Origin of the sequence: Gordonia shandongensis DSM 45094, assembly GCF_000423025.1 — a bacterium.
Lineage (GTDB): Bacteria > Actinomycetota > Actinomycetes > Mycobacteriales > Mycobacteriaceae > Gordonia > Gordonia shandongensis.
In genome coordinates this window covers 57,672-115,342 of the sequence record NZ_AUHE01000008.1, presented here as the reverse complement: position 1 = coordinate 115,342, position 57,671 = coordinate 57,672, and the positions used below count along the sequence as shown (strand labels likewise).

The following is a 57,671-nucleotide window of genomic DNA, read 5'->3' as shown; positions in this document are numbered from 1 at the left end:
GCCGCGAGTGCGGTCAGCTACTCCCAGCTGCTGGTGCACCGCAGCGACGGCCGCGGCGTGGCGGTCGTCCGGTCGACGGCGAACAGCTGGCGGTTCGAGCGGACACCCGACGGGTGGCGGGTGGCCCGCCGCACCGCCCGCGTCATCGACGGCGGCGACGAGGCGCGCCGAATCCTCAGCGAGGGTCCGCCGCCACCGTGAGGTGAAAGTGCTGCGGGTCCGGTTCGGCGAGCATCCGGTCGAGGGTCGCGCGATCGAACGGCCACAGGTCGATGGTTCCGGACTCGGAGAAGTACCACGAATTGCACCCGGTGTTCCACACGGTGGGCCCCATCGCGGCACGGACGTCGTCGTTGAACTCGTCGGTCGCCTCGGCGGTGACTTCGATCCGGTCGACCTCACCGCGGGCGAAGCGACGCAACCACGACGCCAGGTAGTGCGCCGTGCGCTCGGAGGTGTGCTGCAGGGAGATCGATCCCGTCGGCGAGTTCGGGCCGAGCACGGTGAAGAGGTTCGGGAATCCGGGGATCGCCGTCATCCGGTAGGCCCGCGGCCCGTCGCGCCACGCCTCGTCGATGGTGAGTCCGTCGCGACCCGTCACGCTCATCGGCCGCATGTAGTCGTGTGCCCGGAATCCGGTGGCCAAGACGATCACGTCGACCGGGTGGACGCGACCGTCCGCGGTCACCACACCGTCGGCGGTGATCTCCCGGATCGGGTCGGTCACCAGGTCGGCGGCCGACGACGTGATGGTCCGGTAGTAGCTGCCCGAGACGACCTGCCGTTTGCACAGTGGTTGATCGCGGGGCGTCAGTGCGGCCCGCAGTTCGGGGTCGCGGACACCGACGCGCAGGGACAGCCGCGCGTACGCCTGGACGGCGCGCCGCCGCCACGTGTCGTTGCGGACGATGTCGGGCAGGATGGCCGAGGCGCCGAGCAGTCCCCGATACACGAGAGCATGCAGTCCGGGCATCGACCGGAGGGCGGCGGCGACGATCCGCGGTTGCGGGAGTCGCATCGGGGCCCAGAGGATCCACTGCGGGGTCCGGGCGAAGTGCACGAGTCCGGCGGCCGTCGGCGCCAACGCGGAGACCACCTGGACGCCGGTGGATCCGGTGCCGATCACGGCCACCCGCTTCCCAGCGGTGTCCAGGGACTCGTCCCAGCGGGCCGTGTGCACCACGGGGCCGTCGAAGTCGTCGAGTCCCGGGATGTCGGGGATCTGCGGATTCGTCAGCACGCCGGTCGCGCAGATCACGAAGTCCGCGATCAACTCCTCCCCGTCGGCGAGGGTCACCGTCCAGGTGCCGGCGTCGTCGTCGAAGTCCGCCGCGGTCGCTTCGGTGTTCAGTCGGATACGGTTCATCAGGCCGAATCGTTCGGCCACGTCACGGTGGTACCGCTGGATCTCGGAACCCGACGCCCAGATCTTCGACCAGTCGGGGTTGGGTGCGAAGCCGAACTGGTAGAGCTGTGACGGGACGTCGCAGGTGAGTCCCGGGTACCGGTTGTGGTGCCAGACGCCGCCGACGTCGCTGCCGCGTTCCAGGACGACGAGGTCCTCGAAGCCGGCGTCGGTGAGGACGTGGGCGGTGGTCAGACCGGCGATGCCGGCGCCGATGACGACGATCCGCGGGTCGCGCCCACCGGCGTCGCCCGTGACCCCGGTGCCGCTGATCGACCCGGTGCCGCTGATCGACTCGGGGTCACTCATCGACTCGGGGTCACTCATCGCCGCGGTCCCCCTCGAGTGCCTGCCGGACGGTGTCGACCACGGTGCCCCGCGAGGCCGCGAACGCCTCCCGGCGCCGCTTCCGGTTCATGAAGTGCGACCCCAGTGCCGCCATGTCGGTGGCCCGCGGTGCGATGTGCACGACGCGGGTGCCGCGAGCGCGGACGTCGGCGACCTCGCGGGCGAGCACACGTGACATCGGGCGGCGCAGGAGCCGATCTTCGAGCAGTCCGCCCGGTCCGGGCGCACGCACGCCCGCGGCCGAGGCCATCGGGGTGATGAGGTAGATCAGCTCGGCCTCGTCCGGGCCGACGAGATCGACCGATGCGGTCGAGGCGGTGCCGCCGTCGAGGTGGCGCCTGCCGTCGATCGTCACCGGCGGCATCCACCCGGGAACCGCCCACGAGGCGCGCAGCGCCTCACCGGGGGTCGCCGGGGGCGCACCGGGAGCACCGAAGGCGATGCGTCGGCCGTCGTCGACGCGGTAGGCGACCAGCCGTGCTCCCGGGTGCCCGAGCCGGCCGTCGGGGCCGCTCGCCGCGTCGGCCAACCGGTGGAGCCAGGCGGCGTCGCCGCGCCCCCGCGGCGCGATGCCCGACAGTGCGGCGTGCCCGCCGCGGCGCGTCCACACGGTCGAGGGCATGAGTCGGTGGACGCCGGGAACGGGCGGCAGACTCGCCGGGGTGGCGGCGATGTGCTCGCGCAGGACCGGATCGTCCGACGTTCCGACCTGCATGTCGACGAGGTCGGCGGGCGTGTATCCGGCTGCCAGCAGCGTGACCAGCTCCGCTCCCGCGGAGGTGCCCTGCAGGACCGTCGCGTCCGCGGGATTCCAGCCCGTTCGCCGGACCAGCTCGTCGAGTGCCGCCACCGCCCAGGCTCCCCCGATGGTTCCGCCGCACCCGATCACCAACGCCGTGGCCGTCATCGCTGAGACCCCGTGTTCAATCGCTGAGACCCCGTGCTCGCGGCAGCCTGTTGGGCGGCGTGTTGGGCGGCGTGCCGGGCGATCCGGGCCGAGTACGCCGCTCGCGCATCGGCGTCCAGCGACAGCGCCTGCCGGTGCCCGGCCAGATCGCGGACCACGCGTTCGACGGACTCGGGGACGGCCAGATCGACGAGCGCCCACCCACGCGCCACCCAGCCCGGCACCGACGTGCGGGCCGCTCGGGTCGCCAGGGTGCGGAGCACGGCCCGGGCGACGTCGTCCGGGTCGACCGTCGGCAGCGTCCCGCCGAGGTCCGCGCCCGAGGACAGTTCTGTGCGGACGGCGGCGGGCAGGACCGTCGAGACCGTGACGCCGGTGCCGTCGAATTCCCGGCGCGCCGCCAACGAGGCGCCGAGTGCGGCGTATTTGCTCGCGTTGTAGGTGATCATGCCCGGCAGCGGGAGCATTCCCGCCATCGACGAGACGGTGACGATGTGACCGCGACGCGCACCGATCATCGTCGGCAGCACGGCCCGCATGCCGTACAGGACGCCGGCGGCGTTGACGTCCAGGATCAGGTCGGTCGTCGACGCGGTCTCCTCGAGGTAGGGCCCGACGGGCATCACACCCGCATTGTTCACCAGCACGTCGATGCGGCCGTCGACGGCGAGGATCTCGTCGACCACGGCTCGCCACTGCGCCCTGTCGGTCACGTCGAGCGGCGCCGATCGTGCCCCGGGGATCTCGCGGGCCGCGGCGGCGGCCACCTCCGCGTCGACGTCGGTGAGCCAGACGACGGCTCCGCCCGCCGCGAAGCGCGCCGCGGTCCGTTCGCCGATGCCCCGTCCGGCGCCGGTGACGATGACGACCGCGCCGTCGACGTCGATCCGCGGGTTCGACCGTCGATAGGCGCCGGGCATCAGCCCCGACAGCGTTCCGAGCAGAGTCAACGCACGATCCTCCTGGCGGCAGCCGACGCTGCCATCGATCAATGGTGACGTTGATCGTTGTTCAGAACGACGGTGTGTGTCAATCGCGGACGACGCGGACCTACCGCGTGCGGACGATCGCCGTTCCCGTCGCCCGGTCGTGCATCGCCCGTCCGTTGTAGTCGTTGATGAGCGCCGGCACCACGAACAGCAGGATCAGCTGCCGTCCCAGCGACCGGATCGGACCGACGGCGGCGCGCGGAGACTCCCCCGCGACCTCGGCGCCCACCCGGTCGGCCCCCAGGTCCACGCGTGCCACGCGCGTGCCCGCGATGTACTGGCCCGGAGTGAACCCGAAGAACGCCGCCGCCAGCACACCGATCACGAACCAGATCGCCAGCTGCGGGACGGCGGCCACACGCATCGTCATCTCGTAGCTCGAGGCCATGCCCTCGGCGGCGCGAACCCCCACGAAGGCGATCGCGAGACCGCCGGCGATGAGCCAGTCCAGAAGGAGCCCGACCACCCGGTGCCAGCCGCCGGCCAACGCCCCGGGGCCGGACTCCGGCAGGCCGAGGTCCTGACCGCGATACTCGTTGTCGTCGGCGCCGTGGAACTGCGGACCCGACAGCCAGGTACCCGTTGCACGCGCCACTACTGCACTCCTCGGCCGAGAATCATGGCCCCAATGGTAGCCAGCGCGCCGCCGGACCCCAATCCGGTGACGCGCACCACGCAGGCCCCCGTGGTGAGGGCCTCCGGTCGCCTCGACGCCGCCCACGTAACACGGGAGAAACATCCGTTTATCGCATGAGCAACGTCATCTCCGTACTCTGATGACCGAGATTCGCGCCTCGACGACCTCCAGGCGCGGCTCCGGCCAGAGAAGTTCTGGCCAGAGATTCACTGTTAGGAGTCAGGCGACCGTGTACAGCACGAACGAAGAACTGCTCGAGGGCATCCGCACCGAGGGCGTCGAATACATCGACATCCGCTTCTGCGATCTGCCCGGTCAGATGCAGCACTTCTCCATCCCCGCATCGGCGTTCGACGAGGACGTGTTCTCCGAGGGCCTGGCTTTCGACGGTTCATCGATCCGTGGATTCCAGTCGATCGACGAGTCGGACATGATGTTGCTGCCCGACCCGGCCACCGCCCGGATCGACCCGTTCCGCAAGGCGAAGACGATGAACATCAGCTTCTTCGTCCACGATCCGTTCACCCGCGAGGCGTACAGCCGCGACCCGCGCAACGTCGCGCGCAAGGCGGAGGACTATCTGGTCTCGACCGGCATCGCCGACACCTGCTTCTTCGGCGCCGAGGCCGAGTTCTACATCTTCGACTCGGTGTCGTTCACCTCCGAGGTCAACTCCACCCACTACCGGGTGGAGTCCGAGTCGGGGTGGTGGAACTCGGGCTCCCAGACCAACCCCGACGGCACCCCCAACAAGGGTTACAAGGTGCGGCAGAAGGGCGGCTACTTCCCCGTCGCCCCCTACGACCACTATGTGGATCTGCGCGACGAGATGTCGTCGAACCTCACCGACTCGGGGTTCACCCTGGAACGCGGCCACCACGAGGTCGGCACCGGCGGCCAGGCCGAGATCAACTACAAGTTCAACACGCTGCTGCACGCGGCCGACGACGTCCAGCTGTTCAAATACATCATCAAGAACACCGCGTGGCGCAACGGCAGGTCCGCGACATTCATGCCGAAGCCCCTGTTCGGCGACAACGGGTCCGGGATGCACGCGCACCAGTCGCTGTGGAAGGACGGCAAGCCGCTGTTCCACGATGAGGCCGGGTATGCGGGACTCTCCGACACAGCGCGCTACTACATCGGCGGCATCCTGCATCACGCCCCGAGCCTGCTGGCGTTCACGAACCCGACGATCAACTCGTACAAGCGTCTCGTTCCGGGATACGAGGCACCGATCAACCTCGTGTACAGCCAGCGCAATCGGAGCGCCTGCGTCCGCATCCCGATCACCGGCAACAACCCGAAGGCCAAGCGCATCGAGTTCCGTTGCCCGGACAGCTCGGGCAACCCGTACCTGGCGTTCGCGGCGATGATGATGGCCGGGCTCGACGGGGTGAAGAACCGCATCGAACCTCACGAGCCCGTCGACAAGGATCTCTACGAACTGCCGCCGGAGGAGGCCAAGGGCATCCCGCAGGCGCCGACCTCCCTGTCGGCGGTGATCGATCGTCTGGAGGCCGACCACGACTACCTGACCGCGGGCGGCGTGTTCACCGAGGATCTCATCGAGACGTGGGTCGCCCTCAAGCGCGAGGACGAGATCGAGCCGATCCAGATCCGCCCGCACCCCTACGAGTTCAGCCTGTACTACGACTGCTGAGCTCCTGGGACTGCTGATCCGTGTGATGTCGCGCGAGGCTTCCGGGGCACGGCCGCGGGAGCCTCGCCGCACGCGGTGGACGGTGTCGACGCGACGCGGGACCGGTCCCGGGGGATCGGGACGAGGATCGGTCGGGGTGTTGTCGGGCGGGTGTTACAGTCGCGACGGTGAAGCACCGGGCCAAGTTCCTCGTTCCCGCACTCGCCGCCGCATCGGCCGCCGTCGTCGCGCTCACCGGCTGTTCCGGCGATGCACCGTCCGATGAGGCCGACGCGTCGACCCCGAGTGTGGTCAACGGCATCACGGCGGTCGTCGACCCGGATCCCACGGATGTCTACAGCGGCCGCTGCCCCACCGAGGACGCCGCATCCACCACACGCCCGCAGTGGACGGTGCGGGGCGCGACGGGGAAGGCCGCTCTCGCTCCCGCCACGAGCACCCACGGGCCGCTGATCTCGATCACCACCCCGTTCTCGGTGTACGAGACGCAGGTCAAGACGTTCAGCAAGGGCGACGGCCCGCGCGTCACCGACGAATCCACGACGAGCGTCTGCTACACGGCCGTCAACGGCCGCACCGACGACACCTTCGACAGCACGTACTACAAGGGGCAACCGCTTGCGTTGGAGGCCTCCCAGGTGGTTCCGGGATTCCGGCGCGCCATCGTGGGACAGACGGTCGGGTCGACGGTCGGCGTCGTGGTGGCGCCCGCCGACGGCTACCCCGACGGCACCGAGGACGGTCGGATCAAACCCGGTGACAGTCTGGTCTTCGTCCTGCGGATCCTCGCCGCCACCGAGTCGCCCGGGTTCTAGCGGCCATCGGCGGTGCGGCTACGCTGACGAGCCATGAAGCTCAAAGCCCTCGCCGTCGTTCCCGCCGCCGTTCTCGCGCTCGCCCTCACCGCGGGATGCTCCTCCGACTCCGACGATGCGTCGGCATCGGCCTCGACGGCCGGTGACGGGACGTCGTCGCAGCCCTGCGAACCCGTCGCCGCCGACGCGTCGCCGACGTGGAAGCTCGACGGGACGGCGGGCTCGGTCACGGTCGCCGTCACCGACGACGCCGCGAACAAAGCCCCCTCGGTCGATCTGACGACACCGTTCTCCGTCGACGAGACCGCCGTCCACACCCTGGTGAAGGGCGACGGCGACGTGGTCTGCGAGGACTCCACCGCGGACGTCCTCTACGAGGGCGTCAACGGCCGCGACTCCCGGGTGTTCGACTCCTCGTACGCGAACGGAACCCCCGTCCCCTTCCCCGTCTCGACCGTCGTCGCCGGATTCCAGAAGGCGCTGATCGGGCAGACGGTCGGCTCCACCGTGGCCGTCGCCATGCCGCCCGCCGACGGGTACGGCCCCAGTGGCGGCAGCCCCGACGCCGGCATCGAGCCCGATGACTCCCTCGTCTTCGTCCTGAAGATCACCGGGACCACCGGCTCCTGACGACCCGCCTAGCGTGACCGGGCGGCCGGGAGGTCGTGCCCGCCGATCAGTCCCGGCGCGAACGGGGTGATGAGCTGCGGGAGGCCCCCGGTCCGCGCCAGCAGCGGCGAACCGAAGAAGGGCGACACCAGTCGGCACGGAATCGCCCACTCGCGATGATCGTCGAGTGCGTTGAGGACCATCGCCGCCGCCCGCGGCGACCCGCAGATCCCGAGGTGGTCGGACAGGTCGCGCGGGCACCCGGCCTGCAGGACGATGTTGACCACCGAGTCGTCCGGACCTCCCTCGACCTGACCCGACGTGTACGGCGTGACCAGTTCGTCACGCATCGTGGAGATGTTCGTGTACCGGATGCCGGGGACGTACGGCCCGCCGCCGCCGTTGAGCCGGCGCAGAAACAGCGACCCGCGCATCATCTGCGGAAGAGCGCGGCAGGGCACCACCGCGGACGGATCGATGCCCAGGGCGTCGCCGAGCGCCGCCATCACCGGCCGCGACTCGGAGAACGCGGCCGTCCCCTCCCACAGCGGAGCCAGCGACACGTACTTGTCGATCCGGTCGGCACCGCCGAGGAACTTGGCCCAGTAGGCGGGCACCAGCGTCCCCTGCGAATGGCCGACCACATCGACGCGTTCGGCGCCCGTCGACGCGAGCACCCGGTCCACGAAGGCGCCGAACTCCTCGGCCGACTCCTCGATCCGGCGCATGCCGCCGAGCGCGGAGATCGGCCACCGCGACCCCTCGATGGCCCCGTAGGTGAGGGTGAACACCGAGAATCCGGCGTCGGTCAGCAGCGGCACATAGGTGCCCCAGTTGGTCTGGGCGCCGCCGCCGGTGCCGTGCACGAGGATCACCGGGTTGGGCCGCTCCGGATGACACGGCCGGCCCCACCGGTTCGCGCCCGGCAGGGTGCCGCCGGGGTCGGCCAGCTCGGGTCCGATTCCCGAGAAGAAGTCGTAGACCACCTTGGTCTTGGCCTGCGTCTCGTCGTCGCCGATGGCGGCGACGCGCTCGATCGGCAGCCGGCGCACGATCCGTCGCGCCGCCCACAACGCCGGCGCCGACACACGCTGACCGGCCCGCATGCCCGCCGTCACGACCGCAGCGACCGGCCGGCCCCAATGCCGGTGCAGAAGGTTGGTCATTCAGCCGCCGAACACGTCGACGACGACGGCCTTGGCGCGCCGCGTGACGCGCATGTAGTGCTCCAGGAACTCTTGGGCCTCGTCCTGCGACCACCCGGCGGCGTACGCCACCGAACGCAGTTGACGTCCCGGGCCCGGCAGCTGATCGACCGGCTTTCCGCGCACCAGCACCAGGGCGTTGCGGGCCTCGGTGGCCGTGAGCCACGCCTCGCTCAAGATGTCGACCTGGTCCTGCGGCAGCAGGTCGAGCGCGCCGATCGCCGCGAGGCTCTGCAGCGTGGACGTGTTGTGCAGTTCCGGATACCGGTGCGCGTACCGCAACTGCATGAGCTGCACCGTCCACTCCACGTCGGCCAGTCCGCCCCGACCGAGTTTCGTGTGCGTCGCCGGATCGGCGCCGCGCGGCAGCCGCTCGGCGTCCACGCGCGCCTTGATTCGACGGATCTCGCGGACCGCGTCGGGCGACACCCCACCGTCCGGGTACCGCGTCGCGTCGATCATCAGGAGGAAGGCCAACCCGAGCTGCTCATCGCCCGCGACGGCGTGCGCGCGCAGCAGCGCCTGCACCTCCCACGCCTGCGCCCACTGGCGGTAGTACGCCTCATACGAGGTGAGGGTCCGCACGATCGGCCCGTTCCTGCCCTCCGGTCGCAATCCCACGTCGACTTCCAGCGGCGGGTCTGAGCTCGGCGACCCCAGGAGGCTCCGGACGCGGTCGGCGATCGACGTCGACCACGTCAGCGCCTCCTCGTCGGACACTCCGTCGTTGGGTTCGCAGACGAACATCACGTCGGCGTCCGAGCCGTAACCGAGTTCGCCGCCGCCGAGCCGTCCCATGCCGATGACGGCGATCCGAGCCGGCGCCGTGCGACCGGCTTCCGTGTGACCGGCCTCGGCGAGCGACGACTCGATGACCTTGTCGAGCGCCGCCCCCAGAACCCCTGCCCACACCGTCGACAGGGCGCGGCACACCTCCTGGACCGACATCAGGCCCAGCAGATCGGCCGAGGCGATCCGCGCCAGCTCCGCCCGCCGATGCGACCGCGCGACGGCGATCGCCCGCTGCAGGTCGCCGGCCCGCATCGTCGACGCGCGCAGCCCCTTGACGACGTCCGCCGAGTCGATCTCGATGAGCTTCGGGCCGGCCGCACCCGACGAGTACAGCGCGATCACATCGGGCGACCGCACCAGCAGATCCGCGATGTACTCGCTGGTGCCCAGCACGTGCATGAGACGTTCGGCGACCACGCCGTCGTCGCGCAGCAGACGCAGGAACCACACGACACCGGCCATCTCGTCGCACAGGCGGCGATAGTTGAGGAGGCCCGCATCGGGGTCTGGGGTGTCGCTGATGTGCTCGAGGAGCCCCGGCAGGATCAGTGCCTGGATCTGTCCGCTCCGGCCCGGTTCGGACGCCAGGGCCCGGATGTGGGCCAGCGCGCGGTCCGGGAACACGTAGCCCAGGACCGCGAGCTGCCGTTTGGCCGACTCGTCCGACAACCGCAGAGCGCCCTTGTCGAGACGTGCCACCGACTCCAGCAGCGGACGATAGAACAACTTCTCGTGCAGGTGCCGGACGCGGGCCCGCTGCCTCTTGAGTTCGGCGATCAGCGTCTCGCGGGCGTCCTTGTCTCCCTCGGGGCGGATGTGCGCGGCACGGGCCAGCCACCGCATCGCGCCCGGATCGCTGCTGTCCGGGAGGAGGTGGGTGCGGCTGAACCGCTGCAGCTGCAGACGGTGCTCCAACAGCCGCAGGAACTGATACGACGCCGACAGGTTGGCGCCGTCGTCGCGTCCGATGTAGCCGCCGTCGGTGAGCGCCGCCAATGCGTCGACCGTCGACTGGACGTGCAGGTGCGTGTCGACGCGACCGTGCACCATCTGCAGCAGTTGAACGGCGAACTCCACATCGCGCAGCCCGCCCCGGCCGAGTTTGATGTTGCGGTACCGCTCCTCGGAGGGCACCAGCGACTCGACCCGTCGACGCATCGCCTGCACCTCGGACACGAAGTCCTCGCGCGCCGAGGCGTCCCACACCAGCGGGGAGGTCGCCTCGACGTATCGGCGCCCCAGATCCATCGACCCGGTCATCGCCCGCGCCTTCAGCAACGCCTGGAACTCCCAAGTCTTGGCCCACCTCCGGTAGTACGCCTCGTGCGATTCCAGAGTCCGCGTGAGCGCGCCGCGCTTCCCCTCGGGACGCAGCGCGGCATCGACGTCGAAGAACGCCGACGATCCGATCCGCATCATCTCGCCGGCGATGCGCGCCGACGTCGCGTCGGCCGGTTCGGCCACGAACACCACGTCGACGTCGCTGACGTAGTTGAGTTCGCGGGCACCGCACTTCCCCATCGCGATCACCGCGATCCGGCCGTCGAACGGCTCATCGCCCACGACGGTCGCGAGCGCCACCGACAGGGCGGCCGTCAGCGCGGCGTCGGCCAGGTCGGACAGGCGCCGTCCCACCTCCGGCAGGTACAGCACGGGCTCGTCCTCGACCGTCGCCGCCAGATCGTGCGCGGCCAGCACCATCACCTGGTCCCGGTAGGCGGTCCGGAGCGCGGCCTCCGCGTCGTGGCCGGTGAGGCCCGCCCGATAGAGCAGGTCGCCGTGGTCGATCGCACTCGGCTCGGGTACGGCGGCCACCGCCGCCAGCATGGTCTCGCGGACCTCGTCTGCGGTCGGCAGATCGTCGGGAATCAGCAGCTCCCAGGTGCCCGCGTGTCCCACGAGGTGATCGCCGAGCGCATCGGATCCGCCGAGCAGGGACAGCAGCCGCCCCCGGAGACCGCGGTCGGCGCGCATCGCCGCGTCGATCCGCGACCACTCGTCGGGGTCGGTGTCGTGCAGGCGGCCGAGCGCCCCGAGCGCCATATCGGCGTCGGGGGCCCGCGACAGGGCCCACAGCAGATCGACGCTCTCGCGCCCCGACCACCCGAGGTCCGCCACGCGTTCCCGCGCGTCCGGGTGCAGCAGGCCGAGCCGACCGGTGCTGGGTACGACCGAACGTCCTCCTGAGACAGTCACTGGCGACCCCGGCCTACAGCGGCAGGTACTGCTCGAGTTCGAACGGCGTCACCCGGCTCCGGTACGCCGCCCACTCGGCGCGCTTGTTCCGCAGGAAGTAGTCGAAGACGTGTTCGCCGAGCGTCTCGGCGACCAGCTCCGACCGCTCCATCTCGGCGAGCGCCTCGGCGAGGGACCCGGGCAGTTCCCGGTATCCCATCGCCCGACGTTCCGCCTCGGTCAACGCCCACACATTGTCCTCGGCCTCTTCGGGCAGCTCGTAGCCGTTCTCGATGCCCTTCAGTCCGGCGGCCAGCAGAACCGCGAACGACAGGTACGGGTTGCACGCCGAGTCGGGGGTGCGGATCTCCACCCGCCGCGACGAGGCCTTGTTCGGCGTATACAGCGGCAGGCGGACCATCGCCGACCGGTTGGCCCCGCCCCACGTGGCGGCCGTCGGCGCCTCATCGCCGTAGATCAACCGCTTGTAGCTGTTCACCCACTGGTTCGTGACCGCACTGATCTCGCCCGCGTGCCGCAGGATTCCCGCGATGAACTGTTTGCCCACCGTCGACAGCTGCATGGGGTCGTCCGGATTGTGGAAGGCGTTCGTGTCGCCCTCGAAGAGACTCATGTGCGTGTGCATCGCCGACCCCGGGTACTCGGTGAACGGCTTCGGCATGAACGTCGCGCGCACGCCGTCGGTGAACGCCACCTGCTTCACCAGGTACCGGAAGGTCATCACGTTGTCGGCCATCGACAGTGCGTCGGCGTACCGCAGGTCGATCTCCTGCTGCCCCGGCGCCCCCTCGTGGTGGGAGAACTCCACCGAGATGCCCATCGCCTCGAGTGCGTCGATGGCGTGTCGACGGAAGTTCGGCGCCAGCGCGTGGAACGCCTGATCGAAGTATCCGCCGCGGTCCGCGGGCACCGGGTCGGTGCCGTCGATCGGCCGGTTCTCCAGGAGGAAGAACTCGATCTCCGGGTGCACGTAGCAGGTGAAGCCCTGGTCGGCGGCCTTGTTGAGTTGACGGCGCAGAACATTGCGCGGGTCGGCCCACGACGGCGAGCCGTCGGGCATGACGATGTCGCAGAAGATGCGCGCCGAGTACAGGTCGCCGTCGTCCCGCCACGGCAGCACCTGGAAGGTCGACGGATCGGGTTTGGCCACCATGTCGGCCTCCGACACCCGCGAGAAGCCCTCGATCGCCGACCCGTCGAACCCGATGCCCTCGAGGAACGCGCCCTCCAGTTCGGCCGGGGCGATCGCCACCGACTTGAGGTACCCGAGGATGTCGGTGAACCACAGTCGGACGAAGCGGATGTCCCGCTCTTCGAGGGTGCGCAGCACGAATTCCTGTTGGCGGTCCATACCCGAACCTTAGATGGCGGCGGTTACGCACGTGTTACACCCGGCCGGGCGCGTCGCCGACAGCGGAGCTCGCCGAGACCGACAGTGGCTTTCGCCGAGAACGGCAGCGGCATTCACCGAGACCGGCCTCGGCCGATCCGATGTGACCAATCCCACCGGTCGGCGGGTTCTCGGGTGCGGCGACCGGTGGAACAATCGGACACGTCCACACCGACCCGGGTACCCGCCGAGCGGGACTCGAGGCAGAAATGAGGCAGACACATGTCCGAAGCACCCGTCTACGGATCCGTTCCCGACACCGCCGGGGCCACACCCCGCCGAGCCACCCGCATTCAGCACCTCGCGAAGTGGAAGGCCGAGGGCGAGAAGTGGGCCATGCTCACCGCGTACGACTACTCGACGGCGCGCATCTTCGACGACGCTGAGATCCCCGTGCTCCTGGTCGGCGATTCGGCGGCCAACGTCGTGTACGGCTACGACACCACCATCCCGGTGACGCTCGACGAGCTGATCCCCCTCGCCCGCGCGGTGGTGCGCGGCGCCCCGCACGCCCTCGTGGTGGCCGATCTCCCGTTCGGCACCTACGAGGCCGGCCCGCAGCAGGCACTCGAGTCGTCGGTCCGGATGTTCAAGGAATCCGGCGCCCACGCGATCAAGATCGAGGGCGGCGAGCGGCTCGCACCGCAGATCGCGACGCTCACCGATGCCGGCATCCCGGTGATGGCGCACATCGGTTTCACCCCGCAGAGCGTCAACGGTCTCGGCGGCTACCGCGTGCAGGGGCGCGGTGATGCGGCCGACCAGTTGGTCGCCGACGCCATCGCGGTACAGGAGGCCGGAGCGTTCGCCGTCGTGATGGAGATGGTTCCCGCCGACATCGCCGGTCAGATCACCCGCAAGCTGACGATCCCGACCGTCGGGATCGGCGCGGGCAACGAGACCGACGCCCAGGTCCTCGTGTGGCAGGACATGGCCGGATACACCCACGGCAAGACCGCCAAGTTCGTCAAGCGGTACACGTCGATCGGCGACGATCTGCGCGACGCGGCGCGGACCTACGCCGCCGAGGTGGCCTCCGCGTCGTTCCCGGCGCCCGAACACGCGTACTGACGCCCGGGACTTCGACGACGATGCGCACCCTGTACCCGCCGCTCGATCCGCACGACTCCGGACACCTGACCGTCGGAGACGGCCAAGAGGTCTACTGGGAGTGCTCGGGGAACCCGGACGGCAAACCGGTGGTCTTCGTGCACGGCGGACCGGGCGGCGGGACGTCGCCTGCGCAGCGACAGTTCTTCGACCCGACCCGCTACCGGATCGTGCTGTTCGATCAACGCGGGTGCGGTCGCTCGCGCCCGCACATCGCCGACGGCGCCGATCTGTCGGTGAACACCACCGACCACCTCATCGCCGACATGGAGCGTCTCCGCGACCACCTCGGCATCGACCGGTGGCAGGTGTTCGGCGGCTCGTGGGGTTCCACGCTGGGACTGGCGTACGCCCAGCGGTACCCGGAGCGGGTCACCGAACTCGTGTTGCGCGGGATCTTCCTGCTGCGCCGCAGCGAGATCGACTGGTACTACAACGGCGGCGCCGCCCACCTCTTCCCCGACCTGTGGGAGACGTACCTCGCGCCGATCCCGGTCGATGAGCGCGACGGCGACCTGGTGGCGGCCTACCGCCGCCTGCTCACCGGCGACGACCGCGACGCCGCGCAGCGGGCCGCGACGGCATGGAGCACGTGGGAGGGGCGGACCAGCCATCTGCTCCCCCGCACCGAACCGGATCAACCCCGATCCGATCGCTTCGATCTCGCGTTCGCCGGGATCGAGAACCACTACTTCTATCACCGCGGCTTCCTCGAAGACGGTCAGCTGCTCACGAACATCGCTGCGGTGCAGCATATTCCGTCGGTGATCGTGCAGGGTCGCTATGACGTGGTCTGTCCGATGCGCAGCGCATGGGATCTGCATCGCGCGTGGCCCGCCGCCGACCTGCACATCGTCGACGACGCCGGGCACTCGTCGTTCGAACCCGGTATCGTCCATCACCTCATCGAGGCGACCGACCGCTTCGCCGACCGACAGTGACGTGATCGCCGACGCCCTCGGCCCCCGGTGCAGGGACCGAGCATGGCGACTGCATGCGCATCGGGGTGGGGCGAACGAGTCGGCGTGTAAGCCGGATCCTGTCCCGGTCGCGCGGACCGGTGGCGACCATCCATCTGGGCACACCGTCGCCGGGTGCCTCGAGCAGCCGACCCGCGAGCTCGGACGAGCCGTCCTCGAACACTCGCGCACCTGCACGCCCCGAAGGCGAGTGCAGGCTTCGGCCTTGCTCCGGGTGGGGTTTACCGAGCCGATGCGGTCACCCGCATCGCTGGTGCGCTCTTACCGCACCGTTTCACCCTTACCCGCACGTCAGACGTCCGGGCGGTCTGTTCTCTGTGGCACTGTCCCGCGGGTCGCCCCGGGTTGCCGTTAGCAACCACCCTGCTCTGCGGAGTCCGGACTTTCCTCGACTCGGGCCTGCACGATCAGTCGTGCGGTTCCCTCGCCGCGGCCGCCCGGCCGACTCGTTCGCGAGGTTCACAGTAGCCGCTCGGCACGGGGCCGCGCGACATGTGCTCTCAGCGGTCTTCGGACCAGTGCGCGGTGTCGTTCACCAGACGCACCACGGCTCCCCCGTCGGGGTAGAACTCGACCACCGAGACCGACGCCAGATCCAGGTGCAGTCGGAACAGCAGCTCCGGGCCGACGCCCAGAGCGTCCCGCAGCATCGATTTGATCGGCGTCACGTGCGAGACCGCCAGCACGGTCCGGCCGGCGAACCGCCCCACCAGGTCGGCGCGGGCCGCGGCGACCCGATCGCCGACCGCCGCGAAGCTCTCGCCGCCCGGCGCGGCCACGTCGATGTCCGAGAGCCACCGGGCGTGCAGATCGGGGTCACGCCGCGCGGCGTCGCCGAAGGTCAATCCCTCCCAGGCGCCGAAGTCGGTTTCGATGAGTCCGCCGTGGGTCTCGACGTCGAGACTCAGGGCCGACGCCGCGGCCGTCGCGGTCTCGACGGTCCGCGTCAGCGGCGACGACAGCACCGCGTCGATCGACCCGAAGGCTCCGGTCGCGATCCGCTCGGCGGCGCGCTGCGCCTGACGCCGACCGAGGTCTGTCAGCGCGGGGTCGCCGTGACCGGAGTACCGCCGGTCCACCGACAGCGGAGTCTGGCCGTGTCGGAGCAGGACGATGCGCGTCGGCGTGCTCATTCGACCCTGCCAGGTCGGGCCGCGGCGGGGGCCGTCACTCATTTCGGGAGTCCCGACTCCTCGGTGCGCACCATGACGGCGCCGCACTCCTCGCATCGGACGACGTCGTCGGCGGCCGCAGCGGCGATCCCGGACAACGTGTGCGGGTCGATCTCCATCCGGCACGCCCCGCACCGCCGTTGCCGCAGCAACCCGGCGCCGACGCGCCCCTGGTCGCGCAACCGCTGGTAGACGCCGAGGAGGTCGTCGCCGATCTCGCCCGCCGTCGCCTCCCGGGTCGCCGTCAGGTCCTCGATCCGGCGCTCGACGGCGGCCGCGGCGGCGTCCCGCTCGGCGACGAGCTCCAGTTCGCGGTCGGTCGCCTCGATCAAGGCCGCCTCGGTGCGCTGTGCCTCCGCCGCGGTCGCCTCCTGCTGTTCCATCACCTCGAGCAGTTCGGTCTCCAACGCTTCGGCGCGGCGGGCGAGTCCGGTGACCTCGTGCTGGAGTTCGGTCAGCGCCTTGTGGCTCACGATCCCCGATTCGATCTGTTCGCGGTCGCGTGCGAGGTGATCGGTCGTCCCGGTGAGTTCGGTCTCCACCCGCGCATACTCGTCGGCGAGGGTGTCGGCCGCCGCCTGCGCCGCCGCACGGTCGTCGCGGATCTGCGCCAGGCGGGTCGCGAGTGTGCCGAGTTCGGCGTCTTCGGGAAGGTTCTTGCGCTGATGCCGGGCCTTCGCCAGGTCGGCGTCGAGCCCCGCCAGGTCGAGCAGGCGGCGCTGCTCTGCGTTCGGAGCCTTCATCGGTTCTCCTCTCGTCGGGCGACCACCGTGAAGGGGTCTGTCGGTTCGCTGAACACCTCGGCACGGCAGCCGAGGCTCTCCACCACGGCGGCTGCGGTCACGCACCACGGAAACTCCGTGGTCCAGTGGCCGGCGTCGACGAGTGCGGGTGCTCCGGCGCGCCGCGACTCGTCGACCACGTGGTGCCGCAGATCGCCGGTCAGGTACACGTCGGCGCCCGCCGCGGTCGCGGCGTCGATCATCGAGTCCCCCGCCCCGCCGCACACCGCGACCGTCTCGATCACGCCGTCGGGGTCGCCGGCGGCGCGGATCGGCCAGGGGGCCCGCGGCAGCATCGCGTCGGCGTGGTCGACGAACTCCGCCAACGTCATCGCCGCCGGCAGTCGTCCGACGCGTCCGAGGCCGACGTCACCGTCGATCGCCGCCTGCTCGAACACGTCGAAGGCCGGTTCCTCGTACGGGTGCGCCCCGCGCAGGGCTGCGAGGACGGCGGCGCGACGCCGGCGGGGCGCCACCAGTTCGAGGCGGGCCTCGTCGACGCGGGTCAGATCGCCGACGGCGCCGAGTGCGGGCGCCGCACCGTCGACGGGCAGGAACTGTCCGGTCCCGACGACGCTCCACAGGCAGTCGCGGTAGTCGCCGAGCGAACCCGCACCCGCGCCGAACATCGCTTCGCTGACCTGTTCGGTGTTCGCCTCGGGCACCATCACGACCCATTTGTCGAGCGGCGCGACCGGTTCGGGTGCCAGCGGGACGGTGTCGGTGACCCCGAGCAGATCGGCCAGGGCGTCCGAGACGCCGCGGCGCGCCTTGTCGGCGTTCGTGTGTGCCGAGAACAGGGCGCAGCCGCCGCGGATCAGCCGGTGGATCAGCCGCCCCTTGGCGGTGTCGGCGCTCACCGACGTCACTCCGCGCATCAGCAGGGGATGGTGCGCGACGATGAGCCCGGCATCGATCCGCAGCGCCTCGTCGACCACGGCGTCGGTGACGTCGACGCAGGTGAGGACGCGACGGACGGATTCGTCCGGGTCGCCGCACACCAGACCGACCGCGTCCCACGGTTCGGCGAGAGCGGGTGGATACACCCGGTCGAGTTCGGCCGTGACGTCACCCAGCGTTGGGCTCATCGATGCTCAGCTCCTCGTTCGGTCGTCGATCTGAATGAACTGCGGTCTGCAGACTCGCGGTCTCGACCAGTCTGCCCGCTGCGACCGCCCGACGGGGCGGGCACGTCGGGCGGCACGTCGTCCAGCACCTCGCCCAGTGCGGTGATCAGCACATCGGTGCACGCCCGGTCGCGGACGGCGAAGCGCAGGTGATCGGGCCCCAGACCGGCGAAATTCGCGCAACTGCGCACCGAGATCCCGCGTTGCGCGAGGGCGGCTTTCACGGCCAGTCCGCCCGGCGCCTCCACCAGGACGTACGACGCCTCCGGCTCCGCCGCGGGCCGCAACCCCACCGCTGCGAGCCCCGCGACGAGGTGGGCGCGGTCCGCCGCCACGACGGCGGCCTGGTCGGCCGCGTACCGGGCGCCCGTGGGCCCGAGGCAGGCGGTCAGCGCACGCACGGCGAGGGTGCCCAGCGGCCAGTGGCGTCGGGGCCCGGTGAGCCGCGCGATCACATCCGGATGCGCGATGAGGTATCCGGCGCGCAGACCGGCGAGCGCGAACGTCTTGGTGACCGAGCGGATCACGATCACGTCGTGATGCCCCGCCCCCGCCAGGGATTCGGGCTCGGTTCGTCCGTCGGCGCCGCGCGTCACGTCCGCGAACGCCTCGTCGACGACGATGATCCGACCGGGACGACGCAACCGCTCGATCGCCTCTCGCGGGTGCAGGACGGAGGTCGGATTGGTGGGGTTGCCGATCACGACCAGGTCGGCGTCTTCGGGGATCGCTGCCGTGTCGGGGATCGCTGCCGTGTCGGGGGTCGCTTCCGTGTCGGGGGTCGCTTCCGTGTCGGGGGTCGCTTCCGTGGCCAGCCGCCACGGAGGCGGAAGGATCACCGAGGTGATCCGCGTTCCGGCGGCTGCGAGCACCCGCTCGGGTTCGGTGAACGACGGTGCGATCAGCGCGGCGTGCCGGGCGCCGAGCCTGGTGAGCAGCTCGAATCCCTCGGCGGCCCCGGCGAGGAGCACGACCTCGTCGGCGGTGCACCCGTGTCGGTCGGCGATCGCGTGGACCGCGCCTGCGACGTCGTCGCGTCGCGGGTACGCCGCGAGGTCGTCGATGCCGGCACGGAGGATCTCCCGCAGGAAGTCCGGGGGTCCGGGGCGGACGTTCACGGCGAAGTCGAGGGCACCGGGGGCGGCGTCCTCGTCCCCGTGTCGGTTCGGGTCGAACAGCGCGGCACCCGAACTCCCTGTCTGGCCCGTATTCCCTGTCTGCCCCGAACTCCCTGTCTGCCCCGAACTCCCCGTCTGGCCCGAATTCATGGTCTGCAGAGCCTACGGGCACCATGGACGGCGTGACCCGCAGCCCGTTGGACTTCATCGCCGATCCCGGCACCGCGCTCCTGGTGGACCTCGACGGCACCGTCACCGACAGTTACGACGGCATCACCCGATCGTTCAACCATGCGTTGGACGCCATCGGCGAACCCCGCGCCGACGACGACTTCCTGCGGACGATCGTCGGACCTCCACTGGCCGACTCACTCCACGCACGGGGCCTCGGTGACGACCGCGTCGCCGCGGCGATCGCCGCATACCGCGAACGCTACGACGTCGTCGGCTGGCGGGAGAACCGCGTCTACGACCAGATGACCGAACTCCTGCGCGATCTGGCCGCGTCCGGCCGGACGATGGCGATCGCCACGAGCAAGAATCAGCGGATCGCACGCACCATCGTCGACCATTTCGGTCTCACCCCGTATTTCCGGTTTGTCGCCGGCGCCGGCGAGAACGGCACACGCCCGACGAAAGCAGACGTGGTCGGGCACGCCCTGGAGGTACTACAGTTGGATCCGACAGCGACCCCGGTGGTGATGATCGGCGATCGATCGCACGATGTGGTCGGGGCCGCCGAGCATGGGATCCCGACCGTCTCGGTGACATGGGGATATGCTCTCCCCGGCGAATTGGCGGCCGCCGCGTCGTCGGTCGGACTCACCGGCGGCGCCGGGATCGCACCTGACAGATGGATCGTCGACTCGGTCCAACGACTGCGTGAGGAACTCGGTGTCTGAGAATGCGTCCCGCACACTCCACGTGTGCTTCGTCTGCTCCGGCAACATCTGCCGGTCGCCGATGGCGGCGTCGATCGTCAGCCATGCGATCGCCGAGGCCGGCCTGGCCGACCGCGTCCGCATCACCAGCGCCGGCACCGGCGGGTGGCACATCGGGGAGCCCGCCGACAATCGGGCACGGACCGAGTTGCTCGCCCACGGCTACTCCGACCGGCACGTGGCAGCCCAGCTCTCCCCCGATCACCTCTCGGCCGACCTGTTGATCGTCGCGGACACCGGACATGTCGCCGAGTTGGAGCGCAAACGTCTGGGGAGTCGCGTGCGGCTCCTGCGCAGTTTCGACCCCGCGGCCGACGGTTCCGACGTCCCGGATCCGTTCTACGGCGGGCCGGACGATTTCGCGGGTGTCCGGACGCAGATCGAGGCCGCGGTGCCCGGCATCGTGGCGTGGGTGCGCGCGGCACTCGACGACGCCTGAGCGGCGGTCGCCGCCAGGTCGGTAACCTGGAGGCGTGCGACTGCTCAAGACCTTCCTGCGCCCCGGGTGGCTGCTCCTCGCGATCTTCGTGATCACGTTCGCCGCAGCGTGCTTCACCGTCCTCGCGCCGTGGCAGCTGGGCAAGAACACGGCCACTGAGCACCGCAACGATCTGATCCGAACCGCGACGTCCACCGATCCGGTGCCGCTCGCCGAACTGCAGCCCGGAGGTCGAGCCTTCGACGCCGACAACGAGTGGCGTCTGGTGTCGATGCGCGGGCATTTCCTCAACGACAAGCAGGTCGTCATCCGTCTGCGCCATGCCGAGGGCCGCCCCGCCGTGGAGGTGGTGACGCCGTTCGCCGTCGCCGGAACCGACCGCGTCGTCTTCATCGACCGCGGTTTCCTCCCGCTCGGCGAGAACAACGAGGTCAGCGTCCCTCCGGCCCCCGAGGGGGAGGTCTCGGTGGTCTCCCGTCTCCGGAAGACCGAGTCGACCAGCGCCGGCAAGAAACCCCGCGACGACGGCGGCGAGTTGACGGCGTACACCGTCGACACCCGCGAGTTGGCGCCCCTCACCGGGTTCCGGAACGAGGGTTTCTACCTGCAGATCTCGGACGATCAGCCGGGGTCGCTCGGGTCGATTCCGCTCCCCCAGCTCGAGTCGGGGCCGTACCTCTCCTACGGGCTGCAGTGGCTGGCGTTCGGCATCATGGCGCCGCTCGGGGCCGGCTACTTCATCTACTCCGAGGTGAAGGCCCGCCGCCTGGCCAAGAAGCAGAACGCGGAGGCGATCGCCGCCGGTTCGCCCGGTGACGGTCCGGAGCCCGCCGAGGAGACGACTGCCACGGAGCGTCGCGCGGAACGCGACCGCATTCGCGCGCAGTTGCGCGGGGCCGGCGTCTTCACCGGCAACGACATGCACGCCAAGGATTCTGCGGAGATCGGTGCGGGTGCCGCCGCCGACGCGGATGCGGCCGGTGATGTGAAGGCCAAGTTGGCGCGTCGCTACGGCAAGTGATCGGGCGGCGGTTGCGTCAGCGGCGAATGCGCCACCGGATGACGACGGCGATCGCCGCCACGACGCGCTGAACTCGACGCGACAGTCGCACGGCCGCCCGCAGGTCCGCGGGATTCGGGGGTCGCCCGCTGCCGAGGGTCGGTCTGTCTTCGACGCCGTGGGAGTAGACGGTGCGACCGCCGAGCTCGATGTCGAGGGCACCGGCGAACGCCGCCTCCACCACCCCCGCATTGGGGCTCGGGTGGGCGCCCGCGTCGTCACGGACGGCCCGCCACACGGCTGCCGGGCGCCGCGTGACGACGGCGACGGCCAGGGCGGTGATGCGCGCGGGCACGAGGTTCGCGACGTCGTCGATGCGCGCGGCCGCCCACCCGAAGTCGCGGTACCGCGCGTTCCGGTAGCCGATCATGGCGTCGAGGGTGTTGATCGCCCGGTATCCGAGCAGGCCGGCGGAACCTGCCGCGGCAGCGAAGATCAGCGGCCCCACCGCGGCGTCGGAGGTGTTCTCGGCGATCGACTCCACCGCGGCCCGGCAGATCCCGGACTCGTCGAGCAGCGACGGATCGCGGCCGACCAGGCCCGAGACGAGACGTCGGGCCTCGTCGATCTCGTCGGCGTCGAGGGCGTCGGCGATCTGGTCGCCGATGCGGCACAGGGAGGTCCCGCCCAGTGAGCTGAATGCGGCGGCGGCGGTCCCGAGCGTGCCCGCTCGCGCCAGCAGTGCACCGGTCAGGGTCGCCGCACCGACCCATCCGGCGGTGAACGCGACGCCCACGGCGCGGTCGTCGGCGTACATCCGTCGTTCCGCGGCGGTGACGGCGCTGCCGAACGCGGCCACCGGGTGACCGCGTCGGGGGTCTCCGAGGACCGCGTCGGCCGCGGCGCCGGCTGCGAGGCCGATCGCTTCAGCTGTGTTCGTCCGCACGCCGTGATGGTAGTCGGGCGGCACGCGTTCGCCGGAGGTGCCGGGTCTCGGGGCGGCGGTTAGGATCACCGCGATGGCCGCTTCTCGTCCCGGACCGGAGTCCGGCACCTTCGACATCTCGACCGGCACGGCCGAGCTCCGTGCCGACCGTGACGGCGGGTGGCTGCTCGCGGTGAATGGAGTGCAGAGCAGTCACATCGATCCGGACCGGCCCGAGCTTCTCGACTTCGAGTACATGCGGCAGGCCGTCGCGGCCGTCGAGGACCGGTGGCCCGACCGCGATGAGCCGCTCCGCGTTCTGCACCTGGGCGCCGCGGCCTGCGCCCTGCCTCGCGCTCTCGCTCACGGATATCCGCAGTCGCGGCACGTGGCGGTGGAGGTCGACGCGGAACTCGCTCGACTGTCGCGCGAATGGTTCGACCTGCCGCGGGCTCCGCGTCTGCGCATCCGGGTCGGCGACGCCCGGGAGGTCGTCGAGTCGTTGCGCGAGGGGACGCGCGACGTCGTGATCCGCGACGCCTTCGCCTCGAGCGTCACTCCGCGGCACCTGATGACCGCGGAGTTCACCGAGTCCGTTCGCCGAGTGCTGACGGCGGACGGGCTGTACATCGCGAACTGCGGCGACCGTCGCGATCTGGTGTCGGCGCGCAGCGAGGTCGCCACCATCGCGTCGGTGTTCACCCGAGTCGCGTTGATCGCCGATCCGTCCATGTTCAAGGGCAGACGCAGCGGCAACATCATCGTCATCGCATCCGACGGTCCACTCCCCGATTCGCCGGCGCTCGAGCGCCGTCTCCGCGCCGACCCGGAGCCCGCCCGACTTCTCTCGGGTGCCGATGCGCGCGCCTTCGGTTCCGGTACGGTGCTCCGAGACGGCGACGCCTGACACCGGTTTGGGGAGCCTTCCCCGTCCCGGGGTATCTTTGTGCGAGCCGTCTCCGGCGGCCGAGCGCGTATAGCTCAGCGGTAGAGCTCTGGTCTTACACACCAGCGGTCAGGGGTTCGAATCCCTTTGCGCGCACGTGACCACGGCCCTCAGCCGAGCGCCGGATGATCCCGGTCGATCACGAAGAAATAGGGGTCCGGGGTGCCGCGGTAGTCCATGAGCCCGAGGAACGTGTCGGCTGAGACCTTCTTGAAGACGTCGATGATCGGAAGGCTGTCGTAGACCATCGCCGCCGTCTCGACTCCGTTGTGATCGATGGCGCGAAGCCGGGCGTGAGCCTTCCGCGTGCCGACGAGGTGCCGCAGCGCCGGTAGCGACCGTTTGAACCCGCGCGCGATGATCCGAGGCGTTCGGCTCGCGATGGTCAACGGGGGCAGGAGGATCGGGTTGATGGCGAACACGGCCTCTCCGGCCGAGAAGAGCAGCGGTTGGACGTTGTCGGCTGTGCGGAAGCTCTTCCCGTACCAGCCGCTGTCGGTCAGCATCCCGTCGAACAGGTGGCCGGTGGGCAGTTCGCTCCCGGTGAACCGTGAGGGTGTCAGGTCGCCGATCTCGGCCGCGGGCAAGGAGTCGAAGAACTCGGCGGCCTGCCGGAGGGTGCAGCCGGTGCGCTGCAGGCGACGCAGCTCATCCAGAGCGTCAACTGCTCTCGGGGTATCAGGGATGCTCGGCACGGGTGACTCCTGTCAGTGGTCGGTCGCTCGGGGCGGGGCGGACGGCGAGAACGCGCCGTGGAATGTCATCGGTATGTGGTGGTTCAGCCGGGCCACCGCGACCGGCCCGTCGTCGGGACGCTCGGCCCGGAGGATGCACAGGGCGGACGTTTGTTCCGCCGGTCGGTGCTCGATGGTGAGGAGCCACCCGACGCCTTCGTCAGTCGAGGTCGGATCCGGCGCGAAGATCGGTTCGCACACCGTGGCCTCCCCGTCCGTGCGGTAGTGGCGGTGAGTGCCGTCCTCGTGGTCGATGGTCGTGATCAGGTCGGGGTTGCCGCCCCGCACCGATGCCTGCGCGAGATAGGTGAATCGGTGCTCGGCGGTCGTTCGTCGCTGGTCGAGTTGCGGGAACTCGCCGCCGAGGTCGCTGAGCGGCTCGCTGGTGCACCGGCGCGCGGCACCGTTGATCGCCAGGCGGGTGAGGGTCCCGCCGAAAGCGGGGCCCGGATTGCCGCGGTAGTCGCGGAGGTGGGCGTTCCATCCCGCCCATCCGTCGTCGGCCTGGTGTGCGACGAGGTCGACGACGGTGTCGGGGCCGCGTTCGTAGGCGTTGGTGACGTGGAAATGGAACAGCGGATCGTATTCGACGCGGATCGGCTTACCGCCGTCGCGTGGGACCAGGACGATCGTGGTGCCGAGGTCCGGCTCGTACGACAGCGCGTCGTCGAACGGGCGCAATCCGAGAGCGACGGGGATCGGTCGTTTGACCACCAGTGGACCGAGGACGAAGACCATGTGCTTCGCGGTCAACGCGAAGTCGTGGACGAATCCGAGTTTGGGAATGGGTACCGTTCCGACACCGAAGATCTGACCGCGCGGAGTGAGCCGGTAGCAGCGGATCATCGGCCGCGGAAAGAAGTCGAGACCGAAATTGAACACGTCGCCGGTCAGCGGATCGGTCTTCGGATGCGCGGAGAACGCGCCGAGTCGTTTCAACGCTCCACCGAACGACTCCGGACCGTGTGTCTCCAGAGTGCTCGGATCGAGGAGGTGGGGGCGTCCGCCCTCCCACAGCGCGTACAGCGCGTTCTCGTGGACCAGCACATTCGTGTTGGCCATGTTCTCGGGGAATCGCAGCGCATTGGCCATCGCACCGCCCAGACGCTGGGTACCGAACCCGCGCGAAGGGGTCGCATCGTCGGACGATCGCAGGTAGTTCCGTGTCCGCACGTAGCGGTTCCGATAGTGCACCCCGGTCGACCCGATCTCGAACCGCGACACCATGCCGTCACCGTCGAAGATGTGCTCCACCGGGTGGCCGCCGACCTCGAACCGCCCCGGGCCGATCCGGTACAGGACCCCTCGGAGCGACTGCGGAATCTGGCCGCATACATCGCGGACCCGGTAGTCGAACTCGGCGCACTGCGAATCCCAGGGTGATGCACCCGCGGGCTCGCCGGAGGCGGTGACGTACCCCTCAGCATTTGAGCCACTCATGCGGCCGAGTGTCTCACGTATGAAGCATTCGGTTCAATAGACGCCCGTGTTTGTCCGGCGATATCGTGTCGGTCATGGCTGAAGACCAGGATGTACTCGTCGCAGCCCGCGCCGTGATCGAGCGCGTGGGCATCGGTGCATTGACGCTGACTGCGGTCGCTCGGGAAGCCGGGATAGGTCGGGCGACGCTGTACCGTCGATTCGCCTCGCGTGACGATCTCATCACCGCTCTCGTCGTCACGGAGCTGAACGATCTCGAAGCACTGGTCACCAACCGCCTGCGCTTCGCGGATCAACCCGAGCAGACGATCACGATGCTTGTGCGTGAAGTGCTCGACCACAACGCGCGCAATGAGCCCCTGCACGCCGCATTGCAGAACGACGCCGCCGAACTGCTGCCCTGGCTCATTCGCACCAGGTCTCACCCCACGCTGGTCGACGTCGTCACCGAGCGGGCGCTCGCCCATATCGCCGACTCTCCGCTGGCAGACGAACTCCACCCCGACCCCGCATCGGCGATCGAGTTCATGGTCGGCGCCATCTACGCCAACCTCCTCTCGCCCGCACGGCACCTCACGCACGCGCAATTGGCCGAATTCATCACCTCCGCCGTGCATCGCCCATAGTCGGACGGCACCGCAAGGCACAGGACTGTCCCGAACGCTCTCTGTGAACGGCCGTTCACCCCGGCGCTGGTGGTGTCGGCGGTGGGTCGGGGTCCGTGGTCGGGAGGAGTTCTGCGTGGTGGATGGTGTTGATCTGCCACCGGTGTGGTCCGCCGGTGCCTGTTGTGGTTGGTGGGGTCGGTCGCCAGTGGACGCGTCCGGTGTGGGGGCCGGTGGCCGCGATGCGGGTTTCCCATTGGCCGGGTGCGGTGCCGACGGTGCGGTTGTGGCTGCCGCAGGCGGCTCCGAGGTGGTCGATGTCGGTGGGTCCGCCGTCTTGCCAGTCCGGGAAGTGGTGGGCCTCGGTGCGCGCGAAGGGTGCTGCGCAGCCGGGGGCGGTGCAGCCGCGGTCGCGCGCGAAGAGCATCAGTCGTTGCGCACGCGAGGCCAGGCGCCGCCCGCGTCCGAGGTAGAGGGGTTCGCCGGTGGTGTGGGCGAACACTGCCAGGTGTGGGGTCGCTGCGGCGGCCAGCCGGACCAGTTCGCTGATCGGTACTCGTGTTCCGGTGGCGGTCAGGGCGATGCCGGCGTGGGCGGCCAGTTCGGCGTCGGTGATGGTGACGACGAGTTCGGAACGCAACGACCCCGACGCCGGGGATTGTTGGCGGGCGAGGATCAGGAGGGCGTGGAGGGCGTCGTGGTTGCGTTGCATCGGGGTGCGGTCATCACGCTCGGCCGCCGCAGCCACCACGGCCGGGTCGGCTGATTCGACGGCTCCGGTCGGGGAGGCGGGGTCGTCGGGGTTGTTCATGCCCGGGGCGGCCCAGGACTGCAGCATGATCTCGAGGTCGGCCCGCAACCCCGGGGTGAGCCGGGTGCGCAGTGCGCTCATCAACTGGCGGTCTTGGGGCATCAACGCCAGGCCGCGCAGGCGGCGGCGGTCGCGGTCGTCGGTGAGCTGCCCATCAGGATCCAGATGCGCCAGCAGACGCACACCGGCGGTGCGGACGCCGGCGGGGGTCAGGGTGCGGGCCACGGCCGCGAGTTGGGCTTCGGCACCCTCACGGACGTCGGTGGTGACGGCGGCGGGGATGCGGGTCAGGACGGCGTCGATTTCCAGGACGTGATCGACCCCGATCTGCCCGTCGGCGACTGCGTCGGCGGTGGCCGGGCATCGCGGTTCGAGGGTTTGGCCGAGCATGTTGGTGAATCGTCCGATCGCCGCGGCGGCGACCCGGCGACGCCTCGCGGCGCCGTCACCGACCCGCAGACCACCCGAGAGATACGCATGCAACGACAGGTAGCCAGCCGTGCGGTAGGCACCCCGATCAGAAATCTCCACCAGCACCGCCGCATCGGCGGCATCGAACCGGCGCCGCGCCTGCTCCAACGACTCCGCCGCCGTCAACAACTCACCTTCGGTGGAGGCGGCCAGCGGTAGTGCAGCGAGTTTCACGGCGACCGCTTTGGCGACGGCGGCCAGGGCGACCGGATCATCGGGCAGCAGGACATCCAGATCGGGTGAGATCGGCTCGGCGATGATCGTCGTCACGACCCTCACCCCCTAAGCGTGTTCCTGCAGCTCATCGCTGCTATTGAAGCTGTGACACGACACTAACAAGAGGCTCTGACATTGCTACTTGTAAGTGGTCCCGTCCTGGCGGCCCTCTGCCGGACCGACGCTCCGTCGAGTTGGCCATCATTGATCTGTTCGGCTGGAACGAGACCGCTCGTCGCTTCCCCTACTCCGCCGAACAACCGATCGGGGAATCGACTCACGCGAGCTGAAGCAGCAGATCGCCCGGCGCCACCTCGGCCACTGCGCGAATCGCAACCCGCTTCACCGTTCCCGCGACGGGAGCGGTGATCGCAGCCTCCATCTTCATGGCCTCGATGCTCGCGACAGTCGCACCTGCAGCGATCTCATCGCCCTCGCGAACGGCCAACGTGACCACCCCGGCGAACGGGGCCGCAATCTGGCGGGGATCGCTCCGATCAGCACGCTCGGCGACGGCAACAGACCGTTCCGCGGAGCGGTCCTCCACCGACACGGGACGCAAGGTTCCGTTGACGGTGAACACGACGGTTCGACGCCCGAAGTCATCTGCTTCCCCGACCGCTTCGAGTCCGAGCAGCATCTCCGAACCGGGAGCCAATCGAACCCGATGCTCCTCTCCCGTCCGTAGCCCGTAGAAGAATTCGGTGGCCGACAACCGCGACGTATCACCGAAGGCCTTCACGTGTTCAGCGAATCCCGCGGCCGGCTCGGGGAACAGCAGGCGATCCAGTGTCCGCCTTCGGATCTGGCCCGGGCGGGTCAGATTCACGCGGTCCTGCTCCGACAAGACAGCTCGAGGGCGCGTCTGCGCCCGCCCGCGAAGGACCGAGCTCCGCAAAGGCTCAGGCCATCCGCCTGCTGGTTCTCCGAGTTCACCCACGAGGAATCCGATCACCGAATCCGGTATGTCGTAATCCGCGGGTGCCGCTGCGAACTCTGTCGCGGAGATCTGCTGGGAAACCAGTGACAGGGCCAGGTCACCGACGACCTTCGACGATGGCGTCACCTTGATCGGTCGCCCCAGCAGCGCATCGGCATCCGCGTAGGCGCGTTCGACCTCCTCGAACCGGTGTCCGACTCCCAGGGAGATGGCCTGCTGACGCAGATTCGACAGTTGTCCCCCGGGAATCTCGTGCTCGTAGACGCGACCGGTAGCGGCGCCGATTCCAGACTCGAACGGCGCATACACACGCCGGACAGCCTCCCAGTACGGCTCCAACGAACAGACTTTCTGCAGGTCGAGTCCCGTATCGTGATCACTTCCCGCCAGTGCCGCCACGACCGCCGACAACGACGGCTGGCTCGTGGTGCCCGACAGCGGCGCACTCGCCGCATCGACTGCGTCGGCGCCGGCCGCAACAGCTGCCAGGTAGGTCGCAACCTGCCCACCCGCGGTGTCGTGCGTGTGCACGTGGATCGGCAGGTCGAACTCTCGACGCAAGGCCGTGACGAGTGCCGTCGCAGCCCGGGGTCTCAACAGACCCGCCATGTCTTTGACCGCGATCACGTGAGCGCCTGCGGTCACGATCTGCTCGGCGAGGCGAAGGTAGTAGTCAAGGGTGTAGAGGTCCTCGCCCGGATCGGACAGGTCGCCGCTGTAGCTCATGGCCACCTCGGCGACCGCCGTCCCCGTTTCGTGCACCGCGTCGATCGCCGGGCGCATGGCGTCGACGCTGTTGAGGGCATCGAATATGCGAAAGACATCGACCCCGGTCGCCGCGGCCTCGGCGACGAAGCCTCTGCAGACGTCGTCCGGATACGGCGTGTACCCGACGGTATTCGCGCCACGGAGCAGCATCTGCAAACAGATGTTCGGCATGCCTTCACGTAGTTTCGCCAATCGTTCCCACGGGTCCTCGCGAAGAAATCGCAGGGCGACGTCGTATGTCGCGCCGCCCCAGCACTCGACCGACCACAGCTGGGGTGTCAGGGCGGCCACGTGCCCGGCGACCGCGTCGAGCGCACTCGTTCGCACACGTGTCGCAAGCAGTGACTGATGCGCATCGCGGAAGGTGGTGTCGGTGACTGCTACGGCCGACTGTTGGCGCAGCGCCTGCGCGAACCTCGCGGGCCCCATCTCCTGGAGGCGTTGCCTCGATCCGACCGGTGGCCGCACGAGGTCGGACACCGGCACGGGAGGCAGTTTCGAGCTGGGGCGCACGGTCGTCGGCGCATCCCCGTGGGGGCGATTCACCGTGACGTCCGCCAGATACGACAGAAGTTTGCCGACGTCATCCCCGGCTTCGGGACCGGTCAACAATTCGGGATGCTCGTCGATGAATGACGTCGTCGTCCGTCCTGCCAAAAATTCGGGATTCGCCAGTACCGCTCGAAGGAAGCCGATGTTGGTGTTGACTCCACGGATCGAGAATTCGGATAGCGCCCGCCGCGCGCGTGCTGCCGCGGTGGAGAAGTCGCGTCCCCGACAGGTCAGCTTCACGAGCATCGAATCGAAGTGCCCCGTCACCTCCGTGCCCAGTGCAGCAGCGCCGTCGAGGCGAACGCCCGCTCCGCCGGGCGCCCGATAGTCTCTCAGGCGGCCGGTCTGCGGCCTGAAGTCGTCGGCGGGATCCTCGGCCGTGATCCGACACTGCAGCGCGGCACCGCGAACGGAGATCGATTCCTGTCGTAAACCGAGATCGGCGAGTGTTGCTCCGCCTGCGATCTCCAGCTGAGCCGAAACCAGATCGACGTCGACCACTTCCTCGGTGACCGTGTGCTCCACCTGAATCCGCGGGTTCATCTCGATGAAGAAGTGCCGCCCTCGGCGATCCACGAGGAACTCGACTGTGCCGGCACACGTATAGCCGATGTGCTGAGCGAACGCGACCGCGTCGGCGCAGATCCGGTCACGCAGATCGGTCGGCAATCCGATCGCGGGAGCGATTTCGACGACTTTCTGGTGTCGCCGCTGAAGACTGCAATCGCGCTCGAACAGATGCACCACATCACCCGCCGCATCCGCGAGGATCTGAACCTCGATGTGTCGTGGGCTGACGACAGCCTGCTCCAGGAACACTGTCGGATCTCCGAACGCAGACTGCGCCTCACGACTTGCCGCACGTAGGGCATCGCCGACGTCTTCGATCCGCTCTACCCGCCGCATACCTCGTCCTCCGCCTCCGGCGACGGCCTTGACGAACAGCGGGAACTCCATGTCACCCGCTGCACGGATCAAATCCGTCGGGTCGGCGGACGGCGATGATCCGGTCAACACGGGTAGACCGGCCTCGCTGGCCGCCCGAACGGAACGTGTCTTGTCTCCGGTCAGCTCCAGTACTGCGGCAGACGGTCCGACGAACGACAGCGAGTTGTCGACGCAGGCCCGTGCGAGCTCAGGGTTCTCCGACAGAAATCCGTATCCCGGATAGATCGCGTCGGCACCGGAACGAAGCGCCGCAGCGATCACCTCGTCGACCGAGAGGTAGGCTTTCACCGGATGTCCTGGAGTCCCGATCTGATATGACTCGTCGGCGGCGAACCGGTGGATACCACCCCGATCTTCCAACGGGTAGACGGCGACGGTCGTCATTCCCAGGTCTCGGGCTGCACGAAAACCACGGATGGCGATCTCGCCGCGGTTGGCCACGAGCACTTTCACAATTGTCATGCCGAGACAGATCTCTGCTGCGGTCCCGAATACGCCGACAATGGCCGTATCAGCGTGTTCGAGGCAGTCTGCTCGATGACGTGGGCCGTCCACCCGGTGATCCTGCTCATCACGAACAGCGGTGTGAACATCGGGATGTCGAAGCCCATCAAATGGTAAGCGGGCCCCGTGGGGAAATCGAGATTCGGGCGGATACCGGTGCGCTCGGCCATGACCTTCTCCAACTCGGCGTACATCGTCAGCCAAGTGGAATCCCCGACATGGTGTGAAATCTCTTGGAGGGCCTGGTACATGGTCGGCACCCGCGAGTCGCCCTGCTTGTATACCCGGTGACCGAAACCCATCACCTTCTCATGGGCATTCAGCTTCTCGTCGAGCCATTCCCGTGCGCGCTCCGGTGTCCCGATCTCGATCATGTCGTGCATCACGGCTTCGTTGGCACCACCGTGCAGCGGCCCTTTGAGAGCTCCGATCGCTGCGGTGACCGCGCTGTAGATGTCCGACCCCGTCGACGTCACGACTCGGGCGGCGAAGGTCGAGGCGTTGAAACTGTGCTCGGCGTACAGGACCATCGACTTCTCGAAGGCCCGGACCATCGCCGGGTCGGGGACGCCCCCGAAGCACATGGTCAGAAAGTTCTCCGCGTAACCGAGGCCGTGGTGCGGGGCGATCGGCTCCAATCCGCGACGGCGTCGCAGGTCGGCGGCGACGATTGTCGGCAACACCGCGAACATTCGTTGCGCCTTATCGAGCAGCGACATCGGCGATGCGCTGTCCTCATCGGGATCTTCTGCCCCCAGATAGCTGATCATCGTCCGAATAACATCCATCGGATGACAGGTCTCCGGGGTACGAGTCAGCACGCTTTGAGCCGATCGGTCGAGCCGTCGTGCTGCCCGTTCACGTTCCGTGAACTGCTGCAGCTGCAGGTGATTCGGAAGTTCGCCGTTCCACAGCAGATAGGCGACCTGTTCCATCGAGCAGTGCTCGGCCAGCTCTTGGACCGGGTAGCCGCGGTAGGTCAACGAATTGGTCTCGGGAACCACCTTGGAGATCGCTGTCGTGTCGACGACGACACCGGCCAGTCCCTTGTAGATCGTCGAGGTCATCGTTTCTCCGCTCGTGTATAGGTGAACAGCGTGTCGTCAAACGCGTTGTAGTCGGCGTATCGCAAGAACTCATACAGTCGGGCGCGGTGCTGCATGCGATCGAGCAGCCCTTCCTGCGTCCCCTGCTCGGCGATCTCCGTCAGGCCCTTCTCGACCGCTCCCATCGCGATGCGAAGCGTGGTCACCGGATAGATCACCGCGTTGTACCCGAGATCCTGCAACTGGGAAGTGGTAAGGAGTTCGGTCTTGCCGAACTCGGTCATGTTGGCCAACAGCGGTACATCGACTGCGCCGCGAAAACGCTCGAACTCGTCCGCGGTCGCGAGCGCCTCGGTGAAGATCATGTCCGCACCGGCGTCGACGTATGCCTTCGCACGGTCGATCGCCGACTCGAGACCTTCGGTACCGCGAGCATCGGTGCGGGCACAGACGAGGAAGTTCTCGTCGCGCCGCGCAGTAACCGCTGCGCCGAGACGCCGGACCATCTGATCCACCGAGACCACCTCTTTGCCGTCGAGGTGCCCGCACCTCTTGGGATTCACCTGGTCTTCCAGATGGCATCCGGCAAGGCCTGCGTCCTCGAGCATCGCCACCGTGCGTGCAGCATTCATCGGTTCGCCGAATCCGGTGTCCGCATCGATCAGCGTCGGCAGGTCTGTGGACCGCGCGATGGTTCCGCCGCGTGCGACGACCTCGCTGAGCGTGGTGAGTCCGATGTCGGGCAGTCCGAGGTCCGCTGACAGTGCGGCACCGGAAACATAGACCCCTTCGAAGCCGGCGTCGGCGATCATCGTCGCGACCAACGGCGAGAACGCTCCGGGCCAACGCTGCAGGTGTCCCGATTCGAGCGCGGCGCGAAGAGCTGAACGTTTGTCGGCATCGGTGACGCGAGATGAGAAGACGGCCATATCAGAGAATCCCCTCTCCGGTCTGCGGCGCCGATGCGAGCACCGAGTCGAGGACTCGGACGTTGAGGGCGTCCAGGCCACCAGACGGCAGATCGACAAGCCCCGCGGCCGCGGTCACGAAGCGCTCCCGCTCCGCGGCATCGACGACGCCGTCTGCCATGCGCGCGAACTTCTCCAGGTATTGGGCGCGAGCGAACGGACGGGCGCCCAGCGGGTGGGCGTCGGCGACGGCGAGTTCGTCGTCGATCACCGATCCGTCGGCCATCGTCACCACGGCGCGGGCACCGAATGCCTTCTCGGCCGGATCCGCGGAGTGGTAACGGCGGGTCCACTCGGGGTCTTCGACCGTCGAGATCTTTCGCCAGAGGTCCACGGTGTCGGGTCGCGCGGCCCGCTCGGGCGCGTACGACCGCTCGTGGTCCCATTCACCGTCCTGCAGGGCGACGGCGAAGATGTACATCACGGAGTGGTCGAGGGTCTCTCGGCTCGCCGTCGGATCGAACTTCTGCGGGTCTCCGGAGCCGGTGCCGATCACGTGGTGCGTGTGGTGGCTGGTGTGCAGGACGATCGATTCGACCCGGGTGAGATCGCCGATCCGTTTGCGCAGCCGCAACGCCAGGTCGATCGGCGCCTGGCTCTGGTATTCGGCCGAATGCTCCTTGGTGTAACTGTCCAGGATCGCCCGCTTCGGTTCGTCGGCACCGGGCAACGGGATCGTGTAGCTCGCATCGGGGCCGCCGAGCAGCCACGCGATCACACCGTCCTCGCCCTCCCAGATCGGCGCCGGCGCCCCTTCGCCGCGCATCGCGCGATCGACGGCCTCGACGCCGATCTTCCCGGCGTGCGCGGGCGCGTAGGCCTTCCAGCTGGAGATGGCCCCCTTCCGCGACTGACGGGTGGCGGTGGTGAGATGCAGCGCCTGTCCGATGGCCTGGTAGACGGTGTCGATGTCGAGCCCGAGCATGGTCCCGAGACCCGCGGCCACCGACGGTCCGAGGTGTGCGACGTGATCGATCTTGTGTTCGTGGAGGCACATTCCGCGCACCAGGTCGATCTGGACCTCGTACGCGGTGGCCAGACCCCGCACCAGATCGGCGCCGCTGGCACCCACGCGCTGTCCGACGGCGACGAGGGCCGGGATGTTGTCGCCCGGATGGGAGTATTCCGCGGCGAGGAAGGTGTCGTGGAAGTCGAGTTCGCGCACCGCGACGCCGTTGGCCCACGCCGCCCACTCCGGTGCGTACGCGCCGTCGATGCCGAAGACCGTGGCACCACCGGGCAGCGGACGGGCCTGGGCCTGGCGACGGGCACTGGTGACGGGGCGGCGGGCGACCGCGGCCGCGCTGACGGCCGCGTTGTCGATGACGCGGTTGACGATCATCTCCGCGGTGTCGTCGGGGACGGCGACCGGGTCGACAGCGACCTGGGCGATCTTGTACGCGAGGTGTTCGGTCACGGGGAATGCGTCGGCGCTGCGTCGGGTCCGGACTTCATGGTTGATCATGTTTGCACCGTACGCACATCTCGATCCTTGCCGTAAGTCCTGGCAGATGCGTATTTTTGCGTAATCGCAATCATGATTCTGCGTATGTTGCGAATGCCTTGGCCGCTACAGTCGGATCATGGCGAAGACATACGTGGGGCCGCGGCTGCGACGCCTGCGGGAGGATCTCGGTCTCTCGCAGGCGGCGCTCGCCCGACGACTCGACCTGAGTACGACGTACGTCAATCAGCTCGAGAACGACCACCGGCCGATCACCGTCCCCGTCCTTCTGGCCATCACGTCGACGTTCGATCTCGCATCGGATTTCTTCGCCGGGTCCGGTGACGCACGGCTGGCCGCCGAACTGGCGGACGTGATCCTCGAGCACGGCGACCGAATCAGTGGCACCGAAGTCACGGAACTGGTGGCCCGGATGCCGAGTGTCGGAACCGCACTCGTCGGGATGCACCGCCGCCTCACCGCAGTGACCGGGGAAGTCGAGACTCTTCGCGGGCAATCCGGAGGCCCCGTCGGCGACGTGAGCGCAACGCCGTTCGAACAGGTCCGCGACTATTTTTACGACCGCAGAAACCACATAGCGGAACTCGATCGGGCCGCCGAGACCCTATTCCACGAAGCGGGGCTGACGGTTGGCGGTCTCGATCTTCAGCTGGCCCGGCTGCTTGCGGAGCGTTTCGGTATCCAGGTCCGGATCGCACCCACCGGAGACGGGACGGAAGCCAAGCGGTTTTATGACGACGAATCGGCCACCGTCATCCTCGCCCGTCGACTCTCCGCCGACCAACGCGCATTTCAATTGGCGACTCAGGTGGCGCTGGCCTCCCAAGGGGATGTTATCGACGATCTGATCGCCGCCGCCGACGATCTCGACGAGGCTGCCGTGCCGGTAGCGCGCATCGGGTTGGCCAATTACTTCGCGGGTGCCCTCGTTCTGCCTTACAGCGAGTTCGCGGCCGCAGCCCGCGAGCTCGAGTACGACGTGGATCTGCTCGGACGTCGGTTCGAGGTCGGCTTCGAGACGGTATGTCACCGCCTGTCGACGCTCCAGCGCCCCGGCGATCGCGGCATCCCCTTCATCTTTGTTCGAGTCGACAAAGCGGGCAACATCTCTAAACGCCAGTCCGCTACCGCCTTCCATTTCTCCCGTGTCGGAGGCAGCTGCCCGCTGTGGGTAGTCCATGACGCCTTCATCACTCCGGGGCGCATCCGCACACAGGTCTCCCAGATGCCCGATGGGCGAACGTACTTCTGGCTTGCCCGAACTGTCGACTCCCACCCCGGAGGTCATCTCAGTCCCCCGTCGAACTTCGCGATCGGCCTCGGATGCGATCTCGCGCATGCCGATGAACTGGTCTACGCGACCGGAGTCGATTTGGGCGACCACCGGACTGCCGTTCCGATCGGCTCCGGGTGCAAGGTATGTCCGCGTCCCGATTGCTCACAGCGTGCCTTTCCGATGCTCGGCCGCGGCCTGCACATCGACGAACGAATCAGCGAGTCGGTGCCGTACCGGGTCGCCCCGGAGCCGGACTGACCGTCGCGGCCGACTCTCCGATCCGCGTCGATCCCGGCCCCGTCGGGATACCGTGGGGTGGCATCGCCCGACGCTGCCGTCCGTCTCACGAAGGGGTGACCACGTGACCATCATCGTTCCGCAGGACGATCTCATCGCTGCACTTGAAACGCAGTGGGCTGCACTGGATTCGCTGGCGTCGTCCCTCGACGACGAGCAGTGGTCGGGGCCGTCGATCCTCCCGGGGTGGCAGATTCGGGACGTGATCGCACACGTGGCGGGCACCGAGGCGATGCTCGCCGGGTTGCAGCCGTCCTCGACGATCGACGCCGCGGCGGTGCCGCACGTGCGCAATCCGATCGGCGAACTGAACGAGCGCTGGGTGGATCACTACCGTCGGCTGTCTCGCGAGCAGGTGATGGCCGACTACCGCCGTATCACCGACGACCGCGCCACGTATCTGCGGGGTCTCACCGAGGGGCAATGGGAGGCCGAGACCGCGACACCGGCCGGTCCCGACAGCTATGGGCGGTTCATGCGGATCAGGGACTTCGACTGCTGGGTGCACGAGGTCGACCTCCGCGATTCGCTGGGGATCGACGGGCCCGTCGCTCCGGCGCCGGCGGCGTGGGCGCTCGACGAGGTCGCCACCGCGCTGCCGTTCATCGTCGGCAAGAAGGCCGGAACGCCGGAGGGCGCTGCGGTGCGCTTCGAGGTGACCGGGCTCGCTGCCCGGACCGTCGACATCGCCGTCACCGGTCGCGCCTCCGTGGTGCCGGCCCTGGACCGCGATCCGGATGTGTCGCTCACGCTGGACACGCTCGATCTGGTCCGGCTGTGCGGCGGGCGGTCGACGGCGGATCCGTCGCGTGTGGCCGTCGCCGGTGACACGGCGGTCGGCGACGCGATTGTCGCGAACCTCCATTACATGATCTGACGGGCCCTGATCTGCGGCTCGATGTGATCGATTCGCAACGCATCGACCTTGCCACCTCTGTTACTGGTGGGGTGAAATATAGCTATTGTGACTACTGATACGAGATTTGGACTCCGGGGTCGGCGACGCATCCGCGTCCTGACCACCCCCGCGCTCGCCGCCCTCATCACGCCCATCGCCCTGGCGACGATCACCGCACCGACAGCCGACGCCGAGCCCGGCCCCGCACCACTCGCCGATCCCGCATCAGTCATCGACTCGACGGCGCGCACGATTCTCCACAATCTCCCCGGAGCACCCGGCGGACCCGAGTCGAACGGATCGCTCGACCTCCCGTCGATCATCGATCTGATCCCAGACAGCAGCGACCCAGGCAGCAGCGACCCAGGCAGCAGGGGTCCGGGCACCGCGACGCCTCGCGCCGACGGGCCGGCGACCACGTCCTGCCGCACCGTGACGCACATCGGCGATTCGACGTCCGTCGGCATCGACGACGCCTCGAAGATCCCGACCGCCGCCGACCGGCTGACTCCGCGATACCGGCAGGTCGGCGTCGGCACGGTGATCCTGGACGCGTCCGGCGGCCGATCGATCGTCGAGAAGGTCGACGGGCGACCCAACGCTGTCGACGCGGTGAACACGCGCCGCGCCGCGGGCGACCGTGGTTGCTGGGTGATCGCGATGGGCGTCAACGACGCCGCCAACATCGCCGTCGGCAGCACGGTGGACGCCGACGACCGCATCGACCGGATCATGTCGCGGCTCGCGGACCAGCCGGTCCTGTGGCCCACGGTGATGACCGGAGCCCCGTCGAATCCCGCGTACGCCCCGGCGAACATGACGGCGTTCAACGAGGCTCTGCGTCGCGCCGCCACCCGCTACCCGAATCTGCGCGTCTACGATTTCGCGCGCGACGTGCAGCCGGGATGGTACGCCGACGGCATCCACTACAACGCCGACGGTCTGGCGGCCCGCAACAAGCTCTTCGCCGCCGCATTGGCCCGGTCGTTCCCCGGGTGATCGCCCCGGCGCGCCGGCCGCGTGAGATCACTCACGAGAATCGTCCATCTATGCAGCGTGTTCGATCGTTCGGATGAACGACCGCGTGCGGAGCCCGGATTAAGATGAGGCGCTCTCGCGCGTCGAAACGACGAGGCGCGTCTCGGCGATGTCATCCACAGCAGACCTTCCATAAGGGCGGACATTCCACGAAGGGGGTGGGGACGGCGCATGCCACGGCCAACCCACAACGCAGCGTCGTACCTGCCGGGCCTCGACGGCCTCCGCGCGGTCGCCGTGACCCTGGTGTTGCTCTACCACCTGTCGGTTCCCGGATTCGCCGGCGGACTGATGGGCGTCGGCGTGTTCTTCACCCTCAGCGGCTACCTCATCACCTCCCTGCTCATCTCGTCGCGCGAGAAGCACGGCACCCTCGGGTTGACGACGTTCTGGATCCGTCGCGCGCGCCGTCTGCTTCCCGCCGTGGTGCTGGTCCTCCTGACCACCCTGGCGACGGCCGCCGTCGCGGCGCCGGACAAGCTCGTCGACTACTCCTGGCAGGCCGCGAGCGCCCTGTTCTATGTGAACAACTGGCACACCATCGCCGGTAGCGACTCGTACTTCCAGCGGTTCGACGGGCCGGGGCCGCTCAGTCACATGTGGTCGCTGTCGATCGAGGAGCAGTTCTACATCGTCTGGCCGCTGCTGCTGGCCCTCCTCTATGCGGTGTTCAAGCGGCGGATGGTCATCTCAGGTTTCATCGCCCTGCTGTCGCTCGGCTCGTTCTGGCTGCTGTCGGAGGTCGCGACCGCGGGATTCGACAACACTCGCGCGTACGAGGGCACCGACACGCGCGCCGGGGCACTGCTCCTCGGCGCCCTGCTCGCGTTCTGGTGGCCGGCTCGGGGGCATCGCGTGTCGGAGAACGCCCGGGCGTGCATCGACGGGGTCGGCGTCGCCGGGCTCGTCGGCATCGTCTGGCTCAGCATGACGATGCCCGGCACGTCGCACGACCTGTACACCTGGGGCCTGTTGGCGCTCACCGCCGCGACCCTGGCCGTCCTCATCGGCGCTGTCACGCCGTCGTCGCTGATCGCGAAGATCCTCGGGGTGCAGCCGCTGCGGTGGATCGGCGAACGGTCGTACGGCATCTATCTGTGGCACATGCCGCTGGTGGCGTTCCTCCCGGGCTTGATCCGCACCGATTCGGCCGTCGTGAGCTCGGTCGTCGTGGTCGCGGCGACCGTCCTGCTCTCGTCCCTCTCCTGGCGGTATGTGGAGGACCCGATCCGCCGTCACGGGTTCCGCGCCGCCTTCACCACTCCCCGACTCGCGGAGGACACCGTGCTCGCCCACCTGGTCGCCACTCTGATCGCCGGCGTCGACGCCGTCGGCCGCGCACTCCGCGGTCTGCTCGGCCGCCTCACCGACGACGGCCCTCGACCCGCAGGTTCGGTCCAGACAGGTTCGGTCCAGACAGGCTCGGCCCAGATCGCGACGGTGTGGGACGCCCCGGCACCGGCCGCGTTGGAGCCCGCCCCGCTGCGGGAGGAGCCGGTCGATCTGACGTGGCCCCCGATCGCCGAGGAGGACGTCGATCTGCGCGCCCGGGATACCGCCGAGAGCGATTCTGCGACAACCGATTCTGCGACAACCGATTCTGCGGCGGTCGATTCCGCGGCGGTCGATACCGTCCCGCCGGCGCCCGTCGAGGAGCCGACCCCGCTGCGGCGGTCGCCGCTGCGTCCCGTCCTGGCGATGATCGCGGTGCTGGCCGTCGCCGTCGGGACGATGGTCGGCGTCGCACGCATCAGTCCCGATCTGTCGGTGATCCGCGCACTGTCGAACAGCGACGACCTCGAGGGCAGCGGGATCGACGACATGGACTCCGGTCCGCGTCCGGCCGCCGTCGGCCCCACCCTCCCGGAGAATCTTCGACGCACGCGCTGCACCACGCTGGTCCACGTCGGCGACTCGACGTCGATCGGGATGAACGCGGCCGAGCTGCAGCCGAATCCCGCCCTCCGACTCTCGGGCCGGTACGCGGCGGTGGGAGTGACGAGGTACGTCTCCGACGTCGTGGGCGGACGGTCGAGTCTGGAGGAGGTCGACGGCGAGCCCAACGCGCACGACTCCATAGTCCGGGACGTCGCCGACGGCGTCCGCGGATGCTGGGTGATGGCGATGGGCATCAACGACACCGCGAACGTGGAGGTCGGCGGACCGGGACCGCTCGACATGCGCATCGACCGCCTGCTGGAGCCGCTCCGCGGCCAGCCGGTGCTGTGGCCGACGATCGTCACCAATCGGCTCAACGAGAATCCCGCCTACGACAATCGTGCGATGCAGCGGTTCAACCGCGCACTGGTTCGCGCGTGCAAGCGCTACCCGAACCTCCGCGTCTACGACTGGGCCGCCGAGGTGCAGCAGAACTGGTTCAAGGACGGCGTCCACTACACCGATGCCGGCTATGTCGAACGAGCGCGACGCTTCGCGGTCGCCGTCGCCACGATGTTCCCCGCGGACGATCTGCCACCGGCCGGCTGCGTCTTGCGGTCCACCGATGCCGTCGAGAAGACGTCGACGTGACGGCCGGCGGGGTTCACGGGATCTCCGGGCTCACGGGGTGAGGGCGGCGAGCGCCGCGTCCCAGGTCTCGTCGCCCCGCATCTCACCCGGGCCGACCATCGCCGCGTAGGTGATCAGACCGTCACGACCGACGACGAAGGTGCCGCGGTTCGGATAGCCGCGCTGAGGGTCGAACACCCCGTAGTCCTGGGCGACGGCGCCGTGCGGCCAGAAGTCCGAGAGGATCGGGAACAGGAATCCCTGCGCCGACGACCAGATCTTGTGCGTCGGGGGCGGGCCGACGGAGATCGCGGCCACCGTCACGTCGTCGTTGTCGAAGCGCGGCAGATTGTCGCGCAGGAAACCGAGTTCGCCCTCGCACGTGCCGGTGAAGGCCAGCGGGAAGAAGACCAGCAGGACGTTCCGCCCCCGGAGCCCCGTCAGTGAGACCGCCTGATTGTTCTGGTCGCGGAGGGTGAATTCGGGGGCCGCCGAGCCGACGGCGATCGGTCCGGCGGGGGCGGTCGCGGTCATCAGCGCTTACCGCTGCGGGCCTTCGGGGTCACCAGGCACGAGCCCGACCACTCCCCGAGGCTGATCACGGACGTCTGCGTGAGCCCCGCGGTGGGCGCGGACTCGGCGATCTCGCTGGGGTCGACGTAACCGGGGCGTCCGGTCTTGGGCGAGAACACCCAGACGAATCCACCTTCGGCGAGCGGACCGATGGCATCCATCAGCGCGTCCACCAGGTCCCCGTCGCCGTCGCGCCACCAGAGAACGACGGCGTCCATCACGTCCACGGCGTCGTCGTCGAGCATCTCTGCGTCGATGGCGTCTTCGATCTCAATGCGCAGGGTGTCGTCGGTGTCTTCGTCCCAACCGAGCTCCTGCACCACCATGTCACCGGTGATTCCGAGACTCGCTACCCTGCTGCCCTCTGAGGCGGCTACCACCGCGTGGATCCTCCTGTTCGATGTTCGGCGTCGCGCCGTGCGGCGCCCGCGTCGCATGTCGTGCGACGCAGCTTATGGACAGCCTAGAGGTAAATGCTCGCTGGGCACAGACTGAAACTCGCAAATCTCGGCGAGATCGGCCTGCGCGCCGTCGGCGAGACCGTGGCGCGGCCCGGAGCACCGGGCGCTCAGGAGCCCGCGGGCAGGTATCCGGAACAGGTGTCCAGGAGGGTCGAGCGCCGGTCGCTCCAGTCGTCGGAGGTGCGGTTGAGTCCCCGCCTGGCCTCGTCTTCGATGAGTTCGGCGAGCCGTTCGGAACTGGTCACATATGCCTGCACCTGGGCGTCGATGTCGCCGGGAACGTCCGGCGCCACCGCGGTCCGGATCATCTCGGCTCCGGTCTGCAGGGTCTCGACGGCCCAGCGGTCCTCCGCGCCGATCCGGTCGTAGTCCTGCGTGTCGTTGAGCTTCTCGATGAAGGCGTTGTAGTCGCGCACCATCGCGCCCGTGGAGGTGATCACCTGCTGGCAGAGTCGGATCACGGCGATGCGTTCGGCCTCCGACGATCCCGCGCGCGTCACCCCGGTCGACGACTGCTCGGCGGCCCGGTCCCGGACGGAGTCGTCCGAACTGCACGACGAGCCCGCGAGCACGGCGACTGCCGTCATCGCGACTGCGGCCGCGGCGACCGGCGTCGTGCGACGCGCCATCTCTCCCCCTTCGGGACTGTCCCGGATCCCCCAGTCGCACAAGCGACTCGGCACCCGCGGACGACAGGCAGAGGTTACCGCACAGTAGAACATGTGACTGGACACAAGTGACGCCATTCGTCGTGATTTGCGGCACGATGGGAGGTACGGCCGCACCCATCGCAGCGGCCATGCATCCGGTCGCCACACCCCTCGGCGACCCCGACCAACGCGTTCGGCCGGTGAGCACACCGCCGCCCGAGCGCGGGATTAGGTGGCACACAGTGACTGATCAGATCGCCGACACCGACACCGCGAGCGCCTCGACGGCGTCGAGCGGGAGCCGCGTTCAGGTCATTCGGGACGGCGTCGCGTCGTACCTCGTCGACAACGATCCGACGGAGACCGACGAATGGCTCGAGTCGTTCGACGCGATGCTCGCCGACGCGGGCCCCGAACGTGCCCGCTACCTGATGCTCCGCATCCTCGAACGCGCCGAGGACAAGCGGGTCGGGCTGCCCGCACTGACGAACACCGACTACGTCAACACCATCCCCACCGAGTTGGAGCCCGTGTTCCCCGGTGACGAGGACCTCGAACGGCGATACCGCGCCTTCATCCGGTGGAACGCGGCGATCATGGTTCACCGGGCCCAGCGACCCGGTATCGGCGTCGGCGGCCACATCTCCACGTATGCGTCCTCGGCGTCGCTGTACGAGGTGGGCTTCAACTACTTCTTCCGCGGCCGCGAGCATCCGGGCGGCGGCGACCAGATCTTCATTCAGGGTCATGCTTCGCCCGGCATCTACGCCCGCGCATTCCTCGAGGGCCGGATCGACGAGAAGCGTCTCGACGGTTTCCGCCAGGAGCAGAGCCACGCCGGTGAGGGCGGCGGACTGCCCTCGTACCCGCACCCCCGGCTGATGCCCGAGTTCTGGCAGTTCCCGACGGTCTCCATGGGGCTCGGTCCGATGAACGCCATCTACCAGGCGCGGGTGAACCGCTTCCTGCACTCGAACGGCATCACCGACACGTCCGACCAGCATGTGTGGGCGTTCCTCGGCGACGGCGAGATGGATGAGGCCGAATCGCGGGGGTTGGCTCACGTGGCCGCGACCGACGGTCTGGACAATCTCACGTTCGTCGTCAACTGCAATCTGCAGCGTCTCGACGGTCCCGTCCGCGGCAACGGCAAGATCATCCAGGAGTTGGAGTCCTTCTTCCGCGGTGCCGGCTGGAACGTCATCAAGGTGGTGTGGGGCCGGGAGTGGGACGCGTTGTTCCGCGCCGACCAGGAGGGTGCGCTCGTCGATCTCATGAATCGCACGGTCGACGGTGACTTCCAGACGTACCGGGCCAACGACGGCGCGTTCATCCGCGATCACTTCTTCGGCCGCGATCCGCGCACGAAGGCCCTCGTCGCGGACATGTCCGACGCCGACATCTGGAATCTCAAGCGCGGCGGCCACGACTACCGGAAGATCTACGCCGCGTATGCGGCGGCCCTCGCCCACAAGGGTCAGCCGACGGTCATCCTGGCGCAGACCATCAAGGGTTACACCCTCGGCAAACGGTTCGAGGGCCGCAATGCCACGCACCAGATGAAGAAGATGACGCTGGACGATCTGAAGGCGTTCCGCGACACCGCCCACGTCCCGATCAGCGATGCGCAGCTCGAGGCCGACCCGTATCTGCCGCCGTACTTCCATCCCGGCATGGACTCGCCGGAGATCGAGTACATGATGGAGCGGCGTCGCGAGCTGGGCGGCTTCCTGCCCGAGCGTCGGATCACGCCCAGGCCGATGACGGCCGATCCCGCGCCGGTGCTCAAGTCGGTCGCGGCGGGCTCCGGGAATCAGCAGGTGGCGACGACGATGGCGTTGGTGCGGATCTTCAAGGAGTTGCTCCGGGACAAGGAGGTCGGCAAGCGCATCGTGCCGATCATCCCGGACGAGGCCCGGACGTTCGGCATGGACTCCTGGTTCCCGACGTTGAAGATCTACAACCCGCACGGCCAGAACTACACGTCGGTCGACGCCGAGCTGATGCTCGCCTACAAGGAGTCCCAGGAGGGACGCATCCTGCACGAGGGCATCAGCGAGGCCGGGTCGACGGCGTGCTTCACCGCAGTCGGCACGTCGTATGCGACGCACGACGAGCCGATGATCCCGCTCTACATCTTCTATTCGATGTTCGGGTTCCAGCGCACCGGCGACGGCCTGTGGGCGGCGTCCGACCAGATGGCGCGGGGTTTCGTGATCGGGGCGACGGCGGGCCGGACCACGCTGACCGGCGAGGGACTGCAGCACGCGGACGGCCATTCGCCGCTGCTCGCCGCCACCAATCCCGGTGTCGTCTCGTACGATCCGGCGTTCGCCTATGAGCTCTCGCACATCGTGCTCGACGGGCTGCGCCGGATGTACGGGGCCGACGCCGAGAACGTCTACTACTACATCACCGTCTACAACGAGCCGATCACGCAGCCCGCCGAGCCCGCCGACTTCGACGTCGCGGGGCTGCTGAAGGGCATCTATCTGTATCGCAAGGCCGACCGGGAGGCGGCGCACCGGGCGAACATCCTGGTCTCGGGCGTCACGATGGGCGATGCGCTGGCCGCGCAGCGTCTGCTGGCCGACGATTGGGATGTGGCGGCCGACGTCTACTCGGTGACCTCGTGGTCGGAGCTCGCGCGGGACGGCATCGATGCCGACCGCACCGAGTTGCGGCAGGCCACCCGCGCGGCACGCCCGTATCTGACCGAGGTGCTGCAGTACGCCTCCGGCCCCTTCGTCGGCGTCTCGGACTACATGCGCGGTGTGCAGGAGCAGGTGCGGGCGTACGTGCCGGGCACCTACCTCACGCTCGGAGCCGACGGCTTCGGCTTCTCCGACACCCGACCGGCGGCGCGGCGCTTCTTCAACATCGATGCGGAGTCGATCGCAGTCGGCGTCCTCGTCGCGCTGGCCCGTGACGGGAAGATCGATCGGACGGTGGCGGCGGACGCCGCCGCGAAGTACCGGATCGACGATGTGAGTGCGGCGCCGGAGCAGGTGAGCGATCCCGGCGTCGCCTGAGCCGGCCACGCGCAGGCTCCGCGGCCGTCTACATTGGATTCGTGCCTGATCCACGCCTGGAGACGACCCGAGCCACCGATGTGTTCGGTGCCCGGGGCGCGCATGTGCCCGCCCCGGCCACCGTGCACGACGCGCTGCCGGACACGCTGCTGCGGCGGGTGAAGCAGTACAGCGGCCGTCTCGCGACGGAGGCCGTCCACTCGATGTCGGAGCAGCTGCCGTATTTCGGCGATCTGGACGCGGCGCAGCGCGCCAGCGTCCAGCTGGTCGTCCAGACGGCGGTGGTGAACTTCGTCGAGTGGATTCAGGATCCGGAGGGCAACGTCAAGTTCACCGTTCAGGCCTTCCAGGTGGTGCCCCAGGACCTGGCCCGTCGGATCTCGCTGCTGCAGACCGTCGAGATGGTCCGGGTGGCGATGGAGTTCTTCGAGAAGTGGCTTCCGCTGCTGGCCCGGAACGACGCCCAGCTGCGTGCGCTGACCGAGTCGGTGCTCCGCTACGGGCGTGAGATCGGTTTCGCAGCGGCGGCGATCTATGCGTCGGCCGCGGAGTCGCGCGGCGCGTGGGATTCGCGCATGGAGGCCCTCGTGGTCGATGCGGTGGTCCGCGGCGACGAGGGGCCCCAGCTGCTGTCGCGGGCTGCGGCCCTCAACTGGACCACGGATGCGGCGGCGACCGTGATCGTCGGGTCGCCGCCTCCGGAACAGAACGTCTCGGTGGCGTTGACCATCCACAACACCGCCAAACAGCACAATCGTGCCGCGCTGTCGGTCGTGCAGGGCAGCACGCTGGTGGCGATCGTCGACGGTCCGCTCCGCCCCGCCGAGCGCTTCCTCACCGATCTCCTCGGCCACTTCGCGGAGGCGCCCGTGGTGATCGGTCCGACGATGCCCGATCTCGGTTCGGCGCATGCGAGTGCGGTCGAGGCCATGGCGGGAATGCGGGCGGTGGCGGGCTGGCCGGGGGCGCCGCGTCCGGTCTACAGCGGGGACCTCCTGCCCGAGCGGGCACTCAACGGCGATGCGAGTGCGCGCGCGACGATGGACGAGACGATCGTGGCTCCGCTGGCCGGGTCACCGACGCTCGTCGACACCGTCGAGGCCTATCTCGACAGCGGTGGACAGGTTGAAACCTGTGCCAGGGCTCTGTACATCCATCCAAATACTGTGCGGTATCGCCTAAAGAAAGTGACAGACATCACCGGACGTGACGCAGCTAACTCTCGAGATGCGTTCGTTCTGCGTGTCGCGTTGACCATCGGCAGACTGACACAGAATCAGCACGGATCATCGTAAATCACCCCTCGAGTCACACCAGCCACAGACTTCCGCGACCATCCACGCAGCTAGACAGGTTTCTGCAACTTTTCGGTAACGGATCTCGACCCGATGACGATGGGGATCCCTCCCGAGCCACTTTTGTAGGAACCCTACAAAAATCGATCCAAAGGTTCGTGCTCGACAACACCACGTCCGACTGCTGAAAAGGTGTTCTCTAGTCACGTGCTTTCGTTGCTTGCGCCCGGACAGGGCTCCCAGACACCCGGCATGCTCACCGAATGGTTGGAGCTCGCCGGGGCCCGCGACCGTGTCGCGGCGTGGTCCGACTCCGTCGGCCTCGACCTCGAGCGCCTCGGAACCACCGCGACCGCCGAGGAGATCACCGACACCGCGGTCACCCAGCCGCTCGTCGTCGCCTCCGCACTCCTCGCGTACGACGAACTGCGCAGCCGCCACGGCGACCTCCCCGCCGACACCGTCGTCGCGGGCCACTCGGTCGGCGAACTCGCCGCCGCCGCCATCACCGGCGTGCTGAGCGCCGACGACGCGGTGCGCCTCGCCGGCATCCGCGGCAGGGCGATGGCCGAGGCCTGCGCCGCCGAGGAGACCACCATGGCCGCGATCCTCGGCGGCGACGAGGCGGAGGTGCTCGCGACCCTCGACTCGCTCGACCTGGTGCCGGCGAACCGCAACGCCGTCGGACAGATCGTCGCCGCAGGCTCCACGATCGCCGTCGAGAAACTCATCGCCGACCCGCCGGCGAAGGCCCGCACCCGCAAGCTCGCGGTGGCCGGCGCCTTCCACACCCGCTACATGGCCCCCGCACGCGACGCCGTCGCCGAGGCCGCCGCGACCATCACCCCGCGCGACCCCGACCGGACGCTGCTGTCGAACTCCGACGGCCGGCCCGTCGCCGACGGCGCCGACGCCCTCGCCAAACTCGTCACCCAGGTCACCAGCCCCGTGCGCTGGGATCTGTGCTCGGCGACCATGCGCGACACCGGAGTCGACGCCATCATCGAGCTCACGCCCGCCGGAACACTCGTCGGCATCGCGAAACGCGAGCTCAAGGGCGTGCCGTCGCGCGCCGTCAAGGTCCCCGCCGATCTGGAGGACCCGCCAGGACTTGGATAGCGGTCGGTCCGCCCGACCCCCGGAAGGCCATCGCGCCCGTCCACTCAGCTAACGCTGACTCCGGAATTACCGAATAGCAGTAAGAGACTACGAAGAAGGGAGCCACACAGTGGCCGCCACTCAGGAACAGCTCGTCGCCGGCATCGCCGAGATCATCGAAGAGGTCACCGGAATCGAGCCGTCGGAGGTGACCATGGAGAAGTCCTTCGTGGACGACCTCGACATCGACTCGCTCTCCATGGTCGAGATCGCGGTGCAGACCGAGGACAAGTACGGCGTGAAGATCCCCGATGAGGACCTCGCCGGCCTGCGGACCGTGGGCGACGCCGTCGGCTACATCCAGAAGCTCGAGGCAGAGAACCCCGAGGCCGCCGCCGCCATCGCCGCGCAGGTCGAGGGCGACAAGGCCTGAGAATGACCGAACTGCGTGACTTTTCCACTCGGGGTGGAGAGTTCCCCGGCGTGGTGGTGACCTCCATGGTCGCCACCACGTCCCTGGGGACCGATCTCGACTCGACCTGGGAAAATCTCGTCGCCGGCCGCAGCGGGATCAAGGAGCTCACCGACGACTTCGTCGAGGAGTACAACCTTCCGGTCCGCATCGGCGGACGCCTCGTCGAGGACCCCACCAGCGAGGTGACCCGCGTCGAGGCGCGCCGCATGGCGTACGTCGAGCGGATGTCGCACGTGATGAGCAAGCGCCTCTGGGCGCACGCCGGCGAGCCCGAGGTCGATCCCGACCGGCTCGGCGTGGTGCTCGGCACCGGCATGGGCGGAGCCGACGCGCTCATCGACGCGGACAACGCGCTCAAGGAGACCGGCAACTACCGCAAGGTGTCGCCGCTGGCCGTCTCCATGTCGATGCCGAACGGCCCCGCAGCCGTCGCCGGATTGAACATCGGCGCCCGCGCCGGCGTCATCACCCCGGTCTCGGCGTGCTCCTCCGGTGCGGAGGCCATCGCTCACGCGTGGCGCCACATCGTCATGGGCGACGCCGACATGATCATGTGCGGCGGCGTCGAGGGCCACATCGATGCGGTGCCGATCGCGGCGTTCAGCATGATGCGCGCGATGAGCACCCGCAACGACGATCCGGTCGCCGCCTCGCGTCCGTTCGACAAGGACCGCGACGGCTTCGTCTTCGGCGAGGCCGCCGCCATGATGATCATCGAGCGGGAGGACCACGCCCGAGCGCGCGGTGCTCACATCCACGCTCGACTGATGGGCGCCGGGCTCACCTCGGACGGCTTCCATCTCGTCGCCCCCGACCCGTCGGGCCAGGGCAACACCCGTGCGATGACGCGCGCGCTGCAGACCTCCGGGCTGCAGAAGAGCGACATCACGCACGTCAACGCACATGCGACGTCCACCCCCATCGGTGACACCGCAGAATCGCTGGGCATCCAGGCCGCCGTGGGCGACCACGCGGCCATCTACGCGCCCAAGTCAGCCCTGGGACACTCGATCGGCGCCGTCGGCGCCCTCGAGGCCGTCCTGACAGTGAAGTCGGTCGAGGACTCGATCATCCCGCCGACTCTGAATCTGGAGACCCTCGATCCCGAGTGCGGCGATATCGACGTCGTGCACGGCGAGGCTCGTCGCGGTCAGATCGACTACGCGCTGAGCAACTCCTTCGGATTCGGTGGGCACAACGTGGCCCTGGCATTCGGCCGTTACTGATCACCCCACAGAGGAGAACTCGATGACCACACTGGCACCCATCCCAGGCCATGAGGAGGCGACGGATCCGCGTGATCCGCTGCTGCGGTTGACCAGCTTCTTCGACGACGGAACCGTCGAGTTGCTGCACTCCCGAGATAAATCGGGCGTGCTGACCGCCATCGGGGAGGTCAACGGTGTCCGCACCGTCTCGTACTGCACCGACGGCACCGTGATGGGCGGTGCCATGGGTGTGGTCGGCTGCGCGCACATCGTGAACGCCATCGACACCGCGATCGCCGAGCAGGCGCCCGTCGTGGGCATCTGGCACTCCGGGGGCGCACGTCTGGCCGAGGGCGTCGAAGCCCTGCACGCTGTGGGGGGCGTGTTCGAGGCCATGGTGCGCGCATCCGGGTACGTACCGCAGATCTCCGTGGTCGTCGGCTTCGCGGCCGGCGGTGCCGCCTACGGCCCCGCGCTCACCGATGTCGTGATCATGGCTCCGGAGGGACGCGTCTTCGTCACGGGTCCGGACGTGGTCAAGAGCGTCACCGGCGAGCAGGTCGACATGGAGTCGCTCGGCGGACCGCAGACACACGGCAAGCGGTCGGGCGTCAGCCACATCACGGCGGAGTCGGAGGCCGACGCGTACTGGCGTGCGCGCCGTCTGGTCGGCACCTTCTCCCAGCAGGGGCACTTCAGCCGGGAGCTGGCCGAGGCCGGCGACACCGACCTGCAGGCACTTCTGCCGGAGTCGAACCGTCGGGCGTACGACGTGCATCCGATCATCGAGGCCCTGCTCGACACGCAGGTCGGTGCCGACGGGACGACCGAGGTGACCACCTACGAGGAGTTCCAGGCCAAGTGGGCCCCGAACATCTCGGTGGGCTTCGGACGGCTCTCGGGCCGGAGTGTGGGCGTGGTGGCCAACAACCCGCTGCGGATGGGCGGCTGCCTCAACTCGGAGGCCGCCGAGAAGGCCTCGCGGTTCGTCCGCCTCTGCGATGCGTTCGGCGTTCCGATCATCGTCATCACCGACGTTCCCGGCTACCTGCCCGGCGTCGGGCAGGAGTGGAACGGCGTGGTGCGACGCGGTGCCAAACTCCTGCACTCGTTCGCCGAGTGCTCGGTCCCCCGCGTCACGCTGGTGACTCGCAAGATCTACGGCGGCGCGTACATCGCCATGAACTCGCGCGCTCTGGGAGCCACCGCCGTCTTCGCCTGGCCGGGCTCGGAGGTGGCCGTGATGGGCGCCAAGGCCGCGGTCGGCATTCTGCACAAGAAGACGCTGGCCGCCGCCCCCGAGGATGAGCGTGAGGAACTGCACGAGCGTCTCGCCGTGGAGCACGAGCAGATCGCCGGCGGCGTGGGGCGCGCGCAGTCGATCGGTGTCGTCGACGACATCATCGATCCCGCGGTGACGCGCAGCCGGATCGCCGAGGCCCTCGCATCGGCGCCCGCTCGTCGCGGTCGCCACAAGAACATCCCGCTCTAGGGAGTTCCGCTTCCGACGATGTCCCCGGACGCCCTCGGGCGCCGGGGGCATCGTCGTCTCCGCCCCCGCGCTATCCGTCTCACAAAGAACTAGCGCAACACGCGCCCCGTGAGGCATACTTTGTATCAACAGTGTGATATCCGGTTGCGGCAGGTGCGCTTGGGGAAGACGTTCCTCGTCGAACCGGAGGTGAACAAGGTGCGCATCCTCAACCAGTTTGCGGACTCCACGAGCGGTGTGGTCTACATCCACGCGGCTCCCGTCGCGTTGTGCCCGCATGTCGAGTGGGCCCTGTCGTCGACCCTGAATGCACGCGCCGACCTGCACTGGTCCGCGCAGGACGCCGAGCCCGGCCGCATGCGGGCCACCGTCGACTGGTCGGGCCCGGTCGGGACCGGCGCCCGCCTGACGAACGCCCTGCGCGAATGGTCGGGCGTCATCTTCGAGGTCACCGAGGACGCCAGCGAAGGCGTCGACGGCCAGCGCTTCTGCTACGTGCCCGGACTCGGCCTGTGGCGCGGATCCACCGGCGCCAACGGCGACGTCATCGTCGGTGAGATGCAGTTGCGGGCCCTGATGGACGCCCAGCCCGACAGCGCGGGCCTCGCCGGCGAACTCGACGCGATCCTCGGAACCGCCTGGGACGACGCCCTGGAGAACTACCGCATGGGCGGCATCGGGGCCGAGGTCACCTGGCTCACCCAGCGCGTCAGCTGATCCCCGACGATCACGTGCTCAGCGGAAACCTCAGTCGCGCGGCCGCCATCTGATTCCACTGGTCCGAGACGATCTCCGCGGAACGGATCGGGATCACGCTCCCGCCGGTCTCCAGGACCTTCACCGCCACGCGGGAGAACAGGTCGTAGCCGTCGTCGGTGTAGTCCACCTCCCCCGTCGCGTCATCGAGGACCCCCAGCACGTCGACGGTGAAGTCGTAGACCAGCGTGTCGACGTCCGCGGCCACCGCGGCCCGCGCGATGTCGACGAGGTCGGTGGCGACCAGACCCCTCGCGGTGCCGTCCGCGATTCGGTCGACGGTCTCCGCCGCCCGCCGCGAGTTGATCTCGTCGATCCCCCGCCGCATCGGGCCGTCGATCTGCGGCGCGGTCAACTCGTCGGGACTGCCGTGGATCACGACCAGGTCGCGCGCGCGGCCGTGCAGCGCGCTGTAGATGTCCGCCAGCGGGTCGGCGGCGAACAGGAACAGCGGCTGCCTGCCCGTCGGATCGGCGGAGTCCATCGCATGCCCGACGGCCTCGTGCACGCGTTTGGCGTACATCTCCAGCAGCGACTTGGTGCCCTCGTCGCCGTGGAGCCTGCGGGCGTGGATCCGCCCGCGCACGGTCGCGCGATTCGTCGCCTCGGTGACGTCGCCGATCCCGTCGGCGTCGATGTCCATCTCGGCCACCTGCTCGTTCCCCGTGGCGCGCCACAGGTTCCAGCCGTGCGCCGACAGGGTGAGCGCGAACGCCGTCTGCGGCGTGGCGACGGCACGGACGAGCTGGCCCACGTCGAAGTACCGGCTGACCTGAACCTGGTTCTCCAACCGGTTGGGAAGCACGAACATCTCGACGTCGGTCGGCGTGGCGAAGATCGCCACCGACCGGGACAGCGTCTGCCACGCCGGATCGGCCAGCACCTCCGAGCCGCGTCTGCGGAACTCCTCCTCGATCCGATGGCCGGCCGATCCTTCGCCGACGGCACCGTCGCGGATGCCGCGGATGGCCCGGTCCATCGCACTCTTGACGGTGGTGCGGGCCAGGTCGGGATCGCTCGGTTCGGCCTGGGCGTAGATCGTCACCGCGTAGTCGCGCGGCGCTCCCAGGGCGAGGAGTTCGGGGACGGTCGGGAGATCGAATCGGGCCACGGGTGCCTCCTTCAGCTGACGCGGGCGCGAACGCGGTCTGCCGGCGTGAGCACCCGGCGACATCCCCGTCTGGAATGTGACCGCGTCCCGACCACGAGGCTACCCGGCCGCGCCGTCCAGGTCTGCCAGGACGGCGTCGTTGAACTCGCTCCAGAGCGGTTTGGCCCACGCGCCGAAGGGCCGATCGGTCAACACCGTCGCCGCGACACGTCGCTCGGGGTCGACCCACAGGAACGTGCCGGCCTGGCCGAAGTGTCCGAAGGTCGCGGGCGAATGCCCGGCCGCGGTCCAGTGCGGCCGCTTGTGACCGCGGATCTCGTAGCCCAGTCCCCAGTCGTTCGGTCGGTGTCTGCCGTATCCGGGCACGAAACCGTCGAGCCCGGCGAACGCCACGGTGCGGGCCTGCGCGGCGAGCTCCGAAGAGATCACCCGCGGTGCGAGCAGTTCGCTCGCGAACCGTGACAGATCCTCGACGGTCGACCGTGCGCCGTGGCCGGCCGGGCCGACGAGGTCGGTCGACCGCATCCCCAACGGCTCGCACACTCCCTCGCGGAGGTAGTCGCCGAAGGCGATGCCGGTCGCGTCCTCCACGATTTCGGCGAGGATCTCGAACCCGGCGCTCGAATAGATCCGCTGTTCGGCGACGCCGGCCTCGACCCGGCGCGTGTCGAACGCGAGGCCCGAGGCGTGGGCCAGCAGGTGTGCCACCGTGGCGCCGGGCGGACCGGCGGGCGTCGCGAGGTCCACGGCACCCTCCTCGACGGCCACCAGGACGGCGTGCGCGACGAGCAGCTTGGTCACCGACGCCAGCTCGTACACGACCGCGGTGTCGCCGTACGACGTCATCGCGCCGTCCTGCCCGATCACGGCGGCCGCCACGTTCTCGACGGGCCACCGTGCCAGCGTCTGGAGCGCGGGGACGTGCTGGACACGCAGATGCGGCGGCCGGTCGTTCCGGCTCTGGGGGTTCGGAGTGGTCACGCCCGGAACCCTACCCAGTCGTCAACGCTCCCGGGCAGTCACGGAGTGCCGGCCTCGGATGCCGACGGTGCGGCGGTCGGCTGCTGCGTCCCGCGGACCTGCGGACGGCCTTCGGGGTCGGTGGTGAACTGATCGTCGTCGAGCGTGCTGGTCACATCGTCGACACCGGCGAGGATCTCATCGACGCGCTCCACCGGGATGCCGCAGTTCTTGGTGGCCTCCGAGACCCATTTCTTGGTCAACCGCTCCTTGCCCGCCTGGTGGGCCTCCGACACGGTTCCGCTCAACGGTGTCGACCGGCTCAGGTCGGGCACGTCGGCGCACACGTGGAACACCTTGCCGCCCTTGCTGTAGAACACCTCGTCCTTGCCGGTCAGCTGTTGGACCACGTTCTGTTCGACGCTGTACTGCTCGGTCGACGGTGGATCCCAGTCCACGCTCACCAGTCCGACGACGAGGGCGACGGCGACGGCGAGGCCGCCTGCGATGCCCTTCTGCTTCGAGTCCATGTCCTTGTTGAGGAAGATCAGGACGATCAGCGGCAGGAACGCGATGACGGTGATGATGACGCCGAGCTGGTTCTGCACGAAGAATCGGACGGTGTCCTTCTTCGACGCCGGGTCGTACCGGTTGGCCCGCTTCCACAGCAGTGAGCCGCCGACCGCGAACACGCCGATGACGACGACCATCACGATCAGCAGCCACAGGACGACGGGGTCTTGTCGGAGGACCCAGAAGATCGTGAACAGCTCGAGTCCGATCGCGACCGCCCAGAGCGCGCACGCGACGAGCCGCAGGGTCAGCGCCGTGCGCTTCTCCTCCGGTGACGCCTGCCAGGAACCTCCGCTCGTGGTCCGCTGCTCTGCGACCTGCGCACCGCGCTGTGCACGGGACTTATCACTGCCTGCCATTGCTCCCCTTGAACCCGGTGCTCGGACTCGGCTCCGAACATGGACCTGATCAGAGTAATCGGCGCATACTCGGCGATCACCGCAAACCCGCGTTCACGGCACCGAAACGCCGGAGGCCGCAGACGCATTGCGCGTCTGCGGCCTCCGGTCGAGCGGTGCTCCGGGTCAGCGATCGGCGTCGGTGTACCGGATGACGCCGCGGATGTTTCTCCCCTCGAGCATGTCCTGGTAGCCCTCGTTGATCTGATCGAGGCTGTACTGCCGGGTGATCATCTCCTCGATCTTGAGCTTCCCGATCTTGTACATCGACAGCAGGTTCGGGATGTCGAGTTTGGGGTTCGCGCCGCCGAAGATGCTGCCCTGCAGGTTCTTCTGCAGCAGGGTGAGCATCGCCAGGTTCAGGGTGACCTGGTTGTCGACCATGTTGCCCATGCCCGTGAGCACGCAGGTGCCGTTCTTCGCGGTGATCGACAGCCAGGTGTCGACGTCCTCGCCGTGCACCTCGCCGACGGTGACGATCACCTTCTGGCACATGCCCCATTCGGTGGCGTTGCCCAGATCGTTCATCGCCTCCTCGATGGTCGCGAAGGCGTGGGTGGCACCGAACTTGAGCGCCTGCTCGCGCTTCCACTCCACCGGGTCGATGGCGAAGATGTTCCGGGCGCCGGCGAGCACGGCACCCTGGAGGGCCGCGGTGCCGACGCCGCCGACGCCGACGATGGCGACGTCTTCGCCGGGGCGCACGTCGCCGCTGCGGGTCGACGAGCCGTAGCCGGTCGGGATGCCGCAGCCGCACAGCGCTGCGACCTCGAACGGGATGTCCTTGTCGATCTTCACGGCGGACGCCTCGTGAACGACCATGTACGGGCTGAAGGTGCCCAGCAGGGTCATCGGGTAGACCGGCTCGCCGGCTGCGGTGTGGATGCGGAAGGTGTTGTCCGAGACCGCCTCGCCCTGCAGGAGCATCGCACCGAAGTCGCAGAGGTTGGCGACGCCCGCCTTGCACGAGCGGCACTTGCCGCACGAGGGGATGAACGAGAGCACCACGTGGTCGCCGACCTCGAAGTCGGTGACGCCGTCGCCGATCTCCTCGACGACGCCGGCGCCCTCGTGACCCCCGAGGATCGGGAATCCGGCCATCGGGATCCCACCGGTCATCAGGTGGTGATCCGAGTGGCACATGCCGGCGGCTTCCATGCGGATCTTGATCTCATGCGCCTTGGGGTCGCCGATCTCGATCTCCTCGATCTGCCACGGCTTGTTGTGCTCGCGCAGGATCGCACCCTTGGTCTTCACAGTCATATCCCTCACTTCGATCCCATTGCCGCCCATCGTGTCTCGTGGATGAGCGCCATCTCGCTGGTGACTCACGGCGACTGCCGCGTCTGTCGGTGAGCGTAGTCACTCGCCGACAAAAATGGAACACGTTCCAGTCGGCCGTGCGTCGTGGCGTCACTCACCACCCGGTGTCAGTGCTCCAGCCCGGCGTCAGTGCCCCAGCCCGGCGTCAGTGCTCCAGCCCGCTGTCCTTGCTGCCGTAGGTCTCGCGCAGCGTGGGCTTGACCACCTTGCCGCCGGCGTTGCGCGGCAGCTCGTCGACCACCACGAGGTCCTTCGGATGCTTGAATCGCGCGAGGTTCTCGTTGAGGTACGGCTCCATCTCCTCGAGGGTGAGGTCGTCGACCCCCTCGGCGAGGACGACGACGGCCACCGGCACCTCGCCCCACTTCTCGTGGGCGCGTCCGATGATCGCCGCCTCGCTGATCTTGGGGTGCCCGAACAGGGCGTTCTCCACCTCGGCGCAGTAGATGTTCTCGCCGCCGGAGATGATCATGTCCTTGGCGCGGTCGACCACGTAGATGAAGCCCTCCTCGTCCTGCCGGACGAGGTCGCCGGAGTGGAACCAGCCGCCGGCGAACGCATCGGCCGTGCCCTCCGGGTTCTGCCAGTACCCGACCATCATGCTGGGACCCCGATACACGATCTCGCCGACCTCACCCGGTGCGACGTCGTTCATCATCGGGTCCACCACGCGAGCGGTGACGTTCGGGACGACCTTGCCGACCGAACCGAGTTTGCGCAATGCATCCTTGCCCTCGAGCGCGCAGGTGATCGGCGACATCTCGGTCTGCCCGAAGACCGCGATGTTCTTCGCGTCGGGGAAGGTCTCGGCCATCGCCCGCAGCACGGTGTCGGATGCCGGCGCGGCCCCCCAGCTGGTGAGGGTCAGCTTGAGGTCACGCGGACGGGCCTGCTGCGCCGCACACACCGCCTGCCACTGCGCCGGCACGAGGAAGATCGACGTGGTCCCCTCTGCTTCGAGCTGATCAAGCAACTGCTCCGGATCGAAGTTCCCGAGCGGATGGATCACCGTGGTGGCACCCATGTAGATGGTGGCCGTCATCGATCCCAAGCCGGCGATGTGGAACATCGGCGCGACGCATGATGCGACGCTGTCGGCATCCGTGTCCAGAAGCGGCAGACAGGTGACCGCCTGTGCCTGCAGGTTCTGATGCGTGAGCATCGCCCCCTTCGGCTTGCCCGTGGTCCCGGAGGTGTACATGATCAGCGCGACGGTGTCCTCCGGAATGTCGATGTCCGGGAGCGGCGTCGTGCTCGACGTGACGAGCCCCTCGTAATCCACGTG

Annotated in this window: 49 protein-coding genes, 1 tRNA gene and 1 other RNA gene (2 of these 51 cut by a window edge); 23 read left to right on the top strand and 28 right to left on the bottom strand. The window is 68.6% G+C overall.

Annotated elements, in window-relative coordinates; translation table 11 throughout:
- Positions 1-201 carry the 3' portion of a nuclear transport factor 2 family protein gene (locus G528_RS0108925; protein ID WP_026918667.1) on the top strand. Its footprint begins 309 nt before the window's first position, so only the last 201 of its 510 coding nucleotides appear in the window; its start codon lies off the left edge, out of view; it ends in the stop codon at positions 199-201.
- On the opposite strand, the gene G528_RS0108920 is transcribed toward G528_RS0108925, so the two are convergent.
- The 4 genes from G528_RS0108920 to G528_RS0108905 form a co-directional block, all read right to left on the bottom strand.
- Positions 176-1,732, bottom strand: coding sequence for a flavin-containing monooxygenase (locus G528_RS0108920; RefSeq protein ID WP_245569731.1), 1,557 nt, complete (start codon positions 1,730-1,732; stop codon positions 176-178). The genes G528_RS0108925 and G528_RS0108920 overlap by 26 nt on opposite strands.
- Complete coding sequence (locus G528_RS0108915; protein ID WP_026918665.1) at positions 1,725-2,660, bottom strand: patatin-like phospholipase family protein; 936 nt, start codon at positions 2,658-2,660, stop codon at positions 1,725-1,727. The genes G528_RS0108920 and G528_RS0108915 overlap by 8 nt, the downstream gene beginning before the upstream one ends.
- Positions 2,657-3,580, bottom strand: a complete 924-nt coding sequence (locus G528_RS16990) for an SDR family oxidoreductase (RefSeq protein ID WP_035719545.1) — start codon at positions 3,578-3,580, stop codon at positions 2,657-2,659. Before G528_RS16990 ends, G528_RS0108915 begins: the two co-directional genes overlap by 4 nt.
- A gap of 130 nt (positions 3,581-3,710) precedes the next feature.
- Positions 3,711-4,244 carry an RDD family protein gene (locus G528_RS0108905; protein ID WP_026918664.1) on the bottom strand — a complete coding sequence of 178 codons (534 nt, stop codon included), beginning with the start codon at positions 4,242-4,244 and terminating at the stop codon, positions 3,711-3,713.
- A gap of 271 nt (positions 4,245-4,515) precedes the next feature.
- On the opposite strand from G528_RS0108905, the gene glnA reads away from it, so the two are divergent.
- From glnA to G528_RS0108890, 3 genes are all read left to right on the top strand, one after another.
- Positions 4,516-5,949 carry a type I glutamate--ammonia ligase gene (gene glnA / locus G528_RS0108900; protein WP_026918663.1) on the top strand — a complete coding sequence of 478 codons (1,434 nt, stop codon included), beginning with the start codon at positions 4,516-4,518 and terminating at the stop codon, positions 5,947-5,949.
- Between the two features lie 167 nt (positions 5,950-6,116).
- Positions 6,117-6,764 carry an FKBP-type peptidyl-prolyl cis-trans isomerase gene (locus tag G528_RS16985; RefSeq protein ID WP_035719491.1) on the top strand — a complete coding sequence of 216 codons (648 nt, stop codon included), beginning with the start codon at positions 6,117-6,119 and terminating at the stop codon, positions 6,762-6,764.
- A 33-nt stretch (positions 6,765-6,797) separates the two neighbouring features.
- Positions 6,798-7,394: an FKBP-type peptidyl-prolyl cis-trans isomerase gene (locus G528_RS0108890; RefSeq protein ID WP_026918662.1), complete on the top strand. Its 597-nt coding sequence runs from the start codon at positions 6,798-6,800 to the stop codon at positions 7,392-7,394.
- Positions 7,395-7,402: 8 nt separating this feature from the next.
- On the opposite strand, the gene G528_RS16980 is transcribed toward G528_RS0108890, so the two are convergent.
- The 3 genes from G528_RS16980 to G528_RS0108875 are packed head-to-tail and all read right to left on the bottom strand — an operon-like array spanning position 7,403 to position 12,917.
- Positions 7,403-8,539 carry an esterase/lipase family protein gene (locus G528_RS16980; RefSeq protein ID WP_051198567.1) on the bottom strand — a complete coding sequence of 379 codons (1,137 nt, stop codon included), beginning with the start codon at positions 8,537-8,539 and terminating at the stop codon, positions 7,403-7,405.
- Positions 8,540-11,566 (bottom strand): bifunctional [glutamine synthetase] adenylyltransferase/[glutamine synthetase]-adenylyl-L-tyrosine phosphorylase, encoded by a 3,027-nt coding sequence (locus G528_RS0108880; protein ID WP_026918661.1) that lies wholly within the window; start codon positions 11,564-11,566, stop codon positions 8,540-8,542.
- Between the two features lie 13 nt (positions 11,567-11,579).
- Entirely contained in the window at positions 11,580-12,917 is a 1,338-nt protein-coding gene (locus G528_RS0108875; RefSeq protein WP_026918660.1) for a glutamine synthetase family protein, read from the bottom strand.
- Between the two features lie 261 nt (positions 12,918-13,178).
- On the opposite strand from G528_RS0108875, the gene panB reads away from it, so the two are divergent.
- Complete coding sequence (panB, locus tag G528_RS0108870; RefSeq protein WP_026918659.1) at positions 13,179-14,027, top strand: 3-methyl-2-oxobutanoate hydroxymethyltransferase; 849 nt, start codon at positions 13,179-13,181, stop codon at positions 14,025-14,027.
- A 20-nt stretch (positions 14,028-14,047) separates the two neighbouring features.
- Positions 14,048-15,007 (top strand): prolyl aminopeptidase, encoded by a 960-nt coding sequence (gene pip / locus G528_RS0108865; RefSeq protein ID WP_026918658.1) that lies wholly within the window; start codon positions 14,048-14,050, stop codon positions 15,005-15,007.
- Between the two features lie 71 nt (positions 15,008-15,078).
- Here pip and rnpB read toward each other — a convergent pair.
- The 5 genes from rnpB to G528_RS16975 all read right to left on the bottom strand — a co-directional run bounded on the left by rnpB (position 15,079) and on the right by G528_RS16975 (position 19,395).
- Positions 15,079-15,495: RNase P RNA component class A (gene rnpB / locus G528_RS18035), an RNA gene on the bottom strand.
- A gap of 51 nt (positions 15,496-15,546) precedes the next feature.
- Positions 15,547-16,179: a histidine phosphatase family protein gene (locus G528_RS0108860; RefSeq protein WP_084638125.1), complete on the bottom strand. Its 633-nt coding sequence runs from the start codon at positions 16,177-16,179 to the stop codon at positions 15,547-15,549.
- A gap of 38 nt (positions 16,180-16,217) precedes the next feature.
- Entirely contained in the window at positions 16,218-16,961 is a 744-nt protein-coding gene (locus G528_RS0108855; protein ID WP_026918656.1) for a zinc ribbon domain-containing protein, read from the bottom strand.
- Positions 16,958-18,088 carry a Nif3-like dinuclear metal center hexameric protein gene (locus G528_RS0108850; protein ID WP_026918655.1) on the bottom strand — a complete coding sequence of 377 codons (1,131 nt, stop codon included), beginning with the start codon at positions 18,086-18,088 and terminating at the stop codon, positions 16,958-16,960. Before G528_RS0108850 ends, G528_RS0108855 begins: the two co-directional genes overlap by 4 nt.
- The gene (locus G528_RS16975; protein WP_084638124.1) at positions 18,085-19,395 is read right to left on the bottom strand and encodes an aminotransferase class I/II-fold pyridoxal phosphate-dependent enzyme; all 1,311 of its coding nucleotides are present in this window, start codon (positions 19,393-19,395) and stop codon (positions 18,085-18,087) included. The genes G528_RS0108850 and G528_RS16975 overlap by 4 nt, the downstream gene beginning before the upstream one ends.
- Positions 19,396-19,418: 23 nt before the next feature.
- Here G528_RS16975 and G528_RS0108840 point away from each other — a divergent pair, with 23 nt between their 5' ends.
- Genes G528_RS0108840 through G528_RS0108830 form a run of 3 tightly spaced genes read left to right on the top strand, consistent with a single transcriptional unit; the run spans position 19,419 to position 21,646 of the window.
- The gene (locus G528_RS0108840) at positions 19,419-20,147 is read left to right on the top strand and encodes an HAD hydrolase-like protein (RefSeq protein ID WP_026918654.1); all 729 of its coding nucleotides are present in this window, start codon (positions 19,419-19,421) and stop codon (positions 20,145-20,147) included.
- A complete protein-coding gene (locus G528_RS0108835; RefSeq protein WP_026918653.1) occupies positions 20,140-20,625 on the top strand; it encodes a low molecular weight protein-tyrosine-phosphatase in 486 nt (161 codons plus the stop codon). The genes G528_RS0108840 and G528_RS0108835 overlap by 8 nt, the downstream gene beginning before the upstream one ends.
- A 34-nt stretch (positions 20,626-20,659) precedes the next feature.
- The gene (locus G528_RS0108830) at positions 20,660-21,646 is read left to right on the top strand and encodes an SURF1 family cytochrome oxidase biogenesis protein (RefSeq protein WP_026918652.1); all 987 of its coding nucleotides are present in this window, start codon (positions 20,660-20,662) and stop codon (positions 21,644-21,646) included.
- Positions 21,647-21,662: 16 nt separating this feature from the next.
- On the opposite strand, the gene G528_RS0108825 is transcribed toward G528_RS0108830, so the two are convergent.
- Positions 21,663-22,571: a cobalamin biosynthesis protein gene (locus tag G528_RS0108825; protein ID WP_026918651.1), complete on the bottom strand. Its 909-nt coding sequence runs from the start codon at positions 22,569-22,571 to the stop codon at positions 21,663-21,665.
- A 73-nt stretch (positions 22,572-22,644) separates the two neighbouring features.
- Between G528_RS0108825 and G528_RS0108820 the strand changes: the two genes are divergently transcribed.
- Together G528_RS0108820 and G528_RS0108815 are read left to right on the top strand one after the other, a co-directional pair.
- Complete coding sequence (locus G528_RS0108820; protein WP_035719488.1) at positions 22,645-23,457, top strand: spermidine synthase; 813 nt, start codon at positions 22,645-22,647, stop codon at positions 23,455-23,457.
- A 63-nt stretch (positions 23,458-23,520) separates the two neighbouring features.
- Positions 23,521-23,592: transfer RNA gene (locus G528_RS0108815), tRNA-Val, on the top strand.
- Positions 23,593-23,606: 14 nt separating this feature from the next.
- Here the strand turns inward: G528_RS0108815 and G528_RS0108810 are convergent.
- Together G528_RS0108810 and G528_RS0108805 are read right to left on the bottom strand one after the other, a co-directional pair.
- Entirely contained in the window at positions 23,607-24,191 is a 585-nt protein-coding gene (locus G528_RS0108810; RefSeq protein WP_245569729.1) for a DUF4334 domain-containing protein, read from the bottom strand.
- A gap of 12 nt (positions 24,192-24,203) precedes the next feature.
- Positions 24,204-25,670 carry a carotenoid oxygenase family protein gene (locus G528_RS0108805; RefSeq protein ID WP_026918648.1) on the bottom strand — a complete coding sequence of 489 codons (1,467 nt, stop codon included), beginning with the start codon at positions 25,668-25,670 and terminating at the stop codon, positions 24,204-24,206.
- Positions 25,671-25,720: 50 nt separating this feature from the next.
- On the opposite strand from G528_RS0108805, the gene G528_RS0108800 reads away from it, so the two are divergent.
- A complete protein-coding gene (locus G528_RS0108800) occupies positions 25,721-26,296 on the top strand; it encodes a TetR/AcrR family transcriptional regulator (RefSeq protein WP_245569728.1) in 576 nt (191 codons plus the stop codon).
- A gap of 55 nt (positions 26,297-26,351) precedes the next feature.
- Here the strand turns inward: G528_RS0108800 and G528_RS0108795 are convergent, their stop codons facing one another.
- From G528_RS0108795 to prpD, 5 genes are all read right to left on the bottom strand, one after another.
- On the bottom strand, positions 26,352-27,827 hold the full coding sequence (locus G528_RS0108795) for an HNH endonuclease signature motif containing protein (RefSeq protein WP_245569727.1): 1,476 nt from the start codon (positions 27,825-27,827) through the stop codon (positions 26,352-26,354).
- A gap of 223 nt (positions 27,828-28,050) precedes the next feature.
- Entirely contained in the window at positions 28,051-31,443 is a 3,393-nt protein-coding gene (locus G528_RS0108790; protein WP_026918645.1) for a pyruvate carboxylase, read from the bottom strand.
- Entirely contained in the window at positions 31,440-32,552 is a 1,113-nt protein-coding gene (locus G528_RS0108785) for a bifunctional 2-methylcitrate synthase/citrate synthase (protein ID WP_026918644.1), read from the bottom strand. The genes G528_RS0108790 and G528_RS0108785 overlap by 4 nt, the downstream gene beginning before the upstream one ends.
- Positions 32,549-33,460 carry a methylisocitrate lyase gene (prpB, locus tag G528_RS0108780; protein WP_026918643.1) on the bottom strand — a complete coding sequence of 304 codons (912 nt, stop codon included), beginning with the start codon at positions 33,458-33,460 and terminating at the stop codon, positions 32,549-32,551. Before prpB ends, G528_RS0108785 begins: the two co-directional genes overlap by 4 nt.
- Before the next feature lies 1 nt (position 33,461).
- Positions 33,462-34,964 carry a 2-methylcitrate dehydratase PrpD gene (gene prpD / locus G528_RS0108775; RefSeq protein ID WP_026918642.1) on the bottom strand — a complete coding sequence of 501 codons (1,503 nt, stop codon included), beginning with the start codon at positions 34,962-34,964 and terminating at the stop codon, positions 33,462-33,464.
- A 118-nt stretch (positions 34,965-35,082) separates the two neighbouring features.
- On the opposite strand from prpD, the gene G528_RS0108770 reads away from it, so the two are divergent.
- The 4 genes from G528_RS0108770 (at position 35,083) to G528_RS0108755 (ending at position 41,002) form a co-directional block, all read left to right on the top strand.
- Entirely contained in the window at positions 35,083-36,498 is a 1,416-nt protein-coding gene (locus tag G528_RS0108770; RefSeq protein ID WP_026918641.1) for a short-chain fatty acyl-CoA regulator family protein, read from the top strand.
- A 103-nt stretch (positions 36,499-36,601) separates the two neighbouring features.
- Positions 36,602-37,414, top strand: a complete 813-nt coding sequence (locus tag G528_RS0108765; RefSeq protein ID WP_026918640.1) for a maleylpyruvate isomerase family mycothiol-dependent enzyme — start codon at positions 36,602-36,604, stop codon at positions 37,412-37,414.
- A gap of 87 nt (positions 37,415-37,501) precedes the next feature.
- The gene (locus tag G528_RS0108760; protein ID WP_026918639.1) at positions 37,502-38,434 is read left to right on the top strand and encodes an SGNH/GDSL hydrolase family protein; all 933 of its coding nucleotides are present in this window, start codon (positions 37,502-37,504) and stop codon (positions 38,432-38,434) included.
- Between the two features lie 210 nt (positions 38,435-38,644).
- Positions 38,645-41,002 (top strand): acyltransferase family protein, encoded by a 2,358-nt coding sequence (locus G528_RS0108755; protein WP_026918638.1) that lies wholly within the window; start codon positions 38,645-38,647, stop codon positions 41,000-41,002.
- A gap of 30 nt (positions 41,003-41,032) precedes the next feature.
- On the opposite strand, the gene G528_RS0108750 is transcribed toward G528_RS0108755, so the two are convergent.
- The 3 genes from G528_RS0108750 to G528_RS0108740 form a co-directional block, all read right to left on the bottom strand.
- Entirely contained in the window at positions 41,033-41,515 is a 483-nt protein-coding gene (locus tag G528_RS0108750) for a peroxiredoxin (RefSeq protein ID WP_026918637.1), read from the bottom strand.
- Entirely contained in the window at positions 41,515-41,934 is a 420-nt protein-coding gene (locus G528_RS0108745; protein WP_026918636.1) for a DUF3052 domain-containing protein, read from the bottom strand. Before G528_RS0108745 ends, G528_RS0108750 begins: the two co-directional genes overlap by 1 nt.
- Before the next feature lie 188 nt (positions 41,935-42,122).
- Entirely contained in the window at positions 42,123-42,644 is a 522-nt protein-coding gene (locus G528_RS0108740; RefSeq protein ID WP_026918635.1) for a hypothetical protein, read from the bottom strand.
- 263 nt (positions 42,645-42,907) lie between these two features.
- Here G528_RS0108740 and aceE point away from each other — a divergent pair, with 263 nt between their 5' ends.
- From aceE to G528_RS0108705, 7 genes are all read left to right on the top strand, one after another.
- Entirely contained in the window at positions 42,908-45,697 is a 2,790-nt protein-coding gene (gene aceE / locus G528_RS0108735) for a pyruvate dehydrogenase (acetyl-transferring), homodimeric type (RefSeq protein WP_026918634.1), read from the top strand.
- 41 nt (positions 45,698-45,738) lie between these two features.
- Positions 45,739-46,992 carry a PucR family transcriptional regulator gene (locus G528_RS0108730; protein ID WP_051198565.1) on the top strand — a complete coding sequence of 418 codons (1,254 nt, stop codon included), beginning with the start codon at positions 45,739-45,741 and terminating at the stop codon, positions 46,990-46,992.
- A gap of 207 nt (positions 46,993-47,199) precedes the next feature.
- Positions 47,200-48,111, top strand: coding sequence for an ACP S-malonyltransferase (locus G528_RS0108725; RefSeq protein ID WP_035719483.1), 912 nt, complete (start codon positions 47,200-47,202; stop codon positions 48,109-48,111).
- 109 nt (positions 48,112-48,220) lie between these two features.
- Positions 48,221-48,523 carry a meromycolate extension acyl carrier protein AcpM gene (gene acpM / locus G528_RS0108720; protein WP_026918631.1) on the top strand — a complete coding sequence of 101 codons (303 nt, stop codon included), beginning with the start codon at positions 48,221-48,223 and terminating at the stop codon, positions 48,521-48,523.
- 2 nt (positions 48,524-48,525) lie between these two features.
- Positions 48,526-49,791: a KasA/KasB family beta-ketoacyl-ACP synthase gene (locus G528_RS0108715; RefSeq protein WP_026918630.1), complete on the top strand. Its 1,266-nt coding sequence runs from the start codon at positions 48,526-48,528 to the stop codon at positions 49,789-49,791.
- Positions 49,792-49,813: 22 nt separating this feature from the next.
- Positions 49,814-51,265: an acyl-CoA carboxylase subunit beta gene (locus tag G528_RS0108710; protein WP_026918629.1), complete on the top strand. Its 1,452-nt coding sequence runs from the start codon at positions 49,814-49,816 to the stop codon at positions 51,263-51,265.
- A 198-nt stretch (positions 51,266-51,463) separates the two neighbouring features.
- Positions 51,464-51,982, top strand: coding sequence for a DUF3145 domain-containing protein (locus tag G528_RS0108705; RefSeq protein WP_026918628.1), 519 nt, complete (start codon positions 51,464-51,466; stop codon positions 51,980-51,982).
- A gap of 10 nt (positions 51,983-51,992) precedes the next feature.
- Here the strand turns inward: G528_RS0108705 and G528_RS0108700 are convergent, their stop codons facing one another.
- The 5 genes from G528_RS0108700 to fadD5 all read right to left on the bottom strand — a co-directional run.
- Entirely contained in the window at positions 51,993-53,132 is a 1,140-nt protein-coding gene (locus tag G528_RS0108700) for a baeRF11 domain-containing protein (RefSeq protein ID WP_026918627.1), read from the bottom strand.
- Positions 53,133-53,231: 99 nt separating this feature from the next.
- Positions 53,232-54,068 carry a serine hydrolase domain-containing protein gene (locus G528_RS0108695; RefSeq protein ID WP_051198575.1) on the bottom strand — a complete coding sequence of 279 codons (837 nt, stop codon included), beginning with the start codon at positions 54,066-54,068 and terminating at the stop codon, positions 53,232-53,234.
- A gap of 83 nt (positions 54,069-54,151) precedes the next feature.
- Entirely contained in the window at positions 54,152-55,024 is an 873-nt protein-coding gene (locus G528_RS16970; RefSeq protein ID WP_035719480.1) for a hypothetical protein, read from the bottom strand.
- A gap of 165 nt (positions 55,025-55,189) precedes the next feature.
- Complete coding sequence (locus tag G528_RS0108685) at positions 55,190-56,320, bottom strand: NDMA-dependent alcohol dehydrogenase (RefSeq protein WP_026918625.1); 1,131 nt, start codon at positions 56,318-56,320, stop codon at positions 55,190-55,192.
- Positions 56,321-56,531: 211 nt separating this feature from the next.
- Positions 56,532-57,671, bottom strand: partial view of a fatty-acid--CoA ligase FadD5 gene (gene fadD5 / locus G528_RS0108680; RefSeq protein WP_026918624.1) — the 3' portion only. The gene runs 459 nt beyond the window's last position; 1,140 of the gene's 1,599 nt are visible here — the last part of the coding sequence; the start codon falls outside the window, past its right edge; it ends in the stop codon at positions 56,532-56,534.

What these genes read in the sequence shown, in the direction of transcription:
- G528_RS0108740 (WP_026918635.1), bottom strand. Translation starts at nt 42,644, where the DNA reads ATGGCGCGTCGCACGACGCCGGTCGCCGCGGCCGCAGTCGCGATGACG.
- G528_RS16980 (WP_051198567.1), bottom strand. Translation starts at nt 8,539, where the DNA reads ATGACCAACCTTCTGCACCGGCATTGGGGCCGGCCGGTCGCTGCGGTC.
- pip (WP_026918658.1), top strand. Translation starts at nt 14,048, where the DNA reads ATGCGCACCCTGTACCCGCCGCTCGATCCGCACGACTCCGGACACCTG.
- G528_RS0108855 (WP_026918656.1), bottom strand. Translation starts at nt 16,961, where the DNA reads ATGAAGGCTCCGAACGCAGAGCAGCGCCGCCTGCTCGACCTGGCGGGG.
- prpD (WP_026918642.1), bottom strand. Translation starts at nt 34,964, where the DNA reads ATGATCAACCATGAAGTCCGGACCCGACGCAGCGCCGACGCATTCCCC.
- G528_RS0108790 (WP_026918645.1), bottom strand. Translation starts at nt 31,443, where the DNA reads ATGACAATTGTGAAAGTGCTCGTGGCCAACCGCGGCGAGATCGCCATC.
- G528_RS0108920 (WP_245569731.1), bottom strand. Translation starts at nt 1,732, where the DNA reads ATGAGTGACCCCGAGTCGATGAGTGACCCCGAGTCGATCAGCGGCACC.
- G528_RS16990 (WP_035719545.1), bottom strand. Translation starts at nt 3,580, where the DNA reads ATGCCCGGCGCCTATCGACGGTCGAACCCGCGGATCGACGTCGACGGC.
- G528_RS0108770 (WP_026918641.1), top strand. Translation starts at nt 35,083, where the DNA reads ATGGCGAAGACATACGTGGGGCCGCGGCTGCGACGCCTGCGGGAGGAT.
- G528_RS0108755 (WP_026918638.1), top strand. Translation starts at nt 38,645, where the DNA reads ATGCCACGGCCAACCCACAACGCAGCGTCGTACCTGCCGGGCCTCGAC.
- G528_RS0108875 (WP_026918660.1), bottom strand. Translation starts at nt 12,917, where the DNA reads ATGGACCGCCAACAGGAATTCGTGCTGCGCACCCTCGAAGAGCGGGAC.
- prpB (WP_026918643.1), bottom strand. Translation starts at nt 33,460, where the DNA reads ATGGCCGTCTTCTCATCTCGCGTCACCGATGCCGACAAACGTTCAGCT.
- panB (WP_026918659.1), top strand. Translation starts at nt 13,179, where the DNA reads ATGTCCGAAGCACCCGTCTACGGATCCGTTCCCGACACCGCCGGGGCC.
- G528_RS0108785 (WP_026918644.1), bottom strand. Translation starts at nt 32,552, where the DNA reads ATGACCTCGACGATCTACAAGGGACTGGCCGGTGTCGTCGTCGACACG.
- G528_RS0108805 (WP_026918648.1), bottom strand. Translation starts at nt 25,670, where the DNA reads ATGAGTGGCTCAAATGCTGAGGGGTACGTCACCGCCTCCGGCGAGCCC.
- G528_RS0108715 (WP_026918630.1), top strand. Translation starts at nt 48,526, where the DNA reads ATGACCGAACTGCGTGACTTTTCCACTCGGGGTGGAGAGTTCCCCGGC.
- G528_RS0108850 (WP_026918655.1), bottom strand. Translation starts at nt 18,088, where the DNA reads ATGAGCCCAACGCTGGGTGACGTCACGGCCGAACTCGACCGGGTGTAT.
- G528_RS16970 (WP_035719480.1), bottom strand. Translation starts at nt 55,024, where the DNA reads ATGGCAGGCAGTGATAAGTCCCGTGCACAGCGCGGTGCGCAGGTCGCA.
- G528_RS0108840 (WP_026918654.1), top strand. Translation starts at nt 19,419, where the DNA reads ATGGACGGCGTGACCCGCAGCCCGTTGGACTTCATCGCCGATCCCGGC.
- G528_RS0108860 (WP_084638125.1), bottom strand. Translation starts at nt 16,179, where the DNA reads ATGAGCACGCCGACGCGCATCGTCCTGCTCCGACACGGCCAGACTCCG.
- G528_RS16975 (WP_084638124.1), bottom strand. Translation starts at nt 19,395, where the DNA reads ATGAATTCGGGCCAGACGGGGAGTTCGGGGCAGACAGGGAGTTCGGGG.
- G528_RS0108820 (WP_035719488.1), top strand. Translation starts at nt 22,645, where the DNA reads ATGGCCGCTTCTCGTCCCGGACCGGAGTCCGGCACCTTCGACATCTCG.
- G528_RS0108710 (WP_026918629.1), top strand. Translation starts at nt 49,814, where the DNA reads ATGACCACACTGGCACCCATCCCAGGCCATGAGGAGGCGACGGATCCG.
- G528_RS0108750 (WP_026918637.1), bottom strand. Translation starts at nt 41,515, where the DNA reads ATGACCGCGACCGCCCCCGCCGGACCGATCGCCGTCGGCTCGGCGGCC.
- G528_RS0108890 (WP_026918662.1), top strand. Translation starts at nt 6,798, where the DNA reads ATGAAGCTCAAAGCCCTCGCCGTCGTTCCCGCCGCCGTTCTCGCGCTC.
- G528_RS0108915 (WP_026918665.1), bottom strand. Translation starts at nt 2,660, where the DNA reads ATGACGGCCACGGCGTTGGTGATCGGGTGCGGCGGAACCATCGGGGGA.